The following is a 53,050-nucleotide window of genomic DNA, read 5'->3' as shown; positions in this document are numbered from 1 at the left end:
CAGCGCTTGACGGGCATCCATGCCCGTCACCTCCCTCCGCAAGAACTCCGCTCGGCCTCCTGAAGTCGCAATTGGCGTTGCCTGAACTACCGCGCACTTAGAAGCAAGATCAAGATCAAGATCAAGATCAAGATCAAGAGATACGAATAGATTCGAAGATCGACAGATATACTAAGTGCTTCAAATGGGACAAGAAAGATATCCCACTACATGCAAGTTATCGTAACCCACAAGATTTAAACGAAGAAATTGGCGGAAGGCAGCGGGAGTCGAACCTGCCCGGGAACGGCTGCCGTCCCCAACCGGGTTTGAAGCCCGGCCGCGCCACCGGGCGCGATTGCCTTCCTTGAAATCAGGGCCCGTGTTGCGACTGGGCCAGGGCGCTGTCGACGCGAATATGCCGTTGGTCACCAACCCGCCGGGTCAGGCCAACGCGGTCGAAGTACTCGAGTATCTGCACACTGCGCTTGCGACCGATGCCCAACATATCGCGAAACGCCGCAACCTGCACTATCTGCGATGCCTCGGCCTGCTGCAACAACAGCTCTGCCATGCGCCTTAGCGCCACCTCCGGGTAGAACAGGTCACGCACCACCTGGTGCAACAGGCCCAGGCGGGCGAGCTTGCGCAGCAGCAGGCGCACCTCGGCCTCCTCGCAGCGCTCCTCGGCAGCCAGCGTACGCACCCAGGGCGGATCGAACTCACCCGCCAGCAATCGCGGCAGCAAGCGCTCCCACAGCGCGGTATCGGCTTCGCTCAACTGAACCTTGTGCCCAGGCAGATGCAGCCACGGACCACTGCTGCTGATCCCCCCTTCACCCAACAACTCATCCAGCAGGCTAACAAACGCCGGACGCTCCAGCGGCATCGCGGTAAAACGGCGCAGGCGGTCGCGGTCCGGACCGAGCTGGTCGGGCTCCTGCTCGTGGAACTGCGCCAGCCTCGCCAGCACCTGCTGCTTGAGTGAATACCACTGCTGGCGTGAGAACAGCAACTGGCCCTGCCGGGTGGCGATTACCTGTACATCCTCCGGCAGCTGCCAGGTCTCGCGCAGACGGTTGAACTGACGCTCGAGCCGCTGCGGATCGAGCCCGCCCGGTGCAGTCTCGAGCAACGCCGGCAGGGCCTGCTCCAGCTCAGTGGCATCACGCAGTACCTGCAGCTGGCGCAGGCGCGCCTCGCTGCGACGCTGTCGGCTCGGCGCAAAGGGATCGAGCACGCGGCCACCGCCGAGTGTGCGCTGGGCGCGCTGGTCGCGCAGTACCAGGCGATCGCCATGCACCGCCTGCAACGGCGCGTTGAGCAGCAACTGGGCGAACATGCGCTGGCCGGCGCCGAGCCGTTCACCCTCCAACAACGCAACACGGGCCGTGACATCCTGGGTCCCCAGGTGCACATGCACCGCGCTGAAATGTTCGAACGTCCGGGTCTCGCCCGGCAGCAAGGTGAAATCGATATCGACCCGCACGCTCGGTGCATGCAGCCACTGCGGCACCAGCCAGTCGCCCCGGTGCACCTGCTCTGCCGCCAGCCGTTCAGCGCTGATGTTCAACGCGACCCGCTGCCCGGCCTCGGCCACCAGCGCCGCCTGGTTCTGCGCATGCAGGCCACGCACCCGCACCGGCTTGCCGGCCTTGCCCAGCAACAGCGTGTCGCCGGCGCTGACCTGCCCGGCCAGGGCCGTCCCGGTGACCACCACGCCCGCCCCGGACACCGCGAAGGCGCGGTCCACGGCCAGGCGGAATCCGCCCCGCACACTGCGTCGACACACCTGGGCCTCGGCGGCCAGCAACGCTTCGCGCAAAGCGTCGATCCCCTCGCCACTCAGGCTCGACACCGGGAACTGCGCTACCCCGGCATATGCCCCGGGCGCCAGCAACGCCGTGACCTGCGCCTGGACTTCGGCCAGCCGCTGCGGCTCGACCCGGTCGCACTTGCTGATGACCACCAGCGCCTGGGGAATGCCCAGCAACTCGATGATCGACAGATGCTCGCGGGTCTGTGGCATCACCCCGTCGTCGGCGGCGACCACCAGCAGCACCAGATCGATGCCATGGGCGCCGGCGAGCATGTTGTGGATAAAACGCTCATGGCCGGGCACATCGATGAAACCGGTCAGCGGAGCACCTTCGGCCAGTGCCGCATAGCGGTAGCCGAGGTCGATGGTCATGCCCCGGGCACGCTCCTCCTGGCGCGTGTCGCCGGCCTGGCCGGTCAGGGCCTGGAGCAGCGCGGTCTTGCCATGGTCGATGTGGCCGGCGGTACCGACGATCACTGCACCGGCCCCAACTGCAACGCCGGCAGTTGCGCCAGCCACTGGGCCTCGTCGTCCAGCTGGCGCAGGTCGAGCCACAGGGCATCGTCGTCGATGCGGCCCAGTACCGGCACCGGTAGGTCGCGCAGCGCCCGCTCCAGTACATGCAGGCTGCGCCCACGCAGTTTCTTCGACACCTGCGGACGCATGCACAAGGCCGCGCTGGGCAGGCGCGCCACGGGCTGGCTGCCGCTACCGATCATGCCCAGGGCCGGTTCGACGCTGACCGTCCATTGCGGACCCAGCCTTGCGGCCAGTTCAGGCGCCAGGCGCTCGGCCTGGGCGGCGATCTCGGGCTGGGGCCGGGTGAGCAGGCGCAGGCTCGGCAGGCGTTCGGCCAGACGGTCCGGATTACGGTACAGCGCCAACACGGCTTCGAGTGCCGCAAGGGTAATCTTGTCCACCCGCAGGGCACGCTTGAGCGGGTTCTTCTTGATCTTCGCGATCAGCTCCTTGCGCCCGACGATGATCCCCGCCTGCGGCCCGCCGAGCAGTTTGTCGCCACTGAAGGTGACGATGTCGGCGCCATCGGCCAGGGCCTGGCGCACGGTCGGCTCGGCCGGCAGACCCCAGCGGGTCAGGTCGAGCAGGCTGCCGCTGCCCAGGTCTTCAAGCAGCGGCAACGCATGTGCATGGGCGATGCGCGCCAGTTCCGCGGTGGGCACCTGGGTAGTGAAACCCTGGATGCTGTAGTTGCTGCAGTGCACACGCATCAGCAGGCCCGTGCGCGGGTTGATCGCGCCTTCATAGTCGCGGGCGTGGGTGCGGTTGGTGGTGCCGATCTCGTGCAGCTTCACCCCGGCGCGGGCCATGATGTCGGGGATGCGGAAGGCGCCGCCGATCTCGATCAGCTCGCCCCGGGAGATGATCCCTTCCTTGCGCGCGCCCAGGCTGTTGAGCGCCAGCAGCACGGCGGCGGCGTTGTTGTTGACCACGGTGACAGCCTCGGCGCCGGTCAGTTCGCGGATCAGGCCTTCGATCAGGTCGTCGCGGTCGCCGCGCTTGCCGGTGTCGAGGTCGAACTCCAGGTTCAGCGGGTAGCGGGCGGCGGTCTGCATGGCGTCGACCGCCTCTTCGGGAAGCAAGGCCCGGCCGAGGTTGGTGTGCAGTACCGTGCCGGTGAGGTTGAACACCCGGCGCACCTGGCTGCGCTGCTGGATGGCCAGGCGTTCGCCGGCTCGGCCCAGGAGGACTTCGGCGGTCAGTTCGGTGGCACTCAGTTGGCCGAGGCGAGCTGGCTCGCGCAGGTCGTCGAGCAACTGACGCAAAGTGGCCAACACCGCATCGCGGCCATGGCGATCGATCAGGGGCGCGCAGACCAAGTGGCGCAGCAGGGTATCGATGGAGGGCAAGCGTGGGGTGTCGTTGGCGAGGCTAGAAGACATGCGGTACTACCTATGACTGATCCGTTGTCTGGTCGGGTGCGATCGCGGGGCAAGCCCGCTCCCACGCCGATCGCATCCATTGCGTGGGAGCGGGCTTGCCCCGCGATCCGGTTCAACTCGATTGCAGTGTAGACACTACCCCGGCGCCAACAGCAGGTTCGGCGCCAGCCGATGGATACCCTCTTCATCCAGGCGCATGTCCAGCGCCAGGCTCGCCAGGTCATCGGCCAACGGCTCGGCCGCGGCGTCGTTCTCCAGGTAGCACTGCTTGAGGTAGCTCTGGCACCCCGGGCAGCACTCGGCGCGCAGCGGCGCCTTGCCCGGCGCGTGGCGGTCATCCTCGAGGTTGCTATAGCGCAGGTCCTTGCTCGACTCGCAGTACACGCACTTGACCCGCACCACATGCCATTCGCAGGCACACAGCGAGCAGGCCAGGTAGCGCAGGCCATTGTGCTTGCCACGATTGCGCACCACCCCGGCCATGGCCGGCGAGCCGCAGGCCGGGCACTGGGCCAGGCTGCCGGCGGGCTTGAGCTCAGGCGCAGGCAAGGCCAGCAGCCAGCTGGACCACGCCGCCTGCAACGCGGCGCCGATAAAGGGCACCAGCGCCGCCGGCACCGCGTCGTACTGGCCGCCGAGCAGGGCAATGCCCCAGCCTTTGCGCTGAGCCTCATCGCTACCGTGCAATGTCGCCAGCGCGTCCGCCAACGGCCCATCAGGTTCCGCCGAAAAATGATCGAGCAACGCCTGCAGCCAGACCAGCCATGGCCCTTCCCGCACCAGGCTGTCGGCCGCCAGCGGCGGCAGGCCATGACTTATACACAGGCGCTGTCGCTCTTCGGCGACTGGCAGGCCGGCCGGTGGGTTATCCACAAGCTGCTGCTGAATCCGGCACAGCCGGGCCATCAACCGCAGGTAATCACCCAGGGCATTGCCCTCGGCCAACTGCTCAAGCCGAGCGGCGCGCACCTCGAAGAGGTGGGCGGCGGGCAGGTGCAGAAACGGCGGCATCACTGCCGACGCTTCGATCTGCCCAGGTTCGAGAATCGTGCTCAAACGGTCATCCTTCTTTTCCACCGTGGTTGTTCGGCGTCTTGTCGCCGGTCACTTCCCGGTACCACAGTTCATGGTGCTTGCGCGCCCAGGCGCGGCTGACCCAGCCATGCAGCATGGCGCCGATCGAGCCCTTGATCCAGATCCCGGCATAGATGTGCACGATGATGCTGAGGATCAGCACGAACGCCGCCAGGGCATGCAGCAGCGCGGACAGGCGAATGACGTCGATGCCGAACCAATGGCTGAAGTACGCGCGCCAGATCACCACGCCGCTGACCAGCAGCACCAGCATGCAGGCCAGCAAGGTCCAGAACAGCAGCTTCTGCCCGGCGTTGTACTTGCCGATCGGCGGCACGCCCTCTTCCTTGTTGAGCATCACCCGGTCGATGCGGCGCAGCCACAGGCGATCGTTGGCGGTGATGAAGTTGGCGCGCCAGAAGCGCAGCACCAGCCCGAGGAAGAATACGAACATGCCCACGCCGATGAACGGGTGGAGGATCCGCGTCCACGGCCCGCCGCCGAACAGGTGGCTGAGCCAGAACAGCGCCGGGTGGAACAGCGCCAGCCCCGAGAGACCGGCGAGCACGAACAGGATCGCCACGACCCAGTGGTTGCTCCGCTCGTTGGCGTTGTAGCGCAGGATAGGCTTGTTGTCGTTCATGGCCGCTGCTCCCCCTGCCCGCCCGGGCGGTTCGGATCATAGACATGCACCGCCGGGTCCACCGGGTGGACCGTGTTATCCGCAGGCGCCGGGTGTTCGTCCTCCTCGACCCGCTGCGGGCCCACGCGCACATAGTGGAAGAACCCGGCCAGCACCGCCGCACCCATGGCCAGCAGCGCCAGCGGCTTGCTGAAGCCCTTCCACAGCCCCACCAGCGGGCTGATCACCGGTTGGTCCGGCAGGCCGGCGTAGATCCGAGGCGTGTCGGCGTGGTGCAGCACGTACATCACGTGGGTGCCGCCGACGCCATCCGGATCGTACAGCCCGGCGTTCTCGTATCCCCGCGACTTCAGGTCGACGATGCGCTCGTCGGCATGCACCTTCATCTCCTCCTTGCTGCCGAAGACGATCGCCCCGGTCGGGCAGGTCTTCACGCAGGCCGGCTCCAGGCCCACGGTCACGCGGTCGGAACACAGGGTGCACTTGTACGCCTTGTGGTCCTTCTGCGAGATACGCGGGATGTTGAACGGGCAGCCGGTGATGCAGTAGCCGCAACCGATGCAGTGGTCCTGGTTGAAGTCGACGATACCGTTGGCGTGCTTGATGATCGCCCCCGGGCTCGGGCAAGCCTTCAGGCAACCTGGCTCGGCACAGTGCATGCAGCCGTCCTTGCGGATCAGCCACTCCAGGTTGCCGTCGTCGCGCTCGTGCTCGGTGAAGCGCATCAGGGTCCAGGTCTCGGCGCTGAGGTCCTGGGGGTTGTCGTAGGTGCCGTGGTTGTGGCCGACCTCGTCACGCAGTTCGTTCCACTCCGAGCACGCCACCTGGCAGGCCTTGCAGCCGATGCACTTGGTGGTGTCGATCAGCTTGGCGACTTCCTGCTGCTGGCGTACCGAGGGCGGTACGGTGGTGGTGGCCGAGCGGGCGATGATGTCTTGGCTGGCCATCAGAGTTTCTCCACTTTGACGAGGAACGACTTGGACTCCGGCGTCTGCGTGTTGCCATCACCGAGGAACGGCACCAGGGTGTTGGTCAGGAAGCCGTGCCGCGTGCTGCCAGTGAAGCCCCAGTGCAACGGGATGCCGATCTGGTGCACGGTCTGGTTGTTGACCTGCAGCGGACGGATCCGCTTGGTCACCACCGCCACCGCGTCGATATAGCCGCGCTTGCTCGACACCCGCACCCGGTCGCCGGCCTTGATGCCCTTCTCGTTCGCCAGCACCTCGCCGATCTCGACGAACTGCTCGGGCTGGGCAATGGCGTTGAGCCGGCAATGCTTGCTCCAGAAGTGGAAGTGCTCGGTCAGCCGGTAGGTGGTCGCCGCATGGGGGAACTCGTCATGCGTGCCGAGGGTGTCCCACACCGAATCGAAGATCCGCCCGGCCGGGTTGCTGGTGGCCTTCTTGTTCTGCGGATGCAGCGGGTTGATACCGATCGGCGTCTCGAACGGCTCGTAGTGCTCGGGGAACGGCCCCTCGGCCATCTTGTCGATGGCGAAGAACCGCGCCACACCCTCGGGGTTCATGATGAACGGGTTCATCCCCGCTTCCGGTGGCGAATCGACCTTGAAGTCCGGCACATCGGTGCCGGCCCAGGCCTTGCCGTTCCACCACACCAGGCGTTTCTTCTCCGGGTCCCACGGCTTGCCTTGCGGGTCACTGGAGGCACGGTTGTAGAGGATCCGCCGGTTGGCCGGCCAGGCCCAGGCCCAGTTCTGCACCTGGTGCATGCCGTACGGGTCGCTGTTGTCGCGCCGGGCCATCTGGTTGCCCTGCTCGGTCCAGCAGCCGGCGAAGATCCAGCAGCCCGACGCGGTGCTGCCGTCGTCCTTCATCTGGGCGAAGCCGGCCAGTTGCTGACCGGCCTTGAGCGTGGCGCCGGTGGCGTCGGTGAGGTCGCTGACCGCCCAGCCGTTCATCTCCTTGGCCAGCTCTTCGGGCGAAGGCTCTTCCGGGACCTTGTACGGCCAGCTGAGGTTGAGCAGCGGGTCGGGGTAGGCGCCGCCTTCGGCCTGATAACGCTTGCGCAGGCGCAGGAACAGCTCACTCATGATGTGCACGTCGGTACGGGTCTCGCCCGGACCGTCGGCTCCCTTCCAGTGCCACTGCAGCCAGCGGCTGCTGTTGACCAGCGAGCCGTCTTCCTCGGCGAAGCAAGTGGTGGGCAGGCGGATCACCTCGGTCTGGATGTTGGCGGTGTCGACGTCGTTGAACGCGCCGGCGTTGCGCCAGAACTCGGAAGTCTCGGTGGCCAGCGGGTCCATGATCACCAGCCATTTGAGCTTGGCCAGGGCCGCGGTGACGCGGTTCTTGTCCGGCAGCGCGGCGATCGGGTTGAAGCCCTGGCACATGTAGCCGTTGACCTTGCCCTGGCCCATCATCTCGAACATGCGCAGCACGTCGTAGGCCGGCACGTCGAGCTTGGGCAGCCAGTCGTAGCCCCAGTTGTTGGCGGCGGTGGCGTTGGCGCCGTACCAGGCCTTCATCAGGCTGACGTGGAACTTGCCGTAGTTCTGCCAGTACGACAGCTGCCCCGGTCGCAGCGGCTTGGAGGCGCGCTTGTCGATGTAGGCGGCGTAGTCCTGCTCGGCATCACCGGCCAGGGTCAGGTAACCCGGCAGCGAGTTCGACAGCAGCCCCAGGTCGGTCAGGCCCTGGATGTTGGAGTGACCGCGCAGGGCGTTGACCCCGCCGCCCGGCATGCCGACGTTGCCCAGCAGCAGCTGCACCATGGCCGCGCTGCGGATGATCTGCGCACCGATGGAGTGCTGGGTCCAGCCCAAGGCATAGAGGATCGTCATGGTCTTGCCCGGTACCGAGCAGGTGGCGATCTCTTCCCAGATCTTCATCATCTGGTCCTGGGGCATGCCGCAGGTCATGCTCGCCAGTTCCGGCGTGTAGCGGCTGTAGTGCTGCTTCATCAGCTGGTAGACGCAACGCGGGTGCTGCAGGGTCGGATCGACCTTGGCGAAACCGTCCTCGCCCAGTTCGTAGCCCCAGCCGGACTTGTCGGCGTACACGCGCTTGGCCGCGTCATAGCCGCTGAACAGTCCGTCCTCGAAGCCATAGTTCTCTTTGACGATGAACGACACGTCGGTGTAATTGCGCACGTACTCGTGCTGGATCTTGTCGTTGCTCAGCAGGTAGTTGATCAGCCCGCCCATGAAGGCGATGTCGCTGCCGGTGCGGATTGGCGCGTAGTAATCGGCCACCGAGGCGGTACGGGTAAACCGCGGGTCGACCACGATCAGCCGCGCCTTGTTGTGCGCCTTGGCTTCGGTCACCCACTTGAAGCCGCACGGGTGCGCTTCAGCGGCGTTGCCGCCCATCACCAGGACCAGGTTTGCGTTGGCGATGTCAGACCAGTGATTGGTCATCGCGCCACGGCCATACGTCGGGGCAAGACTTGCCACCGTCGGGCCGTGTCAGACACGCGCCTGGTTATCGAACCCCAGCATGCCCAGCGAACGGATCACCTTGTGCGTCATGTAGCCCGCTTCGCTGGAAGCGGCGGACGCGGCGAGAAAGCCCGTGGTGAGCCAGCGGTTGACCGTCTGGCCCTGGGCGTTCTTCTCGATGAAATTGGCGTCGCGGTCCTGTTTCATCAGGTCGGCGACGCGGTCGAGGGCCTCGTCCCATTCGATGCGGGTCCACTCGCTGCTGCCCGGCTTGCGCACCTCGGGGTACTTGAGGCGGCTGGGGCTGTGGATAAAGTCCAGCAGGCCGGCGCCTTTCGGGCACAGGGTGCCGCGGTTGACCGGATGGTCCGCGTCGCCCTCGATGTGGATGATATTCTGTTTGACGTTCTTGCCCGCGTCACCCTGGCTGTACATGATCAGGCCGCAACCGACCGAGCAATAAGGGCAGGTGTTACGGGTTTCTTTGGTATGCGCCAGCTTGAAGTGGCGCACCTGCTCGGCGAACGCGGGTGTCGGGGCCATGCCCAACGCCGCAAGGCTCGAGCCTCCAAGGCCGACGGCGGCGACCTTGAAGAATTGCCGACGGTTGAGATCCATCGTGCACTCCTGATCAGATTCTTGGGCGCGCGGGACTTGGCCGGCGCCTCAGGGACTTCACGGTAGCGGTGGACAGACACCGCCAACTGTTAAGCCTAGTCAAGAATCCGCAAAGCGCGATGATCTGGATCAGGCGCAAGGCAAATCGCCGCCTTATCCATACAGATGCAACAGGACCGCGCCCGCCAGCACCAGGATCACCCCGACGACCTGCAGCAGGGACAGGCGCTCACGGTAGAACAGGAAGCCGAGAATGGCGGCAATGCCTCCGGACAAGGTGCTGATCACCGTGACGACCGCGATCGAGCCATGCAACGCGCCCCAGGAAAACGCCGAGAAACCTCCCAGGTTGAAAAGGCTGGCACCACACAAGGTGCCCCAGGTCTTGAGCCTGACCGTAACCTGGTCTCGAAGCATTCGCAGCGCTTCAGGCAGCAGGAACAGACCCCCTACTCCGTAGCCCAGCGCCAGCATGTTCACCGGCCCCAGCACTGGCAGTGCGTACTTGCCCTGGACCCAGAAGCTGACGCCATACAGCAACGCCGCCAGCAGGGCGAAGCCGACCGACAGACGACCGCCCGCACGCGCTTGTCCACTGCCGCCCTTTGCCTCACGGCTGGCCAGGACCACACCCAGGAAGCAGGTCAGCAACCCGAAGATCTGCCAGGTGCCCAGCGTCTCGCCACCCAGCCAGGCCAGCAGCGTGGTGAACACGCCATAGGAAGTCACCAGCGGCGCCACCACCGAGGTCTTGCCGATCGCGAATGCCTTCGACAGTGCCAATGCGCCGCTCAGGGTGCACAGCGCCGCCAGGCAGGCGAGCAGCAGCACGCTCGCCGGGGCCGCGACCATCTTGATGAGTTGCTGGGAAGATACGGCAATGATGAGCCCCATCAACAACAGGCCCAACAACTGTCCGAAGAATACCGCCCGCCTTACGCCGACCGCCCGGGCATTCATGCCGACCAGAAAGTCGGTGGCTCCCCAGAGTACAGCCGCCAGCAGTCCCATGAGCACATCCATGTCTCGGTTCCTGAATGGGAGGAGCGTGACGATAGCCATCGTCACCTCCAAAGTTCAAGCCAGATGACGGCATTCAAGAACAGCACTACGTCGGCAATTGCGCGCTCCTACGTCGCTATCGGAAACGTACTACGTCCCGAAATATCCTGTGCCTGTTAGGTTAACGGGCCACACATGGACGAGGCTCACGGGCATGAACATCAAGTACCTTTTGACCACCCTCTTGATTGGCACTTCGGTGTTCCTTCAACCCACCGTAGCGGCGACGGCAGACAATGTTCACACGCCTCCCACCACCCAGCAGATCACAACCGAGCGCGCGCGGAGCATGGCCGATGCCGCAGAACGTGCCGCCCGTGCCCAAGGCTTTGCCATCGTCATCAGCATCGTCGACAACCACGGCAACCTGAAGTACTTCCAGCGCATGGATGGCACCAGCAGCGGCAGCATCCAGGTCGCGCAGCTCAAGGCCGAGACATCCGCCCGTTTCCCTCTGTCGTCCCGCTCGCTCGGTGAGCGCAGCGCCGCGTTACCCGCCAATCCCTATGCCTCGCTGCCCGGCTTCACCTTGCTGGAGGGCGGCTTGCCGATCATGGATGTGAACGGCAAACACATCGGCGGCATCGGCATCAGCGGAGCGACACCGGAACTGGACGCCCAGTTTGCCAGGGCGGCACTCGAAGCAGGCTGATCCTGGCTGGCACCTTATCGACATGCCGGTTGTCCAGACAAAAAGAAACCCGCTTCATGCATGAAGCGGGTTTCTTGTTTCAGCTCTGTTTCGCTGGGGCACCGTTGGCGCCCCCAGGAAGTATCAGAACGGAATATCGTCGTCGAAGCTGTCGAAGTCAGCGGCTGGCTGCGGAGCCGGCTGTTGCGGCGCTGGGCGCTGTGGCGCCTGCTGCGGACGCGGAGCCTGCTGGCGCGGAGCCTGGTTGTACTGCTGCTGGCCACCCTGGTTGTAGTTGTTACCACCACCCTGGTTGTATTGGTCGCCACCACCCTGCTGACCCTGCGGACGACCACCGAGCAACTGCATGGTGCCGTTGATGTCGACGATGATCTCGGTGGTGTAGCGCTTGATACCGTCCTTTTCCCACTCGCGGGTCTGCAGCTTGCCTTCGATGTAGCACTGCGAACCCTTGCGCAGGTACTCGCCGGCAATCTCGGCGACCTTGCCGAACAGCGACACACGGTGCCACTCGGTACGCTCGACCTTCTGGCCCGACTGCTTGTCGGTCCACTGCTCGCTGGTGGCCAGGCTCAGGTTGGTCACGGCGTTACCGTTGGGCAGGTAGCGGACTTCGGGATCCTGACCGCAGGTACCGACCAGAATGACTTTGTTAACCCCACGGGCCATAACGTTCTCCTAGGCTTCGCACGCCGCAGAGGCTGGGTTCACCAGACGCTCGAGGGTCGCACGGTCCAAAATTTTCGTATCCAGTTTGATATAGATGGCGGCTTCTTCTGCCACCACCACGGCGTCGGTCACACCCGGCACGGCCAGCAGGCGCTCGGTCAGCCCGGCTTCCCGGACCGCTTCCGGCGTCAGCGGCATGCGCAGGCTGGTCACGTACGGCGGCTCGTTCATGCGCAACGCAGTGAGCAACCACAGGACGCACAACACGGCACATCCGAGGAACACCATGCTCAAGCCACCGTGCTGGAACAACCAGCCACCGAGGATGCCTCCCAGTGCGGCGCCGAGGAACTGGCTGGTGGAGTACACCCCCATCGCCGTCCCTTTGCCACCGGCAGGCGACACCTTGCTGACCAGCGAAGGCAAGGATGCCTCCAGCAGGTTGAATGCAGTAAAGAATACCACGGTGCCGATCACCAGTCCGCGCAAGTTGTCAGCCCACTGCCAGAAGAACACCTCCACCAGCAGCAGGACACTGACCGCGCCGAGCAACACGCGTTTCATCTTGCGCTTCTTTTCCCCGTAGATGATGAAGGGGATCATTGCAAAAAATGAAACCAGCAACGCGGTCAGGTACACCCACCAGTGCTGTTCCTTGGGCAGCCCGCCGCGCTCGACGAAGGCCAGGGGCAGCGCCACGAAGCTGGCCATCAGGATCGCGTGCAGCACGAAGATGCTGATATCCAGGCGCAGAAGGTCCGGATTGCGCAGGGTCGGACCGAGGGCCTGACGGGCGACACCGGATTCGCGATGGGTCAACACGTTGTGCGAGCTGGGCACCACGAAGGCGATCAGGCCGATGCCGACCAGGGCAAGTCCTGCGGTGGCGAGGAACAATCCTGACAAGCCAAAGGCGCGGGTCAACAGTGGGCCGACCACCATCGCCACGGCGAACGACAGGCCGATGCTCATGCCGATCATGGCCATGGCCTTGGTCCGGTGCTGCTCACGGGTCAGGTCGGACAACAACGCCATCACCGCCGCGGAAATCGCCCCCGCGCCCTGCAGGATGCGCCCGGCGATCACGCCCCAGATAGAGTCGGCCTGGGCCGCCAGCACGCTGCCCAGGGCGAAGATGATCAACCCCACGTAGATCACCGGACGGCGGCCGATGCGGTCGGAAATCACCCCGAACGGAATCTGCAGCACGGCCTGGGTCAGGCCGTAGGCACCGATGGCCAGGCCAATCAGTGCAGGCGTGGCACCGGCCAGGTCCATGCCGTAGGTGGCCAGCACCGGCAGTACCATGAACATGCCCAGCATACGAAAGGCGAAGACCAGGGCCAGGCCGCTGGCGGCGCGGGTTTCGCTGCCACTCATGCGCTCGTTGTGGGTGTCGTGCATGGATTAACCTCGTGTGAACCGGCGGCGATTCTATCAGTCCGACGCCTTGGCGGCATATACGCGACGCTTTGCCGCGTCATGGCAGCGCGCCGTATACTCCTTTGTTTATGCCCGCCGAGCGAGGCCGTAGTGGACAAGATCCTGATCCGTGGGGCGCGTACCCACAACCTGAAGAACATCGACCTGACCCTGCCCCGGGACAAACTGATCGTGATCACCGGCCTGTCCGGATCCGGCAAGTCTTCGCTGGCGTTCGACACGCTGTACGCTGAAGGCCAGCGCCGCTACGTCGAATCGCTGTCGGCCTATGCCCGGCAGTTCCTGTCGATGATGGAAAAGCCCGACGTCGACACCATCGAAGGCCTGTCACCGGCGATCTCCATCGAGCAGAAGTCGACCTCGCACAACCCGCGCTCGACCGTCGGCACCATCACTGAAATCTACGACTACCTGCGCCTGCTCTATGCCCGCGTCGGTACTCCACGCTGCCCGGACCATGACATCCCGCTGGAAGCGCAAACGATCAGCCAGATGGTCGACCTGGTGCTGGAAAAGCCCGAAGGCAGCAAGCTGATGCTGCTGGCCCCGGTGATCCGCGAGCGCAAGGGCGAGCACCTGGCGGTGTTCGACGAACTGCGTGCCCAGGGCTTCGTCCGCGCGCGGGTCAACGGCAAGCTCTACGAGCTCGACGAACTGCCCAAGCTGGATAAACAGAAGAAGCACAGCATCGATGTCGTGGTCGACCGCTTCAAGGTCCGCGCCGACCTGCAGCAGCGCCTGGCCGAGTCGTTCGAGACCGCGCTCAAGCTGGCCGACGGCATTGCCCTGGTTGCGCCGATGGACGGCGAGGACGGCGAGGAAGTGATCTTCTCGGCGCGCTTTGCCTGCCCGGTGTGCGGCCATGCGATCAGCGAGCTGGAGCCCAAGCTGTTCTCCTTCAACAACCCGGCCGGTGCCTGCCCGACCTGCGACGGCCTGGGGGTGAAGCAGTTCTTCGACACCAAGCGCCTGGTCAACGCCGAGCTGACCCTGGCCGAAGGCGCGATACGTGGCTGGGACCGGCGCAACGTCTATTACTTCCAGATGCTTGGCTCACTCGCCGCGCACTACGGTTTCAGCCTCGAGGAACCGTTCGGCGAGCTGTCGGCCGAACACCAGAAGGTCATCCTGCAGGGCAGCGGCAAGCAGAGCGTCGATTTCAAGTACCTCAACGACCGTGGCGACATCGTCAAGCGCTCGCACCCCTTCGAGGGCATCGTGCCCAACCTCGAGCGCCGCTACCGCGAGACCGAGTCGGCCACCGTGCGTGAAGAGCTGGCCAAGTTCCTCGGCACCCAGCCCTGCCCCGACTGCCGCGGTACCCGCCTGCGTCGCGAAGCGCGCCATGTGTGGGTCGGCGAGAAGACCTTGCCGGCGGTGACCAACCTGCCGATCGGCGAAGCCAGCAACTACTTCGGCGAGCTGACCCTCACCGGACGTCGTGGCGAGATCGCGGCGAAGATCCTCAAGGAGATCTGCGAGCGCCTGCAGTTCCTGGTCAACGTCGGTCTCGACTACCTGACGCTGGACCGCAGCGCCGATACCCTGTCCGGCGGCGAGGCCCAGCGGATCCGCCTGGCCAGCCAGATCGGCGCCGGCCTGGTCGGGGTGATGTACATCCTCGATGAACCGTCCATCGGCCTTCATCAACGGGACAACGACCGCCTGCTGGCCACCCTCAACCACCTGCGCGACCTGGGCAACACCGTGATCGTGGTCGAGCACGACGAGGACGCCATCCGCCTGGCCGACTACGTGGTGGATATCGGCCCGGGCGCCGGCGTGCATGGCGGCCAGATCGTCGCCGAGGGCTCGCCCGAAGAGGTCATGGCGCACCCCGACTCGCTGACCGGCAAGTACCTGTCCGGGCGCAAGAAGATCGTCGTCCCGGCCAAGCGCACACCCCGCAACAAGAAGCTGTCGCTCAAGCTCAAGGGCGCGCGCGGCAACAACCTGCAGAACGTCGACCTGGAAGTGCCGATCGGCCTGCTGACCTGCGTGACCGGCGTGTCCGGCTCGGGCAAGTCGACGCTGATCAACAACACCCTGTTCCCCCTCGCCGCCACCGCGCTCAACGGCGCGAGCAGCCTGGAGGCCGCGCCGCACGCCAGCGTCGATGGCCTGCAGCACCTGGACAAGGTGGTGGATATCGACCAGAGCCCGATCGGCCGCACGCCTCGGTCCAACCCGGCGACCTACACCGGCATCTTCACGCCGATCCGCGAGCTGTTCGCCGGCGTGCCGGAGTCGCGCTCCCGCGGCTACGGCCCCGGGCGCTTCTCGTTCAACGTCAAGGGCGGGCGCTGCGAAGCCTGCCAGGGCGATGGCCTGATCAAGGTGGAAATGCACTTCCTGCCGGACATCTACGTGCCCTGCGATGTGTGCAAGAGCAAGCGCTACAACCGCGAAACCCTGGAGATCAAGTACAAGGGCAAGAACATCCACGAGGTGCTGGAAATGACCATCGAGGATGCCCGCGAGTTTTTCGACGCGGTCCCGGCCCTGGCGCGCAAGCTGCAGACGCTGATGGATGTCGGCCTGTCGTACATCAAGCTGGGGCAATCGGCGACCACCCTGTCGGGCGGTGAGGCGCAACGGGTCAAGCTATCGCGCGAGCTGTCCAAGCGCGACACCGGCAAGACCCTGTACATCCTCGACGAACCGACCACCGGCCTGCATTTCGCCGATATCCAGCAGCTGCTGGACGTGTTGCACCGCCTGCGTGACCACGGCAATACCGTGGTGGTGATCGAGCACAACCTGGATGTGATCAAGACTGCCGACTGGCTGGTGGACCTGGGGCCGGAGGGCGGCTCCAAGGGTGGGCAGATCATTGCTTGTGGTACGCCGGAAGAGCTGGCCGAGAAGAAGCAATCGTATACCGGCCACTACCTCAAGCCGCTGCTGGAGCGTGACCGGGCCTGAGTGCCGTCGGCAACATGAAGAAGCCCCTGGTACTGTGAGTGCCAGGGGCTTTTTCGTAGAGCTGTGGATAACTTACATCTGCGACTGCAGGTAATTCTCCAGGCCAATGGCCTTGATCAGCCCCTGCTGCTTCTCCAGCCAGTAGGTGTGATCTTCTTCGGTATCGGCCAACTGCGCGCGCAGGATGTCGCGGCTGATGTAGTCCTTGTGCAGCTCGCACAGCTCGATGCCCTTGCACAGCGCGGCACGGACCTTGTACTCGAGCTTCAGATCGGCCTCGATCATCTCCGGCACGGTGCTGCCCACGTGCAGGTCATCGGCGCGCATGTCCGGGGTGCCTTCGAGCATGAGGATACGGCGCATCAGGGCGTCGGCGTGCTGCGTCTCTTCTTCCATCTCGTGGTTGATACGCTCGTAGAGCTTGCCCAAGCCCCAGTCTTCGTACATCCGCGAGTGAATGAAGTACTGATCGCGTGCTGCCAGTTCGCCCTTCAGCAACGTGACGAGGTAGTTGATTACGTCCGGGTGACCTTGCATCGCCCTGCTTCTCCCTGTGAATACGTCTATGGGACATAGTGTGAACCAGGTTTTGCTCGCGGTCACTGAAAAACGCGCAATTAGAAGCAAATAATCGGCTAAACAGTAGTGATATTCATTGAAAAACCGCCCAAACGAGGGCGGTTCTTGTTATCACTTCGATTAGGCCAGATTGATGCCCAAGGCCTTGGCGATCCCTTCTCCGTAGGCTGGATCAGCCTTGAAGAAGTACTGCAGTTGACGCTGGACGACATCCTCGCTGACGCCCGCCATGGTGCCGGCGATGTTGCCGATCAACAGCGCTTTCTGCTCATCGCTCATCAGGCGGAACAGCGCGCCGGCGTGGCTGTAGTAGTCGTTGTCTTCGCGGTGGTCGTAGCGGTCCGCCGAACCGTTCAGGGCCAATGCCGGCTCTGCATGGCGCGGCGACTGCTTCGGTACGTCCGCGTAGCTGTTTGGCTCGTAGTTAGGAGCACTGCCGTAGGCGCCGGTGGCCATGGAACCATCGCGCTGGTAGCTGTGCACCGGGCAGCGTGGCGCATTGACCGGCAAGTGCTGGTGGTTGGTGCCTACGCGGTAGCGGTGCGCATCGGCATAGGCGAACACGCGACCCTGCAGCATGCGGTCCGGCGACAGGCCGACCCCGGGCACCATGTTGCTGGGACCGAACGCCGCCTGCTCGACTTCGGCGAAGTAGTTGAGCGGGTTGCGGTTGAGTTCCAGCACGCCGACCTCGATCAACGGGTAGTCCTTCTGCGACCAGGTCTTGGTCACGTCGAAGGGGTTCTCGTCGCGGCTGGCGGCCTCGGCTTCGCTCATCACCTGGATACACACGCTCCAACGCGGGAAGTCACCGCGCTCGATGGCCTGGAACAGGTCGCGCTGGGCGTAGTCCGGGTCGCTGCCCGCCAGACGGGCGGCCTCGGCCGGCGCCAGGTTCTTGATGCCCTGCTGGGTCTTGAAGTGCCACTTGACCCAGGTGCGCTCACCCTTGGCGTTGACCAGGCTGTAGGTGTGGCTGCCGAAACCGTGCATGTGGCGGTAGCCGTCCGGGATGCCGCGGTCGGAGAACAGGATGGTGACCTGGTGCAGCGCCTCGGGCGAGTGCGACCAGAAGTCCCACATCATCTGCGCGTTCTTCAGGTTGGTCTGCGGGTGGCGCTTCTGGGTGTGGATGAAGTCGGGAAACTTCAGCGGATCACGAATGAAGAACACCGGCGTGTTGTTGCCGACGATGTCCCAGTTGCCTTCCTCGGTGTAAAACTTCACCGCGAAACCACGCGGGTCGCGCTCGGTGTCCGCCGAGCCGCGTTCGCCACCCACGGTGGAGAAGCGCAGGAACGTCTCGGTCTGCTTGCCGATGCTGTCGAACAATTTGGCACTGGTAAGTTCGGTGATATCGCGGGTGACTGTGAAGGTGCCATAGGCGCCGGAGCCCTTGGCGTGCACGCGACGCTCAGGGATGTTCTCGCGGTTGAAGTGGGCGAGTTTCTCGACCAGGTGGAAATCGTCGAGCAGCAGCGGGCCGCGAGGGCCTGCGGAACGGGAGTTCTGGTTGTCGGCTACGGGCGCGCCGCTTGCGGTGGTGAGAATCTTGCTCATGGGCTCTCCTGATCGGTCTTGAACGGCCGGCTAATCGGCTTGGAGAGAGTATTGTCGACCCATGTTACAAGAACAAATTCATTACCTGACTTACATCAATAGAAAATAACAATTCATAAGGCAACAAAAAACCGGGCCTAGGCCCGGTTCTTTGCAGCAGACAGAACGTCTTACTCGGCAGCTTCTACAGCACCACCGACCGGACGATCAACCAGCTCGACGTACGCCATAGGCGCGTTGTCGCCAGCGCGGAAACCGCACTTCAGGATGCGCAGGTAGCCGCCCTGACGGGTGGCGTAACGCTTGCCCAGGTCGTTGAACAGTTTGCCAACGGCGGACTTCGAACGGGTACGATCGAAGGCCAGACGACGGTTGGCGACGCTGTCTTCCTTGGCCAGGGTGATCAGCGGCTCGGCAACGCGACGCAGTTCCTTGGCTTTCGGCAGGGTGGTTTTGATCAGCTCGTGCTCGATCAGCGACACTGCCATGTTCTGGAACATAGCCTTGCGGTGAGAGCTGGTACGGCTCAGGTGACGTCCACTTTTACGATGACGCATGATTCATTCCTTACCAAACACTACGTTCGGTGATTACGACGATCAGGCAGTCGCCTTGTCGTCTTTCTTAAGACTTGCAGGCGGCCAGTTGTCGAGGCGCATGCCGAGGGAAAGACCACGGGAGGCCAGGACGTCCTTGATTTCAGTCAGGGACTTCTTGCCCAGGTTAGGAGTCTTCAACAGCTCTACTTCGGTACGCTGAATCAGGTCGCCGATGTAGTAGATGTTCTCCGCCTTGAGGCAGTTGGCCGAACGTACGGTCAGTTCCAGGTCGTCAACCGGGCGCAGCAGGATCGGATCGATCTCGTCTTCCTGCTCGACCACAACCGGCTCGCTGTCACCTTTGAGGTCGACGAACGCGGCCAGCTGCTGTTGCAGGATGGTCGCGGCACGACGGATAGCCTCTTCAGGATCCAGGGTACCGTTGGTTTCCAGATCGATGACCAGCTTGTCCAGGTTGGTACGCTGTTCAACACGGGCGTTCTCGACCACGTAGGCGATACGACGCACCGGGCTGAACGAAGCGTCCAGCTGGAGACGGCCAATGCTGCGGCTTTCGTCTTCGTCAGTCTGACGGGAGTCGGCCGGCTCGTAACCGCGACCACGAGCTACGGTGAGCTTCATGTTCAGGGCGCCGTTGGACGCCAGGTTCGCGATTACGTGATCGGGGTTGACGATCTCGACATCGTGATCCAGCTGAATATCGGCAGCGGTAACCACCCCCGAACCCTTTTTCGACAAGGTCAGCGTAACTTCGTCACGACCGTGCAGTTTGATAGCCAGGCCTTTCAGGTTCAACAGGATTTCAATGACGTCTTCCTGAACACCTTCGATCGCGGAGTACTCGTGGAGTACGCCATCGATCTCGGCCTCGACTACTGCACAGCCAGGCATGGAGGACAACAGGATGCGGCGCAGCGCGTTGCCCAGGGTATGGCCGAAGCCACGCTCGAGAGGCTCGAGCGTGATCTTGGCGCGGGTTGGACTGACAACCTGCACGTCGATGTGACGGGGTGTCAGAAACTCATTTACCGAAATCTGCATGGATGCACCTATTTTCTAGCCCTTACTTGGAGTAGAGCTCGACAATCAGGTTTTCGTTGATGTCGGCGGACAGGTCGCTGCGAGCAGGAACGTTCTTGAAAACGCCCGACTTTTTAGCAGCATCCACGTCAACCCACTCAACGCGGCCACGCTGGGCGCACAGTTCAAGGGCTTGAACAATGCGCAGCTGGTTCAGCGACTTCTCGCGAACCGAGACCACGTCACCCGGACGAACTTGGTAGGATGGAATGTTCACAGTCTTACCGTTGACGCTGATCGCTTTGTGCGAAACCAGCTGACGGGACTCGGAACGAGTCGAGCCGAAGCCCATACGGTAGACGACGTTATCCAGACGGCACTCAAGCAGTTGCAGCAGGTTCTCACCGGTTGCGCCTTTTTTCGAGGCAGCAGCTTGGTAGTAACCGCGGAACTGACGCTCCAGAACACCGTAGATACGACGGACTTTTTGTTTCTCGCGCAGCTGGGTACCGTAGTCGGACTGACGGCCACGGCGCTGGCCGTGGATACCTGGGGCTGCTTCGATGTTGCACTTCGATTCCAGAGCGCGAACGCCGCTCTTCAGGAACAGGTCAGTGCCTTCACGGCGAGACAGTTTGCATTTTGGACCAATGTAACGTGCCATTTATCTGTCTCCTGATTACACGCGACGCTTCTTCGGCGGACGGCACCCGTTGTGCGGGATTGGCGTCACGTCGGTGATGCTGGCGATCTTGTAGCCGCAGCTGTTCAGTGCACGAACGGCGGATTCACGACCTGGACCTGGACCCTTGACGTTGACGTCGAGGTTCTTCAGACCATATTCCAGCGCAGCTTGACCAGCACGCTCAGCAGCGATCTGAGCTGCGAACGGGGTGGATTTGCGCGAACCACGGAAACCCGAACCACCGGAAGTAGCCCAGGACAGTGCGTTGCCCTGACGGTCGGTGATGGTCACGATGGTGTTGTTGAAAGACGCATGGATGTGGGCGATGCCATCAACCACTGTCTTTTTGACTTTTTTACGAGGACGAGCAGCAGGTTTTGCCATGTCTATATTCCTGGGCGATTACTTGCGGATCGGCTTACGCGGGCCCTTACGGGTGCGTGCGTTGGTCTTGGTGCGCTGACCGCGAACCGGCAGACCTTTACGATGACGCAGGCCGCGGTAGCAACCCAGGTCCATCAAGCGCTTGATCTTCATGTTGATGTCACGGCGCAGGTCACCTTCGGTGGTGAACTTCGCGACTTCGCCACGCAGGGTTTCGATTTGCTCGTCGCTCAGATCCTTGATCTTAGCGGCTGGGTTTACACCAGCGTCCGCACAGATTTTCTGCGCGGTAGTGCGACCGACACCATAGATGTAGGTCAGCGAGATAACAGTATGCTTGTTATCTGGAATGTTGACGCCTGCAATACGGGCCATTCAGTGGGACTCCAATTGACAGCTACCTACGCCCCGGAAGCCAAGAAATAGGGCGCGAGATAATATCGCTGTAGAAACGAATAATCAACCCAGCAGCACACTAGCTGCTGGGTTTGAAGCGCGGATCACACTCAGCCTTGGCGCTGCTTGTGACGCGGTTCCGCGCTGCAGATCACGCGCACGATACCTTCGCGACGAATGATCTTGCAGTTGCGGCACAGCTTTTTCACCGATGCACGAACTTTCATTACCGACTCCTCGAACCTTAAGGGGCTAAATCAGCGCAGCAGACCGCTGCCGCCGTAGCCTTTCAGGTTGGCTTTCTTCATCAGGGATTCGTACTGGTGCGAAACGAGGTGCGATTGTACTTGGGACATGAAGTCCATCACAACCACTACCACAATCAGCAACGAGGTCCCGCCAAGGTAGAACGGCACGTTTGCTGCCACCACCAGGAACTGGGGCAGAAGGCACACGGCCATCATGTAAAGAGCACCGAACATGGTCAGACGGGTCAGGACGCCATCAATGTAGCGCGCCGACTGCTCACCAGGACGGATACCCGGAATAAAGGCACCGGACTTCTTCAGGTTTTCCGCTACGTCTTTCGGGTTGAACATCAACGCTGTGTAGAAGAAGCAGAAGAAAATGATCCCTGCACTAAACAGCAGAATGTTCAACGGCTGACCAGGAGCGATCGACTGCGAGATGTCCTGCAGCCAGCCCATACCTTCGGACTGACCGAACCAGGCACCCAGCGAAGCCGGGAACAGCAAGATGCTGCTCGCGAAAATGGCCGGGATTACGCCCGCCATGTTCACCTTCAGCGGCAGGTGGCTGGTCTGCGCAGCGAAGACCTTGCGGCCCTGCTGACGCTTGGCGTAGTGAACGGCGATACGACGCTGACCACGCTCAATGAACACCACGAAGCCGATAATCGCTACTGCCAGCAAACCGATAGCGACCAGGGCGAAAATGTTGATATCGCCTGTGCGCGCAGACTCGAAAGACTGCCCGATTGCTCTCGGAAGACCGGCAACGATACCTGCGAAGATCAACATCGAGATACCGTTGCCCACACCGCGCTCGGTAATCTGCTCGCCGAGCCACATCATGAACATCGCGCCCGCCACGAAGGTGGAGACGGCGACGACATGGAAGCCCAGGCCCGCAGAAAACGCCACGCCCTGGTTGGCCAGGCCAATGGACATGCCAATGGCTTGAACCAGCGCCAGGATAACGGTGCCGTAGCGGGTGTACTGGCTGATCTTGCGACGGCCAGCTTCACCTTCCTTCTTCAACTGCTCCAGCTGCGGGCTGACAGCGGTCATGAGCTGCATGATGATCGATGCCGAGATGTACGGCATGATCCCCAGTGCAAAGATGCTCATGCGCTCCAGCGCGCCACCGGAAAACATGTTGAACAAGCTAAGAATGGTCCCCTCATTCTGCCGGAACAGATCCGCGAGACGGTCCGGGTTAATGCCTGGCACTGGGATGTGCGCGCCAATCCGATAGACGATGATCGCCATGAACAGAAAGCGCAGACGAGCCCAGAGTTCCGACATCCCGCCCTTACCGAGCGAAGAGAGAGCACCTTGCTTAGCCATTTATTCCTCGAACTTGCCGCCAGCTGCTTCGATAGCCGCACGTGCACCTTTGGTGACGGCGATACCCTTGAGGGTGACTGCGCGAGTGACTTCGCCCGACAGCATGATTTTCACGCGCTGTACGTGCTGGCCGATCACGTTGGCGTCCTTGAGGGACTGAACGGTGATCAGATCGCCTTCCACCTTGGCCAGCTCGGACAGACGCACTTCGGCGCGGTCCATGGCTTTCAGGGAAACGAAGCCGAACTTCGGCAGGCGACGGTGCAGCGGCTGTTGACCGCCTTCGAAGCCTGGAGCGATGGAGCCACCGGAGCGGGAGGTCTGACCTTTGTGACCACGGCCACCGGTCTTGCCCAGACCGCTACCGATACCACGGCCCGGACGGTGCTTCTCGCGACGGGAACCCGGCGCTGGACTCAGATCATTGAGTTTCATCGATTAACCCTCGACCTTCAGCATGTAGTAAGCCTTGTTGATCATCCCGCGGTTCTCGGGAGTATCCTGGACTTCTACAGTGTGACCGATGCGACGCAGACCCAGACCCTTAACGCACAGTTTGTGGTTAGGCAGACGGCCGGCGGTGCTTTTGATCAGCGTTACTTTTACGGTTGCCATGATCAGAAGATCTCCTCAACAGTCTTGCCGCGCTTGGCAGCAATGGACTCAGGGGATTGCATGGCTTTCAGACCCTTGAAGGTGGCGTGAACCACGTTCACCGGGTTGGTCGAGCCGTAGCACTTGGCCAGGACGTTCTGAACGCCAGCAACTTCCAGGACGGCACGCATTGCGCCACCGGCGATGATACCGGTACCTTCCGAGGCAGGCTGCATGTAGACCTTCGAGGCGCCGTGGGCGGCCTTGGTGGCGTACTGCAGGGTGGTGCCCTTCAGGTCAACCTGAATCATGTTGCGACGAGCAGCTTCCATGGCTTTCTGGATCGCGGCAGGTACTTCGCGCGATTTGCCACGGCCAAAGCCAACACGACCCTTGCCATCACCTACCACGGTCAGCGCGGTGAAAGTGAAGATACGGCCGCCTTTAACGGTTTTGGCTACGCGGTTAACTTGAACCAGCTTCTCGATGTAGCCTTCGTCGCGCTTTTGATCGTTATTTGCCATAACTTAGAACTCCAGCCCGCCTTCACGAGCAGCATCAGCCAGCGCCTTGACGCGGCCGTGGTACTTGAAGCCGGAACGGTCAAAGGCAACTTGAGATACACCGGCGGCTTTCGCACGCTCAGCTACCAGCTTGCCAACCTTAGTGGCCGCGTCGATGTTGCCGGTGGCGCCATCACGCAGTTCTTTGTCCAAGGTCGAGGCACTTGCCAGAACCTTGCTGCCGTCGGCCGAGATGACCTGGGCGTAGATGTGCTGCGAGGAGCGGAACACGCACAGACGCACGGCTTCGAGCTCGTGCATTTTCAGGCGTGCTTTGCGAGCGCGACGCAGTCGAGTAACTTTTTTGTCGGTCATTTGCTAGGCCCTACTTCTTCTTGGCTTCTTTACGACGGACTACTTCGTCCGCGTAACGCACACCCTTGCCCTTGTAAGGCTCTGGCGGACGGAAACCGCGGACTTCAGCGGCCACCTGACCCACCAGCTGCTTGTCGATACCCTTGATCAGGATGTCGGTCTGGCTTGGGGTTTCAGCGGTGATACCGGCTGGCAGTTCGTAATCCACTGGGTGCGAGAAGCCCAGGGCCAGGTTCAGGACGGTGCCCTTGGCCTGTGCCTTGTAACCAACACCGACCAGCTGGAGCTTGCGCTCGAAGCCTTGGCTTACGCCCTGGACCATGTTGTTGACCAGGGCGCGGGTGGTACCGGCCATGGCGCGAGCTTGCTGATCACCGTTGCGAGGTGCGAAACGCAGCTCACCAGCTTCTTCGGTAACTTCAACAGACGAGTGAACGTTCAGTTCGAGAGTGCCCTTGGCACCCTTCACCGAAAGCTGCTGGCCGGCGAATTTGACTTCGACGCCTGCTGGCAGCTTAACGGGGTTCTTAGCGACGCGAGACATGCCTATCTCCCCTTAGAACACTGTGCACAGAACTTCGCCGCCGACACCGGCAGCGCGCGCAGCGCGGTCAGTCATCACACCTTTGTTGGTGGAGACGATAGACACGCCCAGGCCGCCACGTACTTTCGGCAGCTCGGTAACGGCCTTGTACTGGCGCAGACCAGGACGGCTGGTACGCTTCAGCTCTTCGATGACCGGACGGCCTTCGAAGTACTTCAGCTCGATCGACAGGGAAGGCTTGGCTTCGCCGGTCACTTCGTAGCTGGCGATGTAGCCTTCGTCTTTCAGTACTTTGGCAACCGCGACCTTCAGGGTGGAAGAAGGCATGCTTACGACAGACTTTTCAGCCATCTGGGCATTACGGATGCGAGTTAGCATGTCCGCTAACGGGTCCTGCATACTCATGGGCTAGATGCTCCTGATACAAGAATTATTAGCCTTGCGGCTATCACAACCACCCGAGCAGGCTGGGCAAAAAACCCAGGCTCAGGTGAGCCGGTCATTCTAGACACAAGGCAGAAACGAAACAAGCCCCATATAGGGGCTTGTTTCGTTGCGAGGTCACCGGCGGTCGGAAGATCGCTCACCTTGCGCCGGCGTCACGCCAACCGGGATTACCAGCTGGCCTTGACCAGACCTGGCACGTCACCGCGCATGGCGGCTTCGCGCAGCTTGTTACGGCCCAGGCCGAACTTACGGTATACACCGTGAGGACGACCGGTCAGGCGGCAACGGTTACGCAGGCGCGAGGCGCTGGCGTCACGTGGTTGCTTCTGCAGGGCGACAACGGCAGCGAAACGCTCTTCAGGAGAGGCGTTCAGGTTGACGATGGTCGCTTTCAGCTCAGCGCGCTTCTTAGCGAACTTGGCTACCGTGAGCTGACGCTTCAGCTCGCGGTTCTTCATGCTCTTCTTGGCCATTTTCCTACTCCAATCAGTTGCGGAACGGGAACTTGAAAGCACGCAGCAGAGCGCGGCCTTCGTCGTCCGAACGAGCAGTGGTGGTCAGGGTGATGTCCAAACCGCGCAGAGCATCGATCTTGTCGTAATCGATTTCCGGGAAGATGATCTGCTCTTTCACGCCCATGCTGTAGTTGCCACGACCGTCGAAGGACTTGGCATTCAGGCCGCGGAAGTCGCGAACCCGTGGCAGGGAGATCGCCAGCAGGCGGTCCAGGAACTCGTACATCTTTTCGCGACGCAGGGTCACCTTGACACCGATCGGCCAGCCTTCACGGACTTTGAAGCCCGCGATGGATTTACGAGCGAAAGTCACGACCGGCTTTTGACCGGTGATCTTTTCCAGGTCGGCAACAGCGTGCTCGATGACTTTCTTGTCGCCGATCGCTTCGCCCAGACCCATGTTCAGGGTGATTTTGGTAACGCGCGGAACTTCCATCACGTTCGACAGCTTAAGTTCTTCCTTAAGCTTAGGAGCGATTTCGTTCCGGTAAATCTCTTTCAGTCGTGCCATGGTCTTCTACCTAGCAGTGTTCAAGCATCAACCGCTTTTTGGGTCGACTTGAAGACACGAATTTTTTTACCGTCTTCTACTTTGAAACCAACGCGGTCAGCCTTGTTGGTTTCGCCGTTGAAGATGGCGACGTTGGAAGCGTGCAGAGGCGCTTCTTTCTCGACGATACCGCCCTGGACGCCCGCCATCGGGTTAGGCTTGGTGTGGCGCTTGACCAGGTTGACACCACCGATGACCAGACGGTCGTCAGCGAGAACCTTCAGCACCTTACCGCGCTTACCTTTGTCTTTGCCGGCGATCACGATGATCTCGTCGTCACGACGAATCTTTTGCATGTCGGATCTCCTTAGAGCACTTCAGGGGCGAGCGAGACGATCTTCATGAACTTCTCGGTACGAAGTTCACGGGTCACTGGCCCGAAGATGCGAGTACCGATCGGCTCTTGCTTGGTGTTCAGCAGAACAGCAGCGTTGCCGTCGAAACGAATGATGGAACCGTCAGCGCGACGTACACCGTGACGGGTACGGACGACAACAGCGGTCATCACCTGGCCTTTCTTGACCTTACCGCGAGGAATTGCTTCCTTGACGGTAACTTTGATGATGTCACCGATACCGGCGTAACGACGGTGGGAACCGCCGAGCACCTTGATGCACATGACGCGACGAGCGCCGCTGTTATCGGCCACATCGAGCATGGATTGAGTCTGAATCATAAAATTTCTCCGACCCTTAGCCCTTAGACTTCAACAGCGCGTTCGAGGACTTCAACCAGTGCCCAGGACTTGGTCTTGGCCAGCGGACGGGTTTCACGGATGGAAACCTTGTCGCCGATCTTGCACTGGTTGGCTTCGTCGTGCGCGTGCAGCTTAGTCGAACGCTTAACGTATTTACCGTAGATCGGGTGCTTTACGCGACGCTCGATCAGAACGGTGATGGTCTTGTCCATTTTGTCGCTGACGACACGGCCAGTCAGCGTACGGACGGTTTTTTCAGCTTCAGCCATGATCACTTACCTGCCTGCTGGTTGAGCACAGTTTTCACGCGAGCGATGTCACGCTTAACTTGCGAGAGCAGGTGCGACTGCCCCAACTGGCCAGTTGCTTTCTGCATGCGCAGATTGAACTGGTCGCGCAGCAAGCCGAGCAGTTGCTCATTCAGTTGCTGTGCGGATTTTTCACGAAGTTCATTCGCTTTCATCACATCACCGTCCGCTTAACAAAGGAGGTGGCGAGAGGCAGCTTTGCAGCGGCCAGAGCGAAAGCTTCGCGCGCCAGCTCTTCAGAAACACCCTCGATCTCGTACAGGACTTTGCCTGGCTGAATCTGGGCAACCCAGTATTCCACGGAACCTTTACCTTTACCCATACGAACCTCGAGAGGCTTCTTGGTAACCGGCTTGTCCGGGAAGACACGGATCCAGATCTTACCGCCACGTTTTACGTGACGGGTCAGGGCACGACGTGCCGACTCGATCTGGCGAGCGGTGAGACGACCGCGGGCGACAGCTTTCAGAGCGAACTCGCCGAAGCTGACCTTGCTACCGCGCAGTGCCAGACCACGGTTGTGGCCGGTCATCTGCTTGCGGAATTTTGTACGCTTTGGTTGCAACATTTGGCGTACCCCTTACTTAGCAGCTTTTTTACGAGGCGCTGGTGCTTGAGGCTTCAGCTCTTCCTGGCGACCACCAATTACTTCGCCTTTGAAGATCCAAACCTTCACACCGATCACACCGTAGGTGGTGTGAGCTTCGTAGGTGTTGTAGTCGATATCGGCACGCAGGGTGTGCAGAGGCACACGACCTTCGCGATACCACTCGGTACGTGCGATCTCGGCACCGCCGAGACGACCGCTCACCTGGATCTTGATGCCCTTGGCACCAATACGCATGGCGTTCTGTACGGCGCGCTTCATGGCGCGACGGAACATAACGCGGCGCTCCAGCTGCTGGGCAACGCTCTGAGCAACCAGCATAGCGTCGAGTTCCGGCTTGCGGATCTCTTCGATGTTGATGTGCACAGGCACACCCATCTGCTTGGTCAGGTCCTGACGCAGCTTCTCAACATCTTCACCTTTCTTGCCGATAACGATACCGGGACGAGCGGTGTGGATGGTGATGCGTGCAGTTTGAGCCGGACGATGAATATCGATACGGCTTACGGACGCGCTTTTTAGTTTGTCCTGGAGGTACTCGCGAGTTTGCAGATCCTTCAGCAGGTAATCTGCGTAAGTCGCGCCGTCTGCGTACCAGACGGAGGTGTGCTCCTTGACGATTCCCAGGCGAATGCCAGTGGGATGTACTTTCTGACCCATCTGATCGACTCCGTTACTTGTCCGCAACCTTGACAGTGATATGGCAAGACCGCTTGACGATGCGATCAGCACGGCCTTTGGCACGTGGCATGATGCGCTTCAGCGAACGCCCTTCGTTGACGAAGACGGTGGAGACCTTCAGGTCATCAACGTCTGCGCCTTCGTTGTGTTCGGCGTTGGCAACGGCCGACTCGAGGACTTTCTTCATGATTTCAGCGGCTTTTTTGCTGCTGAAGGCCAACAGGTTGAGCGCTTCGCCCACCTTCTTCCCGCGGATCTGGTCGGCGACCAAGCGGGCTTTCTGGGCGGAGATGCGAGCGCCCGACAACTTAGCGGCTACTTCCATTTCCTTACCCCTTAACGCTTGGCTTTCTTGTCAGCCACGTGCCCGCGGTAGGTGCGGGTACCGGCGAACTCGCCCAGTTTGTGGCCGACCATGTCTTCGTTCACGAGAACTGGGACGTGTTGGCGACCGTTGTGTACCGCGATGGTCAGACCGACCATTTGTGGCAGGATCATCGAACGGCGCGACCAGGTTTTAACTGGCTTGCGATCGTTCTTCTCCACCGCCACTTCGACCTTCTTCAACAGGTGAAGATCGATAAAAGGACCTTTTTTCAGAGAACGTGGCACTGTCGTATCCCTCTAGTTACTTGCGACGACGGACGATCATGTTGTCGGTACGCTTATTACCACGGGTTTTAGCACCCTTGGTTGGGAAGCCCCATGGCGATACCGGATGACGACCACCGGAGGTACGACCTTCACCACCACCATGCGGGTGGTCAACCGGGTTCATGGCAACACCACGAACGGTTGGGCGAACGCCGCGCCAGCGTTTGGCACCAGCTTTACCCAGCGAACGCAGGCTGTGCTCGGAGTTCGAGACTTCGCCCAGGGTCGCACGGCACTCAGCCAGGACTTTACGCATTTCACCAGAGCGCAGACGCAGGGTCACGTAGACACCTTCGCGAGCGATCAGCTGAGCCGAAGCACCAGCGGAACGAGCGATCTGAGCACCTTTACCCGGCTTCAGTTCGATGCCGTGAATGGTGCTACCTACTGGGATGTTGCGCAGCTGCAGGGAGTTACCGGCCTTGATTGGGGCCAGGGCACCTGCGATCAGCTGGTCGCCAGCGCTCACGCCTTTAGGGGCGATGATGTAGCGACGCTCGCCGTCTGCGTAGCACAGCAGGGCGATGTGAGCAGTACGGTTCGGGTCGTATTCGATACGCTCGACAGTGGCTGGGATGCCATCTTTGTCGTTGCGACGGAAGTCAACCAGACGGTAATGCTGCTTATGACCACCACCAACGTGACGAGTGGTGATGCGGCCATTGTTGTTACGACCACCAGACTTCGATTTCTTCTCGAGCAGCGGTGCGTGAGGAGCGCCTTTGTGCAGCTCCTTGTTGACCACCTTGACCACGAAACGGCGGCCAGGGGAAGTCGGTTTGCATTTAACGATTGCCATGATGCACCCCTTCCTTACTCAGCACTGCTGCTGAAATCGAGATCTTGGCCTGGCTGAAGGGAGACGATCGCCTTCTTCCAGTCATTACGCTTGCCCAGACCACGTGCGGTACGCTTGGTTTTACCCAGAACGTTGACAGTCGACACGTTTTCAACTTTTACGTTGAACAGGCCTTCGACAGCTTTCTTGATTTCCAGCTTGGTTGCATCGGTAGCAACCTTGAATACGAACTGGCCTTTTTTCTCAGCCAGAACGGTAGCCTTCTCGGAAACGTGCGGGCCAAGGAGGACTTTGAATACGCGTTCCTGGTTCATCCCAGCAGCTCCTCGAATTTCTTCACGGCCGAGACAGTGATCAACACTTTCTCGTATGCGATCAGACTGACCGGGTCGGAACCTTGAACGTCACGTACGTCGACGTGCGGCAGGTTACGAGCAGCCAGGTACAGGTTCTGATCAACAGCGTCGGAAACGATCAGAACGTCGTTCAGACCCATGCCGTTCAGCTTGTTCAGCAGATCCTTGGTTTTCGGCGCTTCAACAGCGAAGTCCTGAACCACGACCAGACGGTCGCTACGCACCAGCTCAGCGAGGATGGAGCGCAGGGCTGCGCGGTACATCTTCTTGTTGAGCTTCTGCGAGTGATCTTGAGGACGAGCTGCGAAGGTTACACCACCGCCACGCCAGATCGGACCACGGGTAGTACCGGCACGAGCACGGCCAGTACCTTTCTGACGCCATGGGCGCTTACCGCCACCGGCCACGTCAGAACGGGTCTTCTGCTGCTTGGTGCCCTGACGGCCGCCGGCCATGTAGGCCACGACTGCTTGGTGTACCAGCGTCTCGTTGAATTCGCCACCGAAGGTCAGTTCGGAAACTTCGATCGCCTGAGCGTCATTTACATTAAGTTGCATGTCAGTTTCCCCTTAACCGCGAGCCTTGACAGCCGGACGCACGACCACGTCGCCGCCAGTAGCGCCTGGGACGGCACCCTTGATCAGCAGCAGGTTGCGTTCAGCGTCTACGCGTACTACTTCCAGGGACTGAACAGTCACGCGCTCGGCGCCCATGTGACCGGACATTTTCTTGCCCTTGAATACACGACCAGGAGTCTGGCACTGGCCGATGGAGCCAGGGACACGGTGCGATACGGAGTTACCGTGGGTGTTGTCCTGACCACGGAAGTTCCAACGCTTGATGGTACCGGCGAAGCCTTTACCTTTGGACTGACCGGTTACGTCTACCAGCTGGCCTGCAGTGAAGAGTTCAGCTTTGATCAGATCGCCAGCCTGGAAATCGCCTTCTTCAAGACGGAACTCCCAGACACCGCGACCAGCGGCAACGTTAGCCTTGGCGAAGTGGCCTGCCTGAGCGGCAGTCACACGCGAAGCACGACGCTCGCCGACAGTGACTTGCACTGCACGGTAGCCATCGGTTTCTTCAGTTTTGAACTGGGTGACGCGATTCGGCTCGATCTCGATGACCGTGACCGGAATGGAGACACCTTCTTCGGTGAAAATACGGGTCATGCCCGCTTTTCGACCGACTACACCAATAGTCATGTTGTAAACCTCATGAGTGTACGGGGCTTTCACCCGCTATGGCCGCCCATTTCAGAGCGTTACACGACCAGACCGAAGTCTTAGCCGAGGCTGATCTGCACTTCCACGCCTGCCGCGAGATCAAGCTTCATCAGCGCATCAACGGTCTTATCCGTTGGCTGGACGATGTCCAGAACGCGCTTATGAGTGCGAATCTCGTACTGATCACGCGCGTCTTTGTTGACGTGCGGGGAGATCAGAACGGTGAAACGCTCTTTGCGGGTTGGCAGTGGAATTGGACCACGCACTTGTGCACCAGTACGTTTCGCGGTTTCCACGATTTCCTGGGTGGATTGGTCGATCAGGCGATGGTCGAAAGCCTTCAACCTGATACGGATTTGCTGATTTTGCATTGGATTTCAGACTCCAGGCTGTTCCCATCGGGCGCACTACGCCCGTTAAAAGGAGGCGTGATTCTATAGACGCCCCAATTTAGTGTCAACCCAATAAAAAAAACCCCCGCTGAGCGGGGGTTTTTTCAACCGATCGAGTGATTACTCGATGATTTTGGCCACGACGCCGGCGCCGACGGTACGACCGCCTTCACGGATGGCGAAGCGCAGACCGTCTTCCATTGCGATGGTCTTGATCAGGGTGACAGTCATCTGGATGTTGTCACCTGGCATTACCATCTCAACGCCTTCCGGCAGTTCGCAGTTACCGGTCACGTCAGTGGTACGGAAGTAGAACTGAGGACGGTAGCCTTTGAAGAACGGAGTGTGACGGCCGCCTTCTTCCTTCGACAGGACGTAGACTTCTGCGGTGAACTTGGTGTGCGGCTTGACCGAACCTGGCTTGACCAGAACCTGGCCACGCTCAACGTCGTCACGCTTGGTACCACGCAGCAGGACGCCGCAGTTCTCGCCAGCACGACCTTCGTCCAGCAGCTTGCGGAACATCTCAACGCCGGTGCAGGTGGTGGTGGTGGTGTCACGCAGACCAACGATTTCCAGCGGATCCTGAACGCGGACGATACCACGCTCGATACGGCCGGTAACAACGGTACCACGACCCGAGATCGAGAATACGTCTTCGATCGGCATCAGGAACGGCTGGTCGATGGCACGAACTGGCTCAGGGATGTAGGCATCCAGAGTTTCAACCAGCTTCTTGACAGCGCTGGTACCCATTTCGTTGTCGTCTTTGCCTTCCAGAGCCATACGAGCCGAACCGATGATGATCGGAGTGTCGTCGCCTGGGAAGTCGTAGGTGGACAGCAGGTCGCGAACTTCCATCTCGACCAGTTCCAGCAGCTCAGCGTCGTCTACCAGGTCAGCCTTGTTCAGGAAGACCACGATGTACGGAACGCCAACCTGACGAGACAGCAGGATGTGCTCACGGGTTTGTGGCATCGGACCATCGGCGGCCGAGCAAACCAGGATCGCGCCGTCCATCTGGGCAGCACCGGTGATCATGTTCTTCACGTAGTCAGCGTGACCTGGGCAGTCAACGTGAGCGTAGTGACGAATGTTCGAGTTGTACTCGACGTGAGCGGTGTTGATGGTGATACCGCGCGCTTTTTCTTCCGGAGCCGAGTCGATCTTGTCGAACTCAACGACGGCCGAACCGAAAACTTCGGAGCAGACGCGAGTCAGAGCTGCGGTCAGAGTGGTCTTACCGTGGTCAACGTGGCCGATGGTGCCGACGTTAACGTGGGGAAGGGAACGATCAAATTTTTCTTTAGCCACGACAGTGAACCTCTTGCCTAAAGGGGATTAGCCTTGTTTTTTAACGAGTGCTTCGACGATGTTCGACGGAGCTTCGGCGTATTTGGAGAATTCCATGGAGTAGCTTGCGCGACCCTGAGACATGGAACGAACGTCGGTCGCATAACCGAACATCTCTCCGAGCGGAACTTCAGCACGGACGACGCGGCCGGAGACCGACTCATCCATACCCTGGACCAGACCACGACGACGGTTCAGGTCACCCATCACGTCACCCAGGTAGTCTTCCGGGGTTACAACTTCGACTTTCATGATCGGCTCGAGGACCACGCCACCGCCCTTCTGGGCCAGTTGCTTGGTTGCCATCGAAGCGGCGATCTTGAACGCCATTTCGTTGGAGTCGACGTCGTGGTACGAACCGTCGAATACCGCAGCCTTCAGGCCGATCAGCGGATAGCCGGCGACAACGCCGTTCTTCATCTGCTCTTCGATGCCCTTCTGGATCGCAGGGATGTATTCCTTCGGAATCACACCACCAACGACTTCGTTGGAGAACACCAGACCTTCGGTGATGTTGCCCTTGTCGTCCACGTCCGGCTCGGAGAAACGAACCCAGCAGTGACCGAACTGACCACGACCACCCGACTGACGAACGAACTTGCCTTCGATCTCGACGTTGGACTTGGTGATCTTCTCGCGGTACGAAACCTGCGGCTTGCCGATGTTGGCTTCGACGTTGAACTCGCGCTTCATGCGGTCAACGAGGATGTCCAGGTGCAGCTCACCCATACCGGAGATGATGGTCTGGCCAGTCTCTTCGTCGGTCTTGACGCGGAACGACGGGTCTTCCTGAGCCAGTTTGCCCAGTGCGATACCCATCTTCTCCTGGTCCTGCTTGGTTTTCGGCTCTACGGAGAGCGAAATCACAGGCTCCGGGAAGTCCATACGCTCGAGGATGATCGGCTTGTCGGCGTTGCACAGGGTGTCACCGGTGGTGACGTCCTTCATGCCGATCAGAGCAGCGATGTCACCAGCGCGTACTTCCTTGATCTCTTCACGCTGGTTGGCGTGCATCTGCACCATACGACCAACGCGCTCTTTCTTGCCCTTGACCGAGTTGATGACGGAGTCACCGGAGGTCAGGAAGCCCGAGTAGACGCGAACGAAGGTCAGAGTACCCACGAACGGGTCGGTGGCGATCTTGAAGGCCAGGGCCGAGAAGGGCTCGTCGTCGTCAGCGTGACGCTCGTCGAACTGCTCAGGCTTGACTTCGTCCTTCGGCACGTCGATCAGGTCAGGGTGAATACCCTTGATCGCCGGGATCTCGGTCGGAGCAGGCAGGAAGTCGATGACGGCGTCGAGAACCAGGGGAACGCCCTTGTTCTTGAACGACGAACCGCAGACAGCCGGAACGATCTCGCTGGCCAGGGTGCGCGCGCGCAGGCCTGCCTTGATCTCTTCGACGGTCAGCTCACCTTCTTCAAGGTACTTGTTCATCAGCTCTTCGGTGGCTTCGGCGGCAGCTTCAACCATGTTGTTGCGCCACTCGTTGGCCAGCTCGACCATATCCGCAGGAATTTCTTCCTCACGGTAGGTGGTGCCCTTGTCGTCGTCGTTCCAGTAGATAGCCTTCATCTTGATCAGGTCGACCTGACCCTGGAAGTTATCTTCCGAACCGATGGCCAGCTGAACAGGAACCGGGGTGTGACCCAGACGGTTCTTGATCTGACCTACGACGCGCAGGAAGTTGGCACCGGCACGGTCCATCTTGTTCACGTAGACAACACGTGGAACGCCGTACTTGTTGGCCTGACGCCATACGGTTTCGGACTGCGGCTCAACGCCGGAGGTACCGCAGAACACAACGACCGCGCCGTCGAGTACACGCAGCGAACGCTCTACTTCAATGGTGAAGTCAACGTGGCCGGGGGTATCGATGACGTTTACGCGGTAGTTGTCGTACTGACCACGGGAACCTTTCCAGAAGGTGGTAACGGCAGCGGAGGTAATGGTGATACCGCGCTCCTGCTCCTGCACCATCCAGTCGGTGGTCGCGGCGCCGTCGTGCACCTCGCCCATCTTGTGGCTCAGACCTGTGTAGAACAGGATCCGCTCGGTAGTGGTAGTCTTGCCCGCGTCAACGTGCGCGCAGATACCGATGTTACGGTAGCGGTTAATTGCTGTAGTACGAGCCATAAAGCCCTCGCAAAATGATTGATGCTTGAATTAGAAGCGGTAGTGCGAGAACGCTTTGTTGGCTTCAGCCATACGGTGAACGTCTTCACGCTTCTTGACTGCAGCACCCTTGCCTTCAGCAGCATCCAGCAGCTCGCCTGCCAGGCGCAGAGCCATCGACTTCTCGCCGCGCTTGCGGGCGTAGTCTACGAGCCAGCGCATTGCCAGAGCGTTACGACGGGACGGACGAACTTCAACCGGAACCTGGTAAGTGGCACCGCCGACACGGCGGGACTTTACTTCGACCAGCGGAGCGATGGCGTCGAGAGCTTTCTCGAAGATTTCCAGGGGGTCGCTGTTCTTGCGTGCTTTGACGGTATCCAGGGCACCGTAAACGATGCGCTCGGCTACGGCCTTCTTGCCGCTTTCCATCACGTGGTTCATGAACTTGGCGAGAATCTGGGATCCGTACTTCGGATCGTCCAGGATCTCACGTTTTGCTGCTACACGACGTCTTGGCATGATAAGCCCTCAAACGGTCTTCAGGTTAGCCCGGGACGTGGGTCTTCGACCCCTGCCCGACCTTACTCTTATCGACTCAAAAAAATGGATGTCTGCAAACGACCGATTACTTCGGACGCTTGGTACCGTACTTCGAACGACCCTGGTTACGGCCTTTGACGCCCGAAGTATCCAGAGAGCCGCGAACGGTGTGGTAACGAACACCTGGCAAGTCTTTTACACGGCCGCCACGGATCAGGACGACGCTGTGCTCTTGCAGGTTGTGGCCTTCACCACCGATGTACGAGGAAACCTCGAAACCGTTGGTCAGACGCACACGGCATACTTTACGCAGTGCCGAGTTAGGTTTTTTCGGCGTGGTGGTGTACACACGAGTGCACACGCCACGACGCTGCGGGCAGTTCTGCAGCGCAGGAACGTCGGACTTCTCGACCGAACGCTTACGCGGCTGACGTACCAGCTGGTTGATAGTTGCCATCTACTAGCTCCACTGATTGTCTTGCGACTCTATTGTCTTGCAAGAAAGCCAAAAATTGGCGAGACGGAGCCTCACCAAATTTAAGGGTACAAAAGTCTAAAGAGGATCTTGCACCCAGTCAAGACGAGGCCCCGGCCCTCCTCGCCCGATCATCGGCAACAATTCATGTCACCGACGATCTTGCGAGGGGTGCCGGGGCCCTGCCCTGCACTTAGTTACCGCTGGAGTTCAGCGCTTCGGTCAGTGCGGCTTCCACCTCACTGGCGCTCACACGCAGCGGCTTGTCGGCATCACGGCGACGCTTGCGCTCGCTGTGGTAGGCCAGACCAGTACCGGCCGGGATCAGACGACCCACGACCACGTTCTCTTTCAGGCCGCGCAGGTAGTCGCGCTTGCCGGTTACCGCCGCTTCGGTCAGTACGCGGGTGGTTTCCTGGAAGGAAGCCGCCGAGATGAACGATTCGGTGGACAGCGAGGCCTTGGTGATACCCAGCAGTACACGGGTGAACTTGGAGATGAACTTGTCTTCGCTAGCGAGACGCTCGTTCTCTACCAGTACCTGGGTCAGTTCCATCTGGTCGCCCTTGATGAAGCTGGAATCGCCCGACTCGGAGATCTCGACCTTGCGCAGCATCTGACGCAGGATGGTCTCGATGTGCTTGTCGTTGATCTTCACGCCTTGCAGACGGTAAACGTCCTGGATCTCGTTGACGATGTACTTCGCCAGCGCGCTCACACCCAGCAGACGCAGGATGTCGTGCGGATCGCTCGGGCCGTCGGAGATAACTTCGCCGCGGTTTACCTGTTCGCCTTCGAAGACGTTCAGGTGGCGCCACTTCGGAATCAGCTCTTCGTACGGATCGCTACCGTCGGTCGGAGTGATGACCAGACGACGCTTGCCCTTGGTCTCTTTACCGAACGCGATGGTGCCGCTGACTTCAGCCAGGATCGAGGCTTCTTTCGGACGACGCGCTTCGAACAGGTCGGCAACGCGCGGCAGACCACCGGTGATGTCACGGGTCTTCGACGTTTCTTGCGGGATACGCGCGATAACGTCACCGACGCCGATCTGGGCACCGTCAGCCACACCGACGAGGGCGTTGGCCGGCAGGAAGTACTGGGCAGGCACGTCGGTGCCTGGCAGGTACAGGTCCTTGCCGTTGGCATCGACCATCTTGATCGCCGGACGGATTTCCTTGCCGGCGGCAGGGCGATCCTTGACGTCCATCACTTCAATGTTGGTCAGGCCGGTCAGTTCGTCGGTCTGGCGCTTGATGGTGATGTTTTCTTCCATGCCCACGAAGGTCACGGTACCTTTCAGCTCGGTAACGATCGGGTGGGTGTGCGGGTCCCACTTGGCGACGATGGCGCCAGCTTCGACCTTCTCACCTTCCTTGACCGAAATCACCGCACCGTAAGGCAGCTTGTAACGCTCGCGCTCACGACCGAATTCGTCGGCAATAGCCAGCTCGCCGGAACGCGATACGGCAACCAGGTTGCCATCGGCACGCTCGACCTGCTTCAGGTTGTGCAGACGCACCATACCGCCGTTCTTCACCTGGACGCTGTCGGCAGCCGAGGTACGGCTTGCAGCACCACCGATGTGGAACGTACGCATGGTCAGCTGGGTACCCGGCTCACCGATCGACTGTGCAGCGATAACGCCGACAGCTTCACCGATGTTCACCTGGTGACCGCGAGCCAGGTCGCGACCGTAGCACTTGGCGCAGATGCCGTAACGGGTTTCGCAGTTGATCGGCGAACGCACGACCACTTCATCGATGCTGTTCAGCTCGATGAACTCGACCCACTGCTCATCCACCAGGGTACCGGCCGGAACGATGACGTCCTCGGTGCCTGGCTTGAACACGTCACGGGCGATGACACGACCCAGTACACGCTCACCCAGCGGCTCGACAACGTCACCGCCTTCGATGTGCGGGGTCATCAGCAGGCCCTGGTCGGTGCCGCAGTCGATCTCGGTAACCACCAGATCCTGCGCCACGTCTACCAGACGACGAGTCAGGTAACCGGAGTTGGCGGTCTTCAGGGCGGTATCCGCCAGACCCTTACGAGCACCGTGGGTCGAGATGAAGTACTGCAGTACGCTCAGGCCTTCACGGAAGTTCGCAGTGATCGGCGTCTCGATGATCGAGCCGTCCGGCTTGGCCATCAGGCCACGCATACCGGCCAGCTGACGGATCTGCGCGGCGGAACCACGCGCACCGGAGTCGGCCATCATGTACATCGAGTTGAAGGACTCTTGCTCGACTTCCTTGCCCTCGCGGTCGACGACCTTCTCTTTCGAGAGGTTGGCCATCATCGCCTTGGACACTTCATCGTTCGCCTTGGACCACAAGTCGATGACCTTGTTGTACTTCTCGCCCTGGGTAACCAGACCGGAGGCGTACTGGCTCTCGATTTCCTTCACTTCGTCGGTGGCGGTACCGATGATGCGGGCTTTCTCGTCCGGGATCACGAAGTCGTTGACGCCGATCGAAACGCCGGAAATGGTCGAATAAGCAAAACCGGTGTACATCAGCTGGTCGGCGAAGATCACGGTCTCTTTCAGACCAACCACGCGGTAGCACTGGTTGATCAGCTTGGAGATCGCCTTTTTCTTCATCGACTGGTTGACCACGTCGAACGGCAGGCCGGCAGGCACAACCTGGAACAGCAGCGCACGGCCGACAGTGGTGTCGACAATACGGGTGTTCTTGACGATGGAGCCGTCGCGCTCCTTCACGGTCTCGTTGATACGGACCTTGATTTTCGCGTGCAGGGCGGCTTCGCCGGCGCGGAATACGCGGTCGACTTCCTGCAGGTCGGCGAACACGCGACCTTCGCCCTTGGCGTTGATGGCTTCACGGGTCATGTAGTACAGACCCAGTACAACGTCCTGCGATGGAACGATGATCGGCTCACCGTTGGCTGGCGACAGGATGTTGTTGGTCGACATCATCAGCGCGCGCGCTTCGAGCTGGGCTTCCAGGGTCAGCGGCACGTGAACGGCCATCTGGTCACCGTCGAAGTCGGCGTTGTACGCGGCGCAGACCAGCGGGTGCAGCTGGATAGCCTTACCTTCGATCAGAACCGGTTCAAAGGCCTGGATACCCAGACGGTGCAGGGTCGGTGCACGGTTGAGCAGTACGGGGTGTTCGCGAATCACTTCGGCGAGAACGTCCCACACCTCTGGCAGCTCGCGCTCGACCATCTTCTTGGCGGCCTTGATGGTGGTCGCCAGACCACGCATTTCCAGCTTGCCGAAAATGAACGGCTTGAACAGCTCGAGGGCCATCTTCTTCGGCAGACCGCACTGGTGCAGACGCAGGGTCGGGCCTACGGTAATTACCGAACGACCGGAGTAGTCCACGCGCTTACCGAGCAGGTTCTGACGGAAGCGACCTTGCTTACCTTTGATCATATCGGCCAGGGACTTCAGCGGACGCTTGTTCGAGCCGGTGATGGCGCGACCACGACGGCCGTTGTCCAGCAGGGCGTCGACCGCTTCCTGCAGCATGCGCTTTTCGTTGCGCACGATGATGTCCGGCGCCGACAGATCGAGCAGGCGCTTCAGACGGTTGTTACGGTTGATCACCCGACGATACAGGTCGTTCAGGTCGGAGGTCGCGAAGCGGCCGCCATCCAGCGGTACCAGCGGACGCAGGTCCGGCGGCAGTACTGGCAGGACGGTCAGGACCATCCACTCAGGCAGGTTGCCCGAGCCCTGGAAAGCTTCCATCAGCTTCAGGCGCTTGGACAGCTTCTTGATCTTGGTTTCCGAGTTGGTCTGCGGAATCTCTTCGCGCAGGCGGCCGATCTCGTGCTCCAGGTCGATAGCGTGCAGCAGCTCGCGGACAGCCTCGGCCCCCATGCGGGCGTCGAAGTCGTCACCGAACTCTTCCAGCGCTTCGAAGTACTGTTCGTCGTTGAGCAGCTGACCCTTCTCGAGGGTGGTCATGCCCGGGTCGATAACGACATAGCTCTCGAAGTAGAGCACGCGCTCGATATCACGCAGGGTCATGTCCATCAGCAGGCCGATACGGGACGGCAGCGACTTCAGGAACCAGATGTGGGCAACCGGCGAAGCCAGTTCGATGTGCGCCATGCGCTCACGACGAACCTTGGCCAGGGCGACTTCAACGCCGCACTTCTCGCAGATCACGCCGCGGTGCTTCAGGCGCTTGTACTTACCGCACAGGCACTCGTAGTCCTTGACTGGGCCAAAGATCTTGGCGCAGAACAGGCCGTCACGCTCAGGCTTGAACGTACGGTAGTTGATGGTTTCCGGCTTCTTAACTTCACCGAACGACCACGAACGGATCATTTCAGGCGACGCCAGACCGATGCGGATGGCGTCGAACTCTTCGACTTGACCCTGGTTTTTCAGCAAATTCAGTAGGTCTTTCAAGGCCTTTCCTCCTGGCGGAGCAGGGAGCGGGCATTACCTGCCCCACTCCCCTTCGCGTCACGTGTTATTCGGTTTCCAGATCGATGTCGATACCGAGCGAACGGATCTCTTTGATCAACACGTTGAAGGACTCGGGCATGCCCGGCTCCATACGGTGATCGCCATCCACGATGTTCTTGTACATCTTGGTACGGCCGTTCACGTCGTCCGACTTCACTGTGAGCATTTCTTGCAGGGTGTATGCCGCGCCGTATGCTTCCAGCGCCCACACTTCCATCTCCCCGAAACGCTGACCACCGAACTGCGCCTTACCACCCAGCGGCTGCTGGGTAACCAGGCTGTAGGAACCAGTGGAACGCGCGTGCATCTTGTCGTCCACCAAGTGGTTCAGCTTGAGCATGTACATGTAACCCACGGTCACAGGACGCTCGAACTTGTTGCCGGTACGGCCATCGAACAGCACCATCTGGCCGCTTTCCGGCAGGTCTGCCAGTTTCAGCATGGCCTTGATCTCACGCTCCTTGGCACCGTCGAAGACCGGAGTAGCCATAGGCACGCCTTTCTTCAGGTTGTTCGCCAGGGCGAGGATCTCTTCGTCGGTGAACTCTTCCAGGTTCTCCTGACGACCACCGATCTCGTTGTAGATCTCGGTGAGGAAGGTACGCAGTTCAGCGGCTTTACGCTGCTCTTCGATCATGCGGTCGATCTTCTCGCCCAGCCCCTTGGCCGCGAGGCCCAGGTGGGTTTCGAGAATCTGACCGACGTTCATACGCGAAGGTACGCCCAGCGGGTTCAGTACGACGTCGACCGGAGTACCGTTGGCGTCGTGCGGCATGTCTTCGACCGGCATGATTACCGAGACGACACCCTTGTTACCGTGACGACCGGCCATCTTGTCACCCGGCTGGATGCGACGGCGGATTGCCAGGTAGACCTTGACGATCTTCAGTACGCCTGGAGCCAGGTCATCGCCCTGCTGCAGCTTGCGCTTCTTGTCTTCGAACTTGTCGTCCAGCAGGCGACGGCGATCGACGATGTACTGCTGAGCCTTCTCAAGCTGCTCGTTCAGTGCATCTTCGGCCATGCGCAGTTTGAACCACTGGCCGTGCTCCAGACCGTTCAGCACGTCATCGGTGATCACGGTGCCTTTCTTCAGGCCCGCGCCACCGTCGACCACCTGGCCGTTCAGAGCGGAACGCAGACGCTCGAAGGTCGCGCCTTCGACGATGCGGAACTCTTCATTGAGGTCCTTGCGGATCTCGTCCAGCTGCATCTTCTCGATGGCCAGGGCGCGGCTGTCGCGCTCGACGCCGTCACGGGTGAAGACCTGGACGTCGATGACGGTGCCCTTGGTGCCGGTCGGCACGCGCAGGGAGGTGTCTTTGACGTCGCTGGCCTTCTCACCGAAGATCGCGCGCAGCAGTTTTTCTTCCGGCGTCAGCTGGGTCTCGCCTTTCGGAGTGACCTTGCCGACCAGGATGTCGCCAGCGCCGACTTCGGCACCCACGTAGACGATACCGGCTTCGTCCAGCTTGTTCAGCGCAGCCTCACCCACGTTCGGGATGTCCGCGGTGATTTCCTCTGGGCCAAGCTTGGTGTCACGGGCCACACAGGTCAGTTCCTGGATGTGGATCGTGGTGAAGCGGTCTTCCTGGACCACACGCTCGGACAGGCAGATGGAGTCTTCGAAGTTGAAGCCGTTCCACGCCATGAACGCGATGCGCATGTTCTGACCCAGTGCCAGCTCACCCATGTCGGTGGACGGACCATCGGCCATGATGTCGCTGCGCTGAACCTTATCACCCTTGCTGACCAGCGGACGCTGGTTGATGCAGGTGTTCTGGTTGGAGCGGGTGTACTTGGTCAGGTTGTAGATATCCACACCTGCTTCACCGGTCTCGACCTCATCATCGTTCACGCGAACAACGATACGGCTGGCGTCGACCGAGTCGATCACACCACCGCGGCGAGCAACCACGCAGACACCGGAGTCACGGGCGACGTTGCGCTCCATGCCGGTACCTACCAGCGGCTTGTCGGCACGCAGGGTCGGTACAGCCTGACGCTGCATGTTCGAACCCATCAACGCACGGTTGGCGTCGTCGTGCTCGAGGAACGGAATCAGCGACGCTGCGACCGATACTACCTGCTTCGGCGAAACGTCCATCAGGGTGACGTCTTCCGGCGCCTTGACGGTGAATTCGTTCAGGTGACGAACCGCTACCAACTCATCGATCAGCTGCTTCTTCTCGTTCATCGCGGCCGAAGCCTGGGCGATGACGTGATCAGCTTCTTCGATGGCCGACAGGAACACGATGTCGTCGCTGACAACGCCTTCCTTCACCACGCGGTACGGGCTTTCCAGGAAGCCGTACTGGTTGGTGCGGGCGTAGGCCGCCAGGGAGTTGATCAGACCGATGTTCGGACCTTCAGGGGTCTCGATCGGGCACACGCGGCCGTAGTGGGTCGGGTGTACGTCACGGACTTCGAAGCCGGCGCGCTCACGGGTCAGACCACCTGGGCCGAGTGCGGAGACGCGGCGCTTGTGGGTGATCTCGGAGAGCGGGTTGTTCTGGTCCATGAACTGCGAGAGCTGGCTCGAACCGAAGAACTCCTTCACCGCCGCCGCAACCGGCTTGGCGTTGATCAGGTCCTGCGGCATCAGGCCTTCGCTTTCGGCCATCGACAGACGCTCTTTGACCGCGCGCTCGACGCGCACCAGGCCAACGCGGAACTGGTTCTCGGCCATCTCGCCGACGCAACGGACGCGACGGTTGCCGAGGTGGTCGATGTCGTCGACGATGCCCTTGCCGTTACGGATATCGACCAGGGTCTTGAGGACCTCGACGATGTCTTCCTTGCTCAGCACGCCCGAACCTTCGATCTCGGTGCGACCGATACGACGGTTGAACTTCATGCGACCGACGGCCGACAGGTCGTAACGCTCGGCGCTGAAGAACAGGTTGTTGAACAGGGTCTCGGCGGCATCCTTGGTTGGCGGCTCGCCTGGACGCATCATGCGGTAGATCTCGACCAGCGCTTCCAGTTGGTTGCTGGTGGTGTCGATCTTCAGGGTATCCGAGATGAACGGACCGCAGTCGATGTCGTTGGTGTACAGGGTCTCGACGCGGACAACCTGGGCCTTGGCGATCTTCACCAGCAGGTCGGTGGTCAGCTCGGTGTTGCACTCGGCGATGATCTCGCCGGTGGCAGGGTGCACGATCGCCTTGGCGGTGGTGCGACCCAGCACGTACTCCAGCGGTACGTCCAGCTCTTTCACGCCAGCCTTTTCCAGCTGGTTGATGTGGCGCGCGGTGATACGGCGGCCTTGCTCGACGATGACCTTGCCGCTGCCGTCATGGATGTCCATGACCGCAACTTCACCACGCAGACGCTGAGGCACCAGTTCCAGGCTCAGTTTTTCGCCGGACAGGTGGAACACGTTGGTGGTGTAGAAGGTGTTGAGTACTTCTTCGGTGCTGTAGCCCAGCGCGCGCAGCAGTACCGAGGCCGGCAGTTTGCGGCGACGGTCGATACGCACGAACACGCAGTCCTTCGGGTCGAACTCGAAGTCCAGCCAGGAACCGCGGTAAGGGATGATGCGCGCGGAATACAGCAGCTTGCCCGAGCTGTGGGTCTTGCCACGGTCGTGGTCGAAGAACACACCCGGCGAGCGGTGCAGCTGAGATACGATCACACGCTCGGTACCGTTGATTACGAAGGTACCGTTCTCAGTCATCAGGGGGATTTCACCCATGTAGACTTCTTGCTCTTTGATGTCCTTGATCGCTTTGTTCGACGATTCCTTGTCGAAGATGATCAGGCGCACCTTCACCCGCAGCGGGACCGCGAAGGTCACACCGCGCAGGACACATTCCTTCACATCGAACGCCGGCTCGCCCAGGCGATAGCCGACGTACTCCAGGGCAGCATTGCCGGAGTAGCTGATGATCGGGAATACCGATTTGAAGGCCGCATGCAGGCCGACGTCGCGGAACTGATCCTTGGATGCTCCCGCCTGCAGGAATTCGCGATACGAATCCAGCTGGATGGCCAGGAGGTAAGGCACATCCATGACGTCCGGCAACTTGCTAAAGTCCTTGCGGATACGTTTTTTCTCAGTGTATGAGTAAGCCATCAGCATTCCCCAGCTTGGTCACCTGCTTGTTTGGCATCTCCCGGCGGGAGCAGCCGAAAATCGTGCAAACCCATTGGTTTGCGCCACCCTCTTGGGTGTCTTGCAGCTCGTTATCGGGGCCGACCTGATCGGCCACCAATAACGGAAAAAGGCCGGTGGCATAAGCCACCAGCCATCAGTCCTTCGCTTAACGCTCGGACTGGAGTCGCAAAGTCGAAATTACTTCAGCTCGACTTTGGCGCCTGCTTCTTCCAGCTTCTTCTTAGCGTCTTCAGCGGCTTCTTTCGAAACGCCTTCAGCTACAACCTGAGGAGCGCCATCGACTTTCTCTTTGGCTTCTTTCAGGCCCAGACCGGTCAGCTCGCGAACGGCTTTGATCACGTTCACTTTCTTGTCGCCGGCTTCAACCAGAACAACGTTGAACTCGGTCTGCTCTTCAGCAGCGGCAGCAGCAACAGCTGGGCCAGCGGCAACAGCGGCAGCAGCGGTAACGCCGAAGGTTTCTTCCATCGCTTTGATCAGCTCAACAATTTCCAGAACGGTTTTCTGGCCGATTGCTTCGATGATTTGCTCGTTAGTCAGAGACATGACTTAAATCCTGTATTGGGGTGACAGCCTACGCAGCCATCAAATTAAACGTATGATTTTGAAAGTGTTGCGCGTGCCTTAGGCAGCAGCAGCTTCTTTCTGGTCGCGCAGAGCTGCCAGGGTACGAGCCAGCTTGCTGGTTGCACCTTGGATTACGCTCATCAGCTGTGCGATAGCCTCGTCGCGAGTTGGCAGGGTTGCCAGCACGTCGATCTGGTTAGCGGCAAGGAACTTGCCGTCAAACGCAGCTGCCTTGATCTCGAACTTGTCCTGACCCTTGGCGAACTCTTTGAACAGACGGGCAGCAGCGCCCGGGTGTTCGTTGGAGAAAGCAATCAGGGTCGGGCCTTTGAACGCGTCGTTGAGGATCGAGAATTCGGTGCCTTCAACAGCGCGCTTGAGCAGGGTGTTACGTACGACACGTACGTAGACGCCAGCTTCGCGGGCCTCTTTACGGAGTCCGGTCATTGCGCCTACAGTCACACCACGGGCATCAGCCACGACAGCGGACAGAGCGACTTTGGCAGCCTCGTTGACTTCAGCGACGATGGCCTTCTTGTCTTCGAGTTTAATTGCCACGGGTTTACTCCTGGTTTCTACCGTTTCATCTGGCCGAAGCCGGATGTCGTTTTGGTGTCTGATTCGCGAACGAATCGGGAGCACCATCTGCGTAGGCTTGAGGTTTAAGGCTTGCGCCGCCTACGGTCTTGGATAGCCCCCGCCAGGCAGGGACCCCAATTTAGTAGCCGGTGCGACCAAGGCCGCACCGGCCGAGCATTACACGTTCAGCGAGCTCTGATCGATGATCAGACCTGGGCCCATGGTGGTGCTCAGGGTAACGCGCTTGACGTAGATACCTTTCGAGGAAGCCGGCTTGATACGCTTCAGATCAGCGATCAGGGCTTCAACGTTTTCCTTCAGCTTGCCGGCTTCGAAGCCGATCTTGCCAACGGAGGTATGGATGATACCGTTCTTGTCGGTACGGTAGCGAACCTGACCAGCCTTGGCGTTCTTCACGGCAGTGGCTACGTCTGGGGTCACGGTACCGACTTTCGGGTTAGGCATCAGGCCGCGAGGACCCAGAACCTGACCCAGCTGACCTACAACGCGCATGGCATCAGGCGATGCGATGACGACGTCATAGTTCAGGTCGCCGCCTTTCATTTCGGCAGCCAGGTCGTCCATACCTACGCGGTCAGCGCCGGCAGCCAGAGCGGCTTCAGCAGCTGGACCCTGGGTGAAGACGGCAACACGTACGGTCTTGCCAGTGCCGTGAGGCAGCACGGTAGCGCTACGAACGACCTGGTCGGATTTACGTGGGTCTACACCGAGGTTGACGGCGATGTCGTACGACTCGACGAACTTGGCGGCCGGCAGCGAAGCCAGCAGGGTTGCGGCTTCTTCGAAGTTGTAGGCCTTGCCTGCTTCGATTTTCTCGGCGATAGCCTTTTGGCGCTTGGTCAGCTTAGCCATTACACACCCTCCACGTTCAGGCCCATGCTGCGGGCGGAGCCGGCGATGGTGCGTACAGCAGCGTCCATGTCAGCGGCGGTCAGATCGGCCTGCTTGGCCTTGGCGATCTCTTCCAGCTGAGCACGGGTGACGGTACCGACCTTGACAGTGTTCGGACGAGCCGAACCGCTGGTCAGGCCAGCAGCTTTCTTCAGCAGAACCGAGGCAGGGGTGCTCTTGGTCTCGAAGGTGAAGCTACGGTCACTGTAGACAGTGATGATCACTGGAGTCGGCAGACCTGGCTCTTGACCCTGGGTACGGGCGTTGAAGGCCTTGCAGAATTCCATGATGTTCACACCGTGTTGACCCAGTGCTGGACCAACGGGTGGGCTTGGGTTGGCCTGGCCGGCCTTTACTTGCAGCTTGATGTAAGCCTGAATCTTCTTAGCCATGAGCTACTCCAAATTCGGGTACGAACGCCTGATGGCTCCCCGTATGACTTGCGTTTTATCCCAGTGACGACAAAACCCCGCAGCACATAGGGCTGCGGGGTATGGGATGCTGCGTTCCGCTAGACCTTTTCGACCTGGCTGAACTCGAGCTCCACCGGGGTGGAGCGACCGAAAATGAGCACTGCAACCTGCAGGCGACTCTTCTCGTAGTTAACTTCTTCGACACTGCCATTGAAGTCGGCGAACGGACCGTCAATGACGCGAACCACTTCACCAGGCTCGAACAGCGTCTTCGGCTTCGGCTTGTCACTGCCGTCGGCAACGCGACGCAGGATGGCCTCAGCTTCTTTATCGGTGATCGGCGCAGGCTTGTCTGCGGTACCACCAATGAAACCCATGACCCGAGGGGTATCCTTGACAAGGTGCCAAGTCCCTTCGTTCATTTCCATCTGGACCAATACATAGCCAGGGAAGAACTTGCGCTCGCTCTTGCGCTTCTGGCCGTTGCGCATTTCGACGACTTCTTCGGTCGGGACCAGGATCTCGCCGAATTCGTCTTCCATGCCAGCCAGCTTGACGCGCTCGATCAGGGAGCGCATTACATGCTTCTCGTAACCCGAGTAAGCATGCACAACATACCAACGCTTAGCCACGAGACACCCTTAGCCAACGATCAAGGAGACCAACCAGCCGAGCAGGGAATCAAGACCCCACAGCAGCAGCGCCATGACCAGAACTACAGCCACGACAATCAGCGTGGTCTGAGTGGTTTCTTGGCGGGTCGGCCAAACGACTTTACGGATCTCGGTACGAGCTTCCTTCGCCAGCGCAAAGAACGACTTGCCTTTGGCGGTCTGCAGGGCAACGAAGCCAGCGACAGCAGCCAGGGCAAGCAGGACGAGTACGCGATACAGGATTGGCGAGGCGGAGTAATACTGATTACCCACGACACCAACGACTACCAATGCGACAACAGCGAGCCACTTGAACAGATCAAAACGCGATTCTTGGGCTTCAGTTTTGGGAGTCATCGAGGAGGATCCTGTGAGAAGAAAGCCATCACACCGAGGTGAATGGCAGGTCAGGAGGGAATCGAACCCCCAACCTACGGTTTTGGAGACCGTCGCTCTGCCAATTGAGCTACTGACCTATAACGCTGTATCAGGCCGGCCATTATACCGGCCTGATCAAGTAAATCAACTACTTATTCAATAATTTTCGCTACGACGCCGGCGCCGACGGTACGACCGCCTTCACGGATGGCGAAGCGCAGACCGTCTTCCATTGCGATGGTCTTGATCAGGGTGACAGTCATCTGGATGTTGTCACCTGGCATTACCATCTCAACGCCTTCCGGCAGTTCGCAGTTACCGGTCACGTCAGTGGTACGGAAGTAGAACTGAGGACGGTAGCCTTTGAAGAACGGAGTGTGACGGCCGCCTTCTTCCTTCGACAGGACGTAGACTTCTGCGGTGAACTTGGTGTGCGGCTTGACCGAACCTGGCTTGACCAGAACCTGGCCACGCTCAACGTCGTCACGCTTGGTACCACGCAGCAGGACGCCGCAGTTCTCGCCAGCACGACCTTCGTCCAGCAGCTTGCGGAACATCTCAACGCCGGTGCAGGTGGTGGTGGTGGTGTCACGCAGACCAACGATTTCCAGCGGATCCTGAACGCGGACGATACCACGCTCGATACGGCCGGTAACAACGGTACCACGACCCGAGATCGAGAATACGTCTTCGATCGGCATCAGGAACGGCTGGTCGATGGCACGAACTGGCTCAGGGATGTAGGCATCCAGAGTTTCAACCAGCTTCTTGACAGCGCTGGTACCCATTTCGTTGTCGTCTTTGCCTTCCAGAGCCATACGAGCCGAACCGATGATGATCGGAGTGTCGTCGCCTGGGAAGTCGTAGGTGGACAGCAGGTCGCGAACTTCCATCTCGACCAGTTCCAGCAGCTCAGCGTCGTCTACCAGGTCAGCCTTGTTCAGGAAGACCACGATGTACGGAACGCCAACCTGACGAGACAGCAGGATGTGCTCACGGGTTTGTGGCATCGGACCATCGGCGGCCGAGCAAACCAGGATCGCGCCGTCCATCTGGGCAGCACCGGTGATCATGTTCTTCACGTAGTCAGCGTGACCTGGGCAGTCAACGTGAGCGTAGTGACGAATGTTCGAGTTGTACTCGACGTGAGCGGTGTTGATGGTGATACCGCGCGCTTTTTCTTCCGGAGCCGAGTCGATCTTGTCGAACTCAACGACGGCCGAACCGAAAACTTCGGAGCAGACGCGAGTCAGCGCTGCAGTCAGAGTAGTCTTACCGTGGTCAACGTGGCCGATAGTGCCGACGTTAACGTGAGGTAGCGAACGATCAAACTTTTCCTTAGCCATCGATACAGTCCTCCGCAGAAGAAATTGTCATACAGCCTATAAAACAAAGGCAGATATTTTCATATCTGCCTTGTTTATATGGAGCTCTTGAGCGGACTTGAACCGCTGACCTCACCCTTACCAAGGGTGTGCTCTACCAACTGAGCTACAAGAGCGAAACGCTTTGCGCAACAACAGCAAACTTGGAGCGGGTAGCGGGAATCGAACCCGCATCATCAGCTTGGAAGGCTGAGGTTCTACCACTAAACTATACCCGCGGAGCTTGCGGCTCTCGCTAAAACTGGTGGAGGGAGAAGGATTCGAACCTTCGAAGCTCTCGCAACGGATTTACAGTCCGTCCCCTTTGACCGCTCGGGAATCCCTCCAGATGTGGCCGGCATTCTATTTGTCTGCCGCCCTAGTGTCAAGCGTTTTTTCAAATTTTTTCAATCAAATCTGAAACTTAGCTGCTTTGACACCGCTTCCAGCTCTACCACCTCAGTGGTGTTCCCTGTGAAGCGGGCGCCATTCTATCAAGCTATTCAGCAGTTGCAATACCCTCGCACAAAATAATTTTGTGTTTTAAGTCTTTGAAATCCTTGGAAAGAGTCGAGAGCACCGCAGGGTCCAGCAAACGCTCGCTTTCAGGGGCCACCTTGAGCCAGAAACCCTCGGCGCCCGGCAGCTGCCCCACCACCGGCAGGGCGGCGATATCCAGGCTGACCAGGCGCTGACGCAGGGCATCGAGCTGCTCACGTGCGGCCAGCCCACCCACCACCAGGCATTCGTCGCGCCGCCGGGCAGGTGTCGCGGCCCCAGTCTCGCGCAACAAGCGTATTTCCTGCTGGGAGCCTTTGTATAACGATAACGGGGCGACTTCCTTGACCTTAAGCGGAGCTTCCTGCTGATGCCATACGTAATAAACGACGTTGAGCACAACCAACAGCAGAAACAACCAGCGCATAGTCACCTCGACTCAATTGGGCAGGCCATGGCCAGGCCGACAAAGACCAGATCCGGCACGATCCGCGCTTGAGGCGCGGCGTCCTGCACCAGCGGCGCATCGCCCCCGGTCAGGAAGACCGTGAAATCCTCACCCCATAGCGCCCTGGCCTGCTCGATCTGGGTACGGGCAAAGCCCTGGAGCATCAACACGCAACCACGCTCGACCGCTTCGACGGTGGAGCGCCCCGGCGCCAGGCTGCCCAGGGCACGCTCGGCCGAGGCATCGTCATAGCGGATTCGCCGGGTGTGGGTGCGCAACTGGCTACGCATCAGCGGCATGCCCGGACAGATGTACCCGCCGAGGTGCTCACCGTCGGCCGCGACATAGTCGGCCTTGGCCGCGGTACCGAAGTCGATGACCAGGCAGGCGCGACCCGCCAGGTGATAGGCGCCCAGCGCGCCGAGCCAGCGATCCATCCCCAGGCGCTGGTAGTCCTCGTAGCCATTGCGAACGCCGGCCATTTCCTTCACCGGCTGGGCCACACTCACTTCGACCCCGAACGAAGCCAGGATCAACGCGCACAGCGCCGAAGTTTCTTCTTCACTGCGCACGCTGACCATCCGGCAACCGATCAGGCGCAGGGATGAAAGCGCCGCGACGGCCGCAACCAGTGCCTGGTCGGAATCGACGATACCGCCACCGTTGATGGTGGCGTCGGCCGCATGGATGACGCGCCACTTGATGAAGCTGTTTCCGCAATCGAGCTCAAGAATCATCACGCAACCTCAGACTGAGCTCGCCACCGCTGAAGCTCTTTTCCACACCATCCACCTCGAGGCGCAAGCCGCCCTGCCCATCCACGCCCAACGCCACCCCATCGATGCGAGTGGTGCCGGCGACCAGCGAGACTTTCCGCCCCTGCCACAGGTGCGCCTGCTCCCATTCTTCCTGGAACGCGGCGAAACCATAGCGGCGATGACGAGCCAGCTCGTGTTGCAGCTGCTGGCTGAGCTCCGCCACCAAGCGGTTACGGTCCACCAGCTGTCCGGTCTCGCCGCGCATGGACGTCCAGGGTTGGTCGATCAGCTCCGCGCCCTGCATGTTCACGTTGATACCGATACCCAGCACCACATGGCAGACATCCGCCGGATCGCCGACCAGCTCCAGGAGGATGCCGGTGATCTTGCGCCCGCTGGCCAGGACATCATTGGGCCATTTCAGCCCGACATCCTTCAGACCGAACGTCTTCAGCGTGCTCATGACCGCCAGGCCAACCACCAGGCTCAAGCCCTCGAGCTGGCGCATGCCGCCATCGATGCGCAGCACCAGGCTGTAATAAAGGTTTTCGGCGAACGGACTGACCCATTGGCGGCCTCGACGCCCACGCCCGGCACTCTGGCGCTCGGCCAACACCAGGAACGGCGCGGCCTGCCCTTGGGCGGCAAGCCTCAAGCCCTCGGCATTGGTGGAGTCGATGGTGTCGTGAATGAAGGCCGGCCACGGCTCACCCTCCGAGAACCCGGCGATCGCCTGCGATTCAAGCAGGTTCAGCGGCGCTGCCAGCTGATAGCCACGGCCGCGGACCTTGTGAATGGTCAGGTTCAGTTCGCTCTCAAGGTGCTGCAGCTGCTTCCAGACGGCGCTGCGGCTTACCCCGAGGGCGGCCCCCAGGGCTTCTCCGGAATGGAACCGGCCATCCTTGAGGAGATTCAACAACTTCAGCATGCCAGTCTCGACTTGGAATAAGGCTGGCATGATAGCCACGCCCCGCGGGCTTGCATAGGAAAAGGGCTACCGCCGGACCCACAGCCGACGCGGTCGAGGACCACCGTGGGAGCGGGCTGGCCCCGCGATAAGGCCAGATCAGGCCGTGAGGTTATCCGGGCATGCGCCATCGCGGGGCAAGCCCGCTCCCACGCCAGATTTCTTTACCAGGGTGGAAAAGACAAAACCCCTACCTGCTCGCGCAGATAGGGGTTTTGCGAAATGAATCTTGACGATGACCTACTCTCACA

The 53,050-nt window shown here is 60.4% G+C and carries 58 protein-coding genes and 5 tRNA genes; 2 read left to right on the top strand and 61 right to left on the bottom strand.

Going from position 1 to position 53,050, the window contains the following annotated elements; all coding sequences use genetic code 11:
• Positions 1 to 250: 250 nt before the first annotated feature.
• From HU735_RS24350 to HU735_RS24315, 8 genes are all read right to left on the bottom strand, one after another.
• Positions 251 to 346: transfer RNA gene (locus HU735_RS24350), tRNA-Sec, on the bottom strand.
• A 6-nt stretch (positions 347 to 352) separates the two neighbouring features.
• Entirely contained in the window at positions 353 to 2,275 is a 1,923-nt protein-coding gene (gene selB / locus HU735_RS24345) for a selenocysteine-specific translation elongation factor (protein ID WP_186715897.1), read from the bottom strand.
• The gene (gene selA, locus HU735_RS24340) at positions 2,272 to 3,699 is read right to left on the bottom strand and encodes an L-seryl-tRNA(Sec) selenium transferase (protein ID WP_186715896.1); all 1,428 of its coding nucleotides are present in this window, start codon (positions 3,697 to 3,699) and stop codon (positions 2,272 to 2,274) included. Before selA ends, selB begins: the two co-directional genes overlap by 4 nt.
• A 135-nt stretch (positions 3,700 to 3,834) precedes the next feature.
• A complete protein-coding gene (gene fdhE, locus HU735_RS24335) occupies positions 3,835 to 4,755 on the bottom strand; it encodes a formate dehydrogenase accessory protein FdhE (protein ID WP_186715895.1) in 921 nt (306 codons plus the stop codon).
• Between the two features lie 4 nt (positions 4,756 to 4,759).
• Positions 4,760 to 5,416 (bottom strand): formate dehydrogenase subunit gamma, encoded by a 657-nt coding sequence (locus tag HU735_RS24330; RefSeq protein WP_050703565.1) that lies wholly within the window; start codon positions 5,414 to 5,416, stop codon positions 4,760 to 4,762.
• Positions 5,413 to 6,363 carry a formate dehydrogenase subunit beta gene (gene fdxH / locus HU735_RS24325; RefSeq protein ID WP_186715892.1) on the bottom strand — a complete coding sequence of 317 codons (951 nt, stop codon included), beginning with the start codon at positions 6,361 to 6,363 and terminating at the stop codon, positions 5,413 to 5,415. The genes HU735_RS24330 and fdxH overlap by 4 nt, the downstream gene beginning before the upstream one ends.
• Entirely contained in the window at positions 6,363 to 9,431 is a 3,069-nt protein-coding gene (gene fdnG / locus HU735_RS24320; RefSeq protein WP_186715891.1) for a formate dehydrogenase-N subunit alpha, read from the bottom strand. Before fdnG ends, fdxH begins: the two co-directional genes overlap by 1 nt.
• Before the next feature lie 153 nt (positions 9,432 to 9,584).
• On the bottom strand, positions 9,585 to 10,454 hold the full coding sequence (locus tag HU735_RS24315) for a DMT family transporter (protein WP_186715883.1): 870 nt from the start codon (positions 10,452 to 10,454) through the stop codon (positions 9,585 to 9,587).
• 193 nt (positions 10,455 to 10,647) lie between these two features.
• On the opposite strand from HU735_RS24315, the gene HU735_RS24310 reads away from it, so the two are divergent.
• Positions 10,648 to 11,145 (top strand): heme-binding protein, encoded by a 498-nt coding sequence (locus HU735_RS24310; RefSeq protein WP_186715882.1) that lies wholly within the window; start codon positions 10,648 to 10,650, stop codon positions 11,143 to 11,145.
• 123 nt (positions 11,146 to 11,268) lie between these two features.
• Here HU735_RS24310 and HU735_RS24305 read toward each other — a convergent pair whose 3' ends face one another.
• Positions 11,269 to 11,814 carry a single-stranded DNA-binding protein gene (locus HU735_RS24305; protein ID WP_028690243.1) on the bottom strand — a complete coding sequence of 182 codons (546 nt, stop codon included), beginning with the start codon at positions 11,812 to 11,814 and terminating at the stop codon, positions 11,269 to 11,271.
• A gap of 9 nt (positions 11,815 to 11,823) precedes the next feature.
• Positions 11,824 to 13,218 carry an MFS transporter gene (locus HU735_RS24300; RefSeq protein WP_186715881.1) on the bottom strand — a complete coding sequence of 465 codons (1,395 nt, stop codon included), beginning with the start codon at positions 13,216 to 13,218 and terminating at the stop codon, positions 11,824 to 11,826.
• Between the two features lie 129 nt (positions 13,219 to 13,347).
• Between HU735_RS24300 and uvrA the strand changes: the two genes are divergently transcribed.
• Positions 13,348 to 16,182 (top strand): excinuclease ABC subunit UvrA, encoded by a 2,835-nt coding sequence (uvrA, locus tag HU735_RS24295; RefSeq protein ID WP_186715880.1) that lies wholly within the window; start codon positions 13,348 to 13,350, stop codon positions 16,180 to 16,182.
• A gap of 72 nt (positions 16,183 to 16,254) precedes the next feature.
• Here the strand turns inward: uvrA and bfr are convergent, their stop codons facing one another.
• From bfr to birA, 51 genes are all read right to left on the bottom strand, one after another.
• A complete protein-coding gene (gene bfr / locus HU735_RS24290; RefSeq protein WP_050703558.1) occupies positions 16,255 to 16,719 on the bottom strand; it encodes a bacterioferritin in 465 nt (154 codons plus the stop codon).
• Positions 16,720 to 16,881: 162 nt separating this feature from the next.
• Positions 16,882 to 18,321: a catalase gene (locus HU735_RS24285; protein WP_186715874.1), complete on the bottom strand. Its 1,440-nt coding sequence runs from the start codon at positions 18,319 to 18,321 to the stop codon at positions 16,882 to 16,884.
• Between the two features lie 170 nt (positions 18,322 to 18,491).
• The gene (rplQ, locus tag HU735_RS24280) at positions 18,492 to 18,878 is read right to left on the bottom strand and encodes a 50S ribosomal protein L17 (protein ID WP_003255451.1); all 387 of its coding nucleotides are present in this window, start codon (positions 18,876 to 18,878) and stop codon (positions 18,492 to 18,494) included.
• Positions 18,879 to 18,920: 42 nt separating this feature from the next.
• Positions 18,921 to 19,922, bottom strand: a complete 1,002-nt coding sequence (gene rpoA / locus HU735_RS24275; RefSeq protein WP_003255452.1) for a DNA-directed RNA polymerase subunit alpha — start codon at positions 19,920 to 19,922, stop codon at positions 18,921 to 18,923.
• Between the two features lie 22 nt (positions 19,923 to 19,944).
• Complete coding sequence (gene rpsD, locus HU735_RS24270) at positions 19,945 to 20,565, bottom strand: 30S ribosomal protein S4 (RefSeq protein WP_023629185.1); 621 nt, start codon at positions 20,563 to 20,565, stop codon at positions 19,945 to 19,947.
• A 15-nt stretch (positions 20,566 to 20,580) separates the two neighbouring features.
• The gene (rpsK, locus tag HU735_RS24265; protein ID WP_003255454.1) at positions 20,581 to 20,970 is read right to left on the bottom strand and encodes a 30S ribosomal protein S11; all 390 of its coding nucleotides are present in this window, start codon (positions 20,968 to 20,970) and stop codon (positions 20,581 to 20,583) included.
• An 18-nt stretch (positions 20,971 to 20,988) separates the two neighbouring features.
• A complete protein-coding gene (rpsM, locus tag HU735_RS24260; RefSeq protein WP_003255457.1) occupies positions 20,989 to 21,345 on the bottom strand; it encodes a 30S ribosomal protein S13 in 357 nt (118 codons plus the stop codon).
• A gap of 131 nt (positions 21,346 to 21,476) precedes the next feature.
• Complete coding sequence (rpmJ, locus tag HU735_RS24255; RefSeq protein ID WP_011531897.1) at positions 21,477 to 21,593, bottom strand: 50S ribosomal protein L36; 117 nt, start codon at positions 21,591 to 21,593, stop codon at positions 21,477 to 21,479.
• 30 nt (positions 21,594 to 21,623) lie between these two features.
• The gene (gene secY, locus HU735_RS24250) at positions 21,624 to 22,955 is read right to left on the bottom strand and encodes a preprotein translocase subunit SecY (RefSeq protein WP_003255459.1); all 1,332 of its coding nucleotides are present in this window, start codon (positions 22,953 to 22,955) and stop codon (positions 21,624 to 21,626) included.
• The gene (gene rplO, locus HU735_RS24245; protein ID WP_011531896.1) at positions 22,956 to 23,390 is read right to left on the bottom strand and encodes a 50S ribosomal protein L15; all 435 of its coding nucleotides are present in this window, start codon (positions 23,388 to 23,390) and stop codon (positions 22,956 to 22,958) included.
• A 3-nt stretch (positions 23,391 to 23,393) separates the two neighbouring features.
• Positions 23,394 to 23,570, bottom strand: coding sequence for a 50S ribosomal protein L30 (rpmD, locus tag HU735_RS24240; protein WP_028690238.1), 177 nt, complete (start codon positions 23,568 to 23,570; stop codon positions 23,394 to 23,396).
• 2 nt (positions 23,571 to 23,572) lie between these two features.
• Entirely contained in the window at positions 23,573 to 24,073 is a 501-nt protein-coding gene (gene rpsE, locus HU735_RS24235; protein WP_011531894.1) for a 30S ribosomal protein S5, read from the bottom strand.
• 3 nt (positions 24,074 to 24,076) lie between these two features.
• Complete coding sequence (gene rplR, locus HU735_RS24230) at positions 24,077 to 24,427, bottom strand: 50S ribosomal protein L18 (protein WP_011531893.1); 351 nt, start codon at positions 24,425 to 24,427, stop codon at positions 24,077 to 24,079.
• 10 nt (positions 24,428 to 24,437) lie between these two features.
• Positions 24,438 to 24,971: a 50S ribosomal protein L6 gene (gene rplF, locus HU735_RS24225; RefSeq protein WP_028690237.1), complete on the bottom strand. Its 534-nt coding sequence runs from the start codon at positions 24,969 to 24,971 to the stop codon at positions 24,438 to 24,440.
• A 12-nt stretch (positions 24,972 to 24,983) separates the two neighbouring features.
• The gene (gene rpsH, locus HU735_RS24220) at positions 24,984 to 25,376 is read right to left on the bottom strand and encodes a 30S ribosomal protein S8 (RefSeq protein WP_028690236.1); all 393 of its coding nucleotides are present in this window, start codon (positions 25,374 to 25,376) and stop codon (positions 24,984 to 24,986) included.
• 209 nt (positions 25,377 to 25,585) lie between these two features.
• Positions 25,586 to 25,891 carry a 30S ribosomal protein S14 gene (gene rpsN / locus HU735_RS24215; RefSeq protein ID WP_011531890.1) on the bottom strand — a complete coding sequence of 102 codons (306 nt, stop codon included), beginning with the start codon at positions 25,889 to 25,891 and terminating at the stop codon, positions 25,586 to 25,588.
• A gap of 13 nt (positions 25,892 to 25,904) precedes the next feature.
• Positions 25,905 to 26,444 carry a 50S ribosomal protein L5 gene (gene rplE / locus HU735_RS24210; RefSeq protein ID WP_012316517.1) on the bottom strand — a complete coding sequence of 180 codons (540 nt, stop codon included), beginning with the start codon at positions 26,442 to 26,444 and terminating at the stop codon, positions 25,905 to 25,907.
• 20 nt (positions 26,445 to 26,464) lie between these two features.
• Complete coding sequence (rplX, locus tag HU735_RS24205) at positions 26,465 to 26,779, bottom strand: 50S ribosomal protein L24 (RefSeq protein WP_003255476.1); 315 nt, start codon at positions 26,777 to 26,779, stop codon at positions 26,465 to 26,467.
• 11 nt (positions 26,780 to 26,790) lie between these two features.
• Positions 26,791 to 27,159, bottom strand: a complete 369-nt coding sequence (rplN, locus tag HU735_RS24200; RefSeq protein ID WP_008089810.1) for a 50S ribosomal protein L14 — start codon at positions 27,157 to 27,159, stop codon at positions 26,791 to 26,793.
• Positions 27,160 to 27,182: 23 nt separating this feature from the next.
• On the bottom strand, positions 27,183 to 27,449 hold the full coding sequence (gene rpsQ, locus HU735_RS24195) for a 30S ribosomal protein S17 (RefSeq protein WP_003255478.1): 267 nt from the start codon (positions 27,447 to 27,449) through the stop codon (positions 27,183 to 27,185).
• A gap of 2 nt (positions 27,450 to 27,451) precedes the next feature.
• Positions 27,452 to 27,643, bottom strand: coding sequence for a 50S ribosomal protein L29 (rpmC, locus tag HU735_RS24190; RefSeq protein WP_002555481.1), 192 nt, complete (start codon positions 27,641 to 27,643; stop codon positions 27,452 to 27,454).
• On the bottom strand, positions 27,643 to 28,056 hold the full coding sequence (gene rplP / locus HU735_RS24185; RefSeq protein ID WP_009397508.1) for a 50S ribosomal protein L16: 414 nt from the start codon (positions 28,054 to 28,056) through the stop codon (positions 27,643 to 27,645). The genes rpmC and rplP overlap by 1 nt, the downstream gene beginning before the upstream one ends.
• Positions 28,057 to 28,068: 12 nt before the next feature.
• Positions 28,069 to 28,755 (bottom strand): 30S ribosomal protein S3, encoded by a 687-nt coding sequence (gene rpsC, locus HU735_RS24180; RefSeq protein WP_011531889.1) that lies wholly within the window; start codon positions 28,753 to 28,755, stop codon positions 28,069 to 28,071.
• 13 nt (positions 28,756 to 28,768) lie between these two features.
• Positions 28,769 to 29,101: a 50S ribosomal protein L22 gene (rplV, locus tag HU735_RS24175; RefSeq protein ID WP_003103908.1), complete on the bottom strand. Its 333-nt coding sequence runs from the start codon at positions 29,099 to 29,101 to the stop codon at positions 28,769 to 28,771.
• A gap of 11 nt (positions 29,102 to 29,112) precedes the next feature.
• The gene (gene rpsS, locus HU735_RS24170; RefSeq protein WP_003255482.1) at positions 29,113 to 29,388 is read right to left on the bottom strand and encodes a 30S ribosomal protein S19; all 276 of its coding nucleotides are present in this window, start codon (positions 29,386 to 29,388) and stop codon (positions 29,113 to 29,115) included.
• 16 nt (positions 29,389 to 29,404) lie between these two features.
• Positions 29,405 to 30,229, bottom strand: a complete 825-nt coding sequence (gene rplB / locus HU735_RS24165; RefSeq protein WP_027915105.1) for a 50S ribosomal protein L2 — start codon at positions 30,227 to 30,229, stop codon at positions 29,405 to 29,407.
• A 14-nt stretch (positions 30,230 to 30,243) separates the two neighbouring features.
• Positions 30,244 to 30,543, bottom strand: a complete 300-nt coding sequence (gene rplW / locus HU735_RS24160; protein WP_003255484.1) for a 50S ribosomal protein L23 — start codon at positions 30,541 to 30,543, stop codon at positions 30,244 to 30,246.
• A complete protein-coding gene (gene rplD, locus HU735_RS24155) occupies positions 30,540 to 31,142 on the bottom strand; it encodes a 50S ribosomal protein L4 (protein ID WP_008089819.1) in 603 nt (200 codons plus the stop codon). Before rplD ends, rplW begins: the two co-directional genes overlap by 4 nt.
• Before the next feature lie 12 nt (positions 31,143 to 31,154).
• Positions 31,155 to 31,790 (bottom strand): 50S ribosomal protein L3, encoded by a 636-nt coding sequence (gene rplC / locus HU735_RS24150; RefSeq protein ID WP_011531887.1) that lies wholly within the window; start codon positions 31,788 to 31,790, stop codon positions 31,155 to 31,157.
• An 80-nt stretch (positions 31,791 to 31,870) separates the two neighbouring features.
• Complete coding sequence (gene rpsJ / locus HU735_RS24145; RefSeq protein ID WP_003103876.1) at positions 31,871 to 32,182, bottom strand: 30S ribosomal protein S10; 312 nt, start codon at positions 32,180 to 32,182, stop codon at positions 31,871 to 31,873.
• A gap of 141 nt (positions 32,183 to 32,323) precedes the next feature.
• Positions 32,324 to 33,517 carry an elongation factor Tu gene (tuf, locus tag HU735_RS24140; RefSeq protein ID WP_182323863.1) on the bottom strand — a complete coding sequence of 398 codons (1,194 nt, stop codon included), beginning with the start codon at positions 33,515 to 33,517 and terminating at the stop codon, positions 32,324 to 32,326.
• A 27-nt stretch (positions 33,518 to 33,544) separates the two neighbouring features.
• A complete protein-coding gene (gene fusA / locus HU735_RS24135; protein WP_050703554.1) occupies positions 33,545 to 35,692 on the bottom strand; it encodes an elongation factor G in 2,148 nt (715 codons plus the stop codon).
• A 30-nt stretch (positions 35,693 to 35,722) separates the two neighbouring features.
• Complete coding sequence (rpsG, locus tag HU735_RS24130) at positions 35,723 to 36,193, bottom strand: 30S ribosomal protein S7 (protein ID WP_003246741.1); 471 nt, start codon at positions 36,191 to 36,193, stop codon at positions 35,723 to 35,725.
• Positions 36,194 to 36,299: 106 nt separating this feature from the next.
• Positions 36,300 to 36,671: a 30S ribosomal protein S12 gene (gene rpsL, locus HU735_RS24125; protein ID WP_003255492.1), complete on the bottom strand. Its 372-nt coding sequence runs from the start codon at positions 36,669 to 36,671 to the stop codon at positions 36,300 to 36,302.
• A gap of 211 nt (positions 36,672 to 36,882) precedes the next feature.
• A complete protein-coding gene (gene rpoC, locus HU735_RS24120) occupies positions 36,883 to 41,082 on the bottom strand; it encodes a DNA-directed RNA polymerase subunit beta' (protein ID WP_028692258.1) in 4,200 nt (1,399 codons plus the stop codon).
• 64 nt (positions 41,083 to 41,146) lie between these two features.
• Positions 41,147 to 45,220, bottom strand: a complete 4,074-nt coding sequence (gene rpoB / locus HU735_RS24115) for a DNA-directed RNA polymerase subunit beta (RefSeq protein WP_050703555.1) — start codon at positions 45,218 to 45,220, stop codon at positions 41,147 to 41,149.
• Positions 45,201 to 45,389, bottom strand: coding sequence for a hypothetical protein (locus HU735_RS24110; RefSeq protein ID WP_186715873.1), 189 nt, complete (start codon positions 45,387 to 45,389; stop codon positions 45,201 to 45,203). Before HU735_RS24110 ends, rpoB begins: the two co-directional genes overlap by 20 nt.
• 50 nt (positions 45,390 to 45,439) lie before the next feature.
• A complete protein-coding gene (gene rplL, locus HU735_RS24105) occupies positions 45,440 to 45,808 on the bottom strand; it encodes a 50S ribosomal protein L7/L12 (RefSeq protein WP_050703553.1) in 369 nt (122 codons plus the stop codon).
• A gap of 78 nt (positions 45,809 to 45,886) precedes the next feature.
• On the bottom strand, positions 45,887 to 46,387 hold the full coding sequence (gene rplJ, locus HU735_RS24100; RefSeq protein WP_003257082.1) for a 50S ribosomal protein L10: 501 nt from the start codon (positions 46,385 to 46,387) through the stop codon (positions 45,887 to 45,889).
• 198 nt (positions 46,388 to 46,585) lie between these two features.
• On the bottom strand, positions 46,586 to 47,281 hold the full coding sequence (gene rplA, locus HU735_RS24095) for a 50S ribosomal protein L1 (RefSeq protein ID WP_028692260.1): 696 nt from the start codon (positions 47,279 to 47,281) through the stop codon (positions 46,586 to 46,588).
• The gene (rplK, locus tag HU735_RS24090) at positions 47,281 to 47,712 is read right to left on the bottom strand and encodes a 50S ribosomal protein L11 (protein ID WP_028692261.1); all 432 of its coding nucleotides are present in this window, start codon (positions 47,710 to 47,712) and stop codon (positions 47,281 to 47,283) included. The genes rplA and rplK overlap by 1 nt, the downstream gene beginning before the upstream one ends.
• A gap of 119 nt (positions 47,713 to 47,831) precedes the next feature.
• Entirely contained in the window at positions 47,832 to 48,365 is a 534-nt protein-coding gene (gene nusG / locus HU735_RS24085; RefSeq protein ID WP_011531880.1) for a transcription termination/antitermination protein NusG, read from the bottom strand.
• Positions 48,366 to 48,374: 9 nt separating this feature from the next.
• Positions 48,375 to 48,743, bottom strand: a complete 369-nt coding sequence (gene secE, locus HU735_RS24080) for a preprotein translocase subunit SecE (RefSeq protein ID WP_011531879.1) — start codon at positions 48,741 to 48,743, stop codon at positions 48,375 to 48,377.
• Between the two features lie 43 nt (positions 48,744 to 48,786).
• Positions 48,787 to 48,862, bottom strand: a tRNA-Trp gene (locus HU735_RS24075).
• Positions 48,863 to 48,916: 54 nt separating this feature from the next.
• Positions 48,917 to 50,110 carry an elongation factor Tu gene (gene tuf, locus HU735_RS24070; RefSeq protein ID WP_182323863.1) on the bottom strand — a complete coding sequence of 398 codons (1,194 nt, stop codon included), beginning with the start codon at positions 50,108 to 50,110 and terminating at the stop codon, positions 48,917 to 48,919.
• A gap of 79 nt (positions 50,111 to 50,189) precedes the next feature.
• Positions 50,190 to 50,265 (bottom strand) — tRNA-Thr (locus HU735_RS24065).
• Between the two features lie 28 nt (positions 50,266 to 50,293).
• Positions 50,294 to 50,367 (bottom strand) — tRNA-Gly (locus HU735_RS24060).
• Between the two features lie 24 nt (positions 50,368 to 50,391).
• Positions 50,392 to 50,475, bottom strand: a tRNA-Tyr gene (locus HU735_RS24055).
• A 152-nt stretch (positions 50,476 to 50,627) separates the two neighbouring features.
• Positions 50,628 to 51,053, bottom strand: a complete 426-nt coding sequence (locus HU735_RS24050; protein ID WP_186715872.1) for a hypothetical protein — start codon at positions 51,051 to 51,053, stop codon at positions 50,628 to 50,630.
• Positions 51,054 to 51,055: 2 nt separating this feature from the next.
• Positions 51,056 to 51,811, bottom strand: a complete 756-nt coding sequence (locus HU735_RS24045) for a pantothenate kinase (RefSeq protein ID WP_186715871.1) — start codon at positions 51,809 to 51,811, stop codon at positions 51,056 to 51,058.
• Complete coding sequence (gene birA, locus HU735_RS24040; RefSeq protein WP_186715870.1) at positions 51,801 to 52,760, bottom strand: bifunctional biotin--[acetyl-CoA-carboxylase] ligase/biotin operon repressor BirA; 960 nt, start codon at positions 52,758 to 52,760, stop codon at positions 51,801 to 51,803. The genes HU735_RS24045 and birA overlap by 11 nt, the downstream gene beginning before the upstream one ends.
• Between the last annotated feature and the right edge of the window lie 290 nt (positions 52,761 to 53,050).

It is taken from the genome of Pseudomonas sp. BW16M2 (assembly GCF_014268865.1).
In the GTDB taxonomy this organism is placed as follows: domain Bacteria; phylum Pseudomonadota; class Gammaproteobacteria; order Pseudomonadales; family Pseudomonadaceae; genus Aquipseudomonas; species Aquipseudomonas peradeniyensis.
This window is presented reverse-complemented; position numbering and strand designations above follow the sequence as displayed.

What these genes read in the sequence shown, in the direction of transcription:
- rpsN (WP_011531890.1), bottom strand. Translation starts at nt 25,891, where the DNA reads ATGGCCAAGAAGAGCATGAAGAACCGCGAGCTGAAGCGTCAGCTCACG.
- HU735_RS24310 (WP_186715882.1), top strand. Translation starts at nt 10,648, where the DNA reads ATGAACATCAAGTACCTTTTGACCACCCTCTTGATTGGCACTTCGGTG.
- HU735_RS24050 (WP_186715872.1), bottom strand. Translation starts at nt 51,053, where the DNA reads ATGCGCTGGTTGTTTCTGCTGTTGGTTGTGCTCAACGTCGTTTATTAC.
- rpsG (WP_003246741.1), bottom strand. Translation starts at nt 36,193, where the DNA reads ATGCCAAGACGTCGTGTAGCAGCAAAACGTGAGATCCTGGACGATCCG.
- rplF (WP_028690237.1), bottom strand. Translation starts at nt 24,971, where the DNA reads ATGTCTCGCGTCGCTAAGAACCCCGTTAAGCTGCCAGCAGGCGTCGAA.
- rplQ (WP_003255451.1), bottom strand. Translation starts at nt 18,878, where the DNA reads ATGCGTCATCGTAAAAGTGGACGTCACCTGAGCCGTACCAGCTCTCAC.
- rpoA (WP_003255452.1), bottom strand. Translation starts at nt 19,922, where the DNA reads ATGCAGATTTCGGTAAATGAGTTTCTGACACCCCGTCACATCGACGTG.
- tuf (WP_182323863.1), bottom strand. Translation starts at nt 50,110, where the DNA reads ATGGCTAAGGAAAAGTTTGATCGTTCGCTACCTCACGTTAACGTCGGC.
- rplE (WP_012316517.1), bottom strand. Translation starts at nt 26,444, where the DNA reads ATGGCACGACTGAAAGAGATTTACCGGAACGAAATCGCTCCTAAGCTT.
- rplO (WP_011531896.1), bottom strand. Translation starts at nt 23,390, where the DNA reads ATGAAACTCAATGATCTGAGTCCAGCGCCGGGTTCCCGTCGCGAGAAG.
- rplL (WP_050703553.1), bottom strand. Translation starts at nt 45,808, where the DNA reads ATGTCTCTGACTAACGAGCAAATCATCGAAGCAATCGGCCAGAAAACC.
- rpsQ (WP_003255478.1), bottom strand. Translation starts at nt 27,449, where the DNA reads ATGGCTGAAGCTGAAAAAACCGTCCGTACGCTGACTGGCCGTGTCGTC.
- secE (WP_011531879.1), bottom strand. Translation starts at nt 48,743, where the DNA reads ATGACTCCCAAAACTGAAGCCCAAGAATCGCGTTTTGATCTGTTCAAG.
- rplX (WP_003255476.1), bottom strand. Translation starts at nt 26,779, where the DNA reads ATGCAAAAGATTCGTCGTGACGACGAGATCATCGTGATCGCCGGCAAA.
- rplW (WP_003255484.1), bottom strand. Translation starts at nt 30,543, where the DNA reads ATGAACCAGGAACGCGTATTCAAAGTCCTCCTTGGCCCGCACGTTTCC.
- secY (WP_003255459.1), bottom strand. Translation starts at nt 22,955, where the DNA reads ATGGCTAAGCAAGGTGCTCTCTCTTCGCTCGGTAAGGGCGGGATGTCG.
- rplC (WP_011531887.1), bottom strand. Translation starts at nt 31,790, where the DNA reads ATGACTATTGGTGTAGTCGGTCGAAAAGCGGGCATGACCCGTATTTTC.
- rplD (WP_008089819.1), bottom strand. Translation starts at nt 31,142, where the DNA reads ATGCAACTTAATGTAAATGACGCTCAGGCGATCGAAGTTTCCGAACTG.
- selA (WP_186715896.1), bottom strand. Translation starts at nt 3,699, where the DNA reads ATGTCTTCTAGCCTCGCCAACGACACCCCACGCTTGCCCTCCATCGAT.
- HU735_RS24045 (WP_186715871.1), bottom strand. Translation starts at nt 51,811, where the DNA reads ATGATTCTTGAGCTCGATTGCGGAAACAGCTTCATCAAGTGGCGCGTC.
- rplP (WP_009397508.1), bottom strand. Translation starts at nt 28,056, where the DNA reads ATGTTGCAACCAAAGCGTACAAAATTCCGCAAGCAGATGACCGGCCAC.
- rpsL (WP_003255492.1), bottom strand. Translation starts at nt 36,671, where the DNA reads ATGGCAACTATCAACCAGCTGGTACGTCAGCCGCGTAAGCGTTCGGTC.
- rpmD (WP_028690238.1), bottom strand. Translation starts at nt 23,570, where the DNA reads ATGGCAACCGTAAAAGTAACGCTGATCAAAAGCACCGCCGGCCGTCTG.
- rpmJ (WP_011531897.1), bottom strand. Translation starts at nt 21,593, where the DNA reads ATGAAAGTTCGTGCATCGGTGAAAAAGCTGTGCCGCAACTGCAAGATC.
- rpsH (WP_028690236.1), bottom strand. Translation starts at nt 25,376, where the DNA reads ATGAGTATGCAGGACCCGTTAGCGGACATGCTAACTCGCATCCGTAAT.
- rpsM (WP_003255457.1), bottom strand. Translation starts at nt 21,345, where the DNA reads ATGGCCCGTATTGCAGGCGTCAACATTCCAGATAACAAGCATACTGTT.
- rplR (WP_011531893.1), bottom strand. Translation starts at nt 24,427, where the DNA reads ATGACCGACAAAAAAGTTACTCGACTGCGTCGCGCTCGCAAAGCACGC.
- rplK (WP_028692261.1), bottom strand. Translation starts at nt 47,712, where the DNA reads ATGGCTAAGAAGATTCAGGCTTACATCAAGCTGCAAGTAAAGGCCGGC.
- HU735_RS24285 (WP_186715874.1), bottom strand. Translation starts at nt 18,321, where the DNA reads ATGAGCAAGATTCTCACCACCGCAAGCGGCGCGCCCGTAGCCGACAAC.
- HU735_RS24315 (WP_186715883.1), bottom strand. Translation starts at nt 10,454, where the DNA reads ATGGATGTGCTCATGGGACTGCTGGCGGCTGTACTCTGGGGAGCCACC.
- rplA (WP_028692260.1), bottom strand. Translation starts at nt 47,281, where the DNA reads ATGGCTAAGCTGACCAAGCGCCAAAAGGCTATCGCCGAGAAAATCGAA.
- rpmC (WP_002555481.1), bottom strand. Translation starts at nt 27,643, where the DNA reads ATGAAAGCGAATGAACTTCGTGAAAAATCCGCACAGCAACTGAATGAG.
- rpsJ (WP_003103876.1), bottom strand. Translation starts at nt 32,182, where the DNA reads ATGCAAAATCAGCAAATCCGTATCAGGTTGAAGGCTTTCGACCATCGC.
- rplN (WP_008089810.1), bottom strand. Translation starts at nt 27,159, where the DNA reads ATGATTCAGACTCAATCCATGCTCGATGTGGCCGATAACAGCGGCGCT.
- fdxH (WP_186715892.1), bottom strand. Translation starts at nt 6,363, where the DNA reads ATGGCCAGCCAAGACATCATCGCCCGCTCGGCCACCACCACCGTACCG.
- fusA (WP_050703554.1), bottom strand. Translation starts at nt 35,692, where the DNA reads ATGGCTCGTACTACAGCAATTAACCGCTACCGTAACATCGGTATCTGC.
- rpoB (WP_050703555.1), bottom strand. Translation starts at nt 45,220, where the DNA reads ATGGCTTACTCATACACTGAGAAAAAACGTATCCGCAAGGACTTTAGC.
- birA (WP_186715870.1), bottom strand. Translation starts at nt 52,760, where the DNA reads ATGCTGAAGTTGTTGAATCTCCTCAAGGATGGCCGGTTCCATTCCGGA.
- rpsC (WP_011531889.1), bottom strand. Translation starts at nt 28,755, where the DNA reads ATGGGTCAGAAAGTACATCCCACTGGCATTCGCCTGGGAATCGTCAAG.
- rpsK (WP_003255454.1), bottom strand. Translation starts at nt 20,970, where the DNA reads ATGGCAAAACCTGCTGCTCGTCCTCGTAAAAAAGTCAAAAAGACAGTG.
- rplV (WP_003103908.1), bottom strand. Translation starts at nt 29,101, where the DNA reads ATGGAAGTAGCCGCTAAGTTGTCGGGCGCTCGCATCTCCGCCCAGAAA.
- bfr (WP_050703558.1), bottom strand. Translation starts at nt 16,719, where the DNA reads ATGCAAGGTCACCCGGACGTAATCAACTACCTCGTCACGTTGCTGAAG.
- rpsE (WP_011531894.1), bottom strand. Translation starts at nt 24,073, where the DNA reads ATGGCAAATAACGATCAAAAGCGCGACGAAGGCTACATCGAGAAGCTG.
- rpsD (WP_023629185.1), bottom strand. Translation starts at nt 20,565, where the DNA reads ATGGCACGTTACATTGGTCCAAAATGCAAACTGTCTCGCCGTGAAGGC.
- rplB (WP_027915105.1), bottom strand. Translation starts at nt 30,229, where the DNA reads ATGGCAATCGTTAAATGCAAACCGACTTCCCCTGGCCGCCGTTTCGTG.
- HU735_RS24330 (WP_050703565.1), bottom strand. Translation starts at nt 5,416, where the DNA reads ATGAACGACAACAAGCCTATCCTGCGCTACAACGCCAACGAGCGGAGC.
- HU735_RS24305 (WP_028690243.1), bottom strand. Translation starts at nt 11,814, where the DNA reads ATGGCCCGTGGGGTTAACAAAGTCATTCTGGTCGGTACCTGCGGTCAG.
- HU735_RS24300 (WP_186715881.1), bottom strand. Translation starts at nt 13,218, where the DNA reads ATGCACGACACCCACAACGAGCGCATGAGTGGCAGCGAAACCCGCGCC.